Below are 57,671 nucleotides of genomic sequence, written 5' to 3'. Positions count from 1 at the left end.
CCGTCGCGCAAGGTGACGTCCTGGACGAACAGGTTCACCTGGCTCATCGCGGGCTCTCCTCCTGCTGGGCGATCCGCTCGGCCACCTGAAGCCCGGCGGAGGTCATGATGTCAAGGTTCCCGGCGTAGGCAGGCAGGTAGTGGGCCGCGCCCTCCACCTCGAGGAACACGGAAACACGGTGCGTGGGACGGCTCTTGGAACCGGAGGCGAGAAGGGTGTGCACCGGCTGGTCCTCGGGAATCGGGTCGATCTGCACCGCCTGCTTGAGCCGGTATCCGGGTACGTAGGCGGCGACGTCGCCGACCATCTTGGCGACTGAAGAGCGGATCCGTTCGTGGGTGGCCACGTCCTCGGCTTCGACCAGGCAGAAGACGGTGTCGCGCATGATGAGGGGCGGCTCGGCCGGGTTCAGGATGATGACGGCCTTGCCGCGCTCCGCGTTGGCGACGGTCTGGATGGCGTGCGAGGTCGTCTCGGTGAACTCGTCGATGTTGGCGCGCGTGCCGGGGCCGGCCGAGCGTGACGCGATAGAGGCGACGATCTCCGCGTACGCCACCGGAACCACCCGGGAGACGGCCGCAACGATCGGGATGGTGGCCTGTCCTCCGCACGTCACCATGTTCACGTTCGGCGCGTCGATGTGTTCGTCGAGGTTGACCGCGGGTACGACGAACGGGCCGATCGCGGCCGGCGTGAGGTCGATCAGTCGCTTTCCGAGCGGAGCCAGCTTGGCGTGGTTGTCGACGTGTGCCTTGGCGGAGGTCGCATCAAAGATGATCTTGATGTCCGAGAAGCCGGGCATGGCCATCAGGCCTTCGACGCCCTCGTGAGTGGTGGGAACCTTGAGGCGGGCGGCGCGTGCCAGCCCGTCGGAGGCCGGATCGATCCCGACCATCGCCCCCATCTCCAAGTGCTTGGAATGACGGATCACCTTGATCATCAGATCTGTCCCGATGTTTCCGGAACCGATGATCGCAACCTTGGTCTTCTGCGTGTCAGTCACTCGCTTACCTCCTGCTGCGGGCCGGTGGCACCGACGGTGAAAGTGGCGGAGACGGTCCCGAGCGGTTTGATGGTCGCCTTCGCTGTCGAGCCAGGTCGTACGGGGCCGAGCGGGCCGAGGGACCCGGAGAGAATGATCTGGCCGGCGGTCAGCGGGTCGCCGAACTCCCGCGCCCGCTTGGCCAGCCACGCAAGGGCATTGAGTGGATCGCCCAGGCAGGCGGCTCCGTCTCCCGAGGCCACCAACTCGTCATCGACCGTCAGCCCCATGATCACGTCGACTGGTTCGAATTCCTCCAGCGTGCGCTGCTGGGTGCCCAGTACGTAAAGGCCGCTGGAGGCGTTGTCAGCGACGGTGTCGGCAAAGGAGATGTCCCAGTCGGTGATCCGGCTGTCGACGATTTCAAGAGCCGGCACGGCGTAGGCGACGGCCGCTCGGCACTGGGCAACATCCAGGGGGCCATCCGCCAGGTCCGCCTCCAGCACGAAAGCCACCTCGGCCTCGACCCGCGGCTGGAGCAGGCGGTCCATCGGGATGACATCGCCATCGCTGTACTGCATGTCGGCATAGAGCACCCCGAAGTCGGGCTGGTCCACACCGAGTTGGACCTGTACGGCCTCGGAGGTGGCCCCGATCTTGCGGCCGGCTGTGGCCGTGCCGTGGGCGCGGAGCTGATTGAACATCTGCTGGATTCGGTATGCGGCGGCGATGTCGTCCGGACCGATCAGGTCACGGACCGGTGCACAGGTCACGCCGGTCGACGCGGCTGTGGCCAGCCGGTCGGCAGCCTCAGCGATCACCGAGTCCGATACTGGCGACTGCCCCGGGCCGAGAGCTTGCTCAGGCGACATGCGGAACTCCTTCTTTCGTCCTCCCAGTGCACATGCCGATCTGTCCGTGCCGCCATGGCTGTGGTCCACTGAGTGGACCGGAACGCCAAGAGGTGCCCATGCCCGACACACGTCCAGACGACGACCGCTCCGTGCTGAGCAGGACGATGCGCATCCTGCAGTCTTTTCGCGCCGAGGACCGGGGGGTGGGGCTGTCCGAGCTGACGCGCCGGACGGGGCTGCCCAAGGCGACCGTCCACCGCATCGCCCAGGATCTGGTGGCGGCCAGAATGCTCGCCGCCACGGAACGCGGCTATCGCCTGGGCCGGGGACTGTTCGAACTGGGCATGCTGGCCGCCCCCGAGCGAAGCCTCATCGAGGTGGCCATCCCGTTCATGCAGGACCTGTTCCTGCGCACCCACGAGACGGTCCACCTCGGGATCCTCGAAGGCACCGAGGTTGTTTACATCTCGAAGATCGGCGGTCACCGGCAGGCGCCCACGCCCACGCGCCTCGGCGGGCGGATGCCGCTCTACTGCACAGCCATCGGCAAGGCGCTATTGGCCCACGCCCCTCAGCAGATTGTCGACGAGGTACTGTCCGGACCTCTCGATCGACGGACACCCCGCACGGTGGTGGCGCCGGGCCTTCTTCGTGGGCAGTTGGAACAAGTCGTCGAGCTGGGTGTGGCCTATGAGTACGAGGAATCCATGCCGGGCATCGCATGCATCGCCGCCGCGGTCCTGGATGCCAACGACCGGCCGCTCGCCGCCATTTCCGTCGCCGGACCGTCAACGAGGTTCCGGCCCGACAAGCACTCGACGTCGGTTCGGGCGGCTGCGGCGGGAACGGCCTCCATCCTGGCTCGCCGCAGACTGACCGCCCTACCCGACGAAAACTGAGAGCGGCCACACCGCGCCTCTCGACTCAAGAGGGCGAAGCGCAGCGGCCGCACACACGCCAGAGCGATGACCCTGGTCAGCGCTCCATCCGCGTCCCTGGCGCCACGAGCGATGACCACTGGACAGGCTGGCGCGACAGTTCGCGGTACGCCGCCATCCAGGAGGCACGGCCCTCCTCGAGATGAACCCGCATGGCCTCCTCCGCAGCCTCCGGGTCTCGCGCCCGGAGCGCCTTGAGCAGGTTGCGGTGAGCCTCGAGCGCCAGCACCCGATGACCATGCGTGAAGTCGCCGGCGACCACCCCGAACGCCACGCCGTCAGCCACCGATTCAAGTGCCGCGCAGAACAACTCGAGCAACGGACTGTTGGCCGCCGATGCGATCAGTTCATGGAACCTGAAGTTCTCCTCACGGAACAGCTGGCGGTCGTCGATATCGGAGGCCATCCGGTCATTTGACGCCGCCATGGCCGCCAACGTCTCATCGTCCATATTGTCCGCCGCCATGCGCGCCAGCCTGGGCTCGAGCGCCTGCCGGGCCGCGAAGACTTCGGAGAACGGCACGCCTTCGAACTGCATCAGCAGAGTCAGCGCTTCCCCGAGGTCCGACGCCCGTGGGCGTCTGACGACAGGACCTCCGTCCCGTCCAGGCCGGACGGTGAGAACGCCTCGGCTCTCCAAGAGCCGTAGCGCCTCCCGCAGCGTGCTGCGACCGACGCCATAGGTCTCAAGCATCTCGCGCTCGGTGGGAAGCCTGGTCCCCTCAGGCAGTCGCTCGGACACGATCTGCTTGGTGATCTCGCGCGCCACGATCTCGGACTGCTTCATCGGTCTCTGCACGGGACCGGCCACAATGATTCCCCTTCCCACTGACTCCGCTCATCTTACTCTGACACCTGTGATCACCAATGGCAGATATTCGGTCCGGGCGGTATAGGGCGCGGAGCCCGTTGACGCTGGATCTGTCCGGGATTTCGCTCCTCCCAACCCTTGCCAGAGCGCGAAACCCTTCTTAATATGATCAGCAATGATCGTTCAGGTCACCTGAACGTCAGCTGTCGCAGCCCAGCCCGACACCCGTCGCTCCGCCTTCCCCCGGAGCGGTGTCGAGGCACCACCCAAGGAAGGCACCCTCATGAAGGCAGTCCCGCTCAACGGCAACATCGGCGTCGAGCTCCAGGATCTGGACATGTCGAAGCCCTTCGACACGGAGGAGGTCGCAGTCCTGCGCCACGCCTTCGACAACGGCGGCGTCCTGCTCGTCCGCGGCCAGAAGCTCGCTGACGAGGACCAGGACCGTTTCGTGACCACCCTGGGCGACCTGCACACATTCCGCTGGGGCACGACCGTCGAATACCTCTCCAACGTCCTCAAGGACAACCCAAGCCTCGCCGGCAGCCGCCGTCTGCTCTTCCACAACGACGGCGCCTACCGCGAGGACGTCGCAGCCGGCACCTGCCTGTACGCCCAGGACGTCTCGCCGACCTCGCCGCCCACCGCCTTCGCCAATACCGTGCGCGCCCACGAGAACCTGCCTGAGGACATCAAGGCCAAGATCGAGAACCTGCACGCGTACAACATGTTCGACCCCAACGACAAGGATGCCGAGCAGAAGCGGATGCGGCTGTCCGACTACCCCGAGGGCTCCGACCTGTCGGACATCCAGGCCACAGAGCACCCGATTGTGATCACCATCCCGCACACCGGCAAGAAGGCACTCTTCGTCAACGAGTTCAACACCAGCCACATCGTTGAGTACGGTCCGAACTCCGAAGAAGGGGAGGAACTGCTGCAGACGCTCTTCGCCGCGCTGTACGACGAGTCCAACATTTACACCCACCACTACGAGGTCGACGACCTCGTGCTGTTCAACAACCGGACCGTTCAGCACGCCCGCACCGGCCAGATCGACCACAACCCCCGCACACTGCGCCGGCTCGTCCTCAAGAGCCTCAACTGGTGAGTTCTTTCCCGCTATGGCTCCTCGACGTACAGCGTCGCGGGTCCGGACGGCTTCTCGACCACGGCGAAGAACATCGGGTGCTGCACCCATCGCCCATCGCCTGCTGAGCAGCCTGGCCCGACACGGACAGGCCACCTCCCCAAGGACCCCCGTCAGAAGTTCCAGGAGCTGATATGGCAGACACCACCGGCGACGCGTGGCTCAAACTGCGCGTGCGCGACCGGGGAGAAGTCGCCCAGGACGTGCTCCAGTTGGATCTGGAGCCGGTCGGAGGCGGCCCCCTGCCGACGTGGGACCCCGGAGCCCACATCGAGATCCGGCTGCCCTCAGGACTGACCCGTCAGTACTCACTGTGCGGTCCCCCGGAGTCAACCGGCAGCTATTCCATCTGTGTGCTGCGCGAGTCCGCGGGCCGGGGTGGTTCCGCCGAGGTCCACCGCGACCTGCAGCCCGGCATGGATGTCGATGCACGCCCACCTCGCAACCACTTCCCCCTCGCCGACGCCGACGCGTACCTTCTGATCGCGGGCGGCATCGGCATCACCCCACTCAAATCGATGGCCGAGTCGCTGGAACGGCGGGGTGCTTCCTGGCGACTCGTCTACGGGGGACGCAGCATCGGCTCGATGGCATTCGTCGAGGAGCTCAAGAACCTCGGCGGTGACCGGGTCCAGATCGTTCCCCAGGACGCCGACGGACTGATCGACGTAACGGCCCTCATCGGCTCCGTTGGACAGGACACGCATGTGTACTGTTGTGGACCCTCCGGGCTTCTGGACACTGTCACGGAGGCATGCCGCGACCATGGCATAGCCGACCGTGTGCACTTCGAGCGATTCAGTGCCCCCGAAACGACATCGTCCCAGGCCGACGCCTCCACGTTCGATGTGGAACTCCGAGTATCTGAGGTAACACTTCGCGTACCTGCGGAACAGAGCATCCTCGAAGTGGTCCAGGCCGTCCGCAGCGACATCAACTTCTCATGCCAGGAAGGCTACTGCGGCAGCTGCGAGACTCGGGTACTTGAGGGGCAACCGGACCACAGGGGCACCCTCATGTCCCCCGAGGAGCACGACGAAGAAGGCACCATGCTGATCTGCGTGGGGCGCTCCCGCACTCCCCGGCTGGTCCTCGACTTGTAGCCGCGGTGCCCAAGCGCGCCAGACACCACGTCCCGACCGCCAAAAAACACAGGCTGCCTGTTGACCATTGCACCTGGCCCGCCTTACGGTTTCGCATCTTGACCACCTTCAAGGGACTCGCCATGCACGTCGCTCCCCTCAATGCTCCGGTCGGCGCAGAACTGTGCGGGGCAGATCCCACCAGGCCACTGTCCGCGGACCAGATCGTCACGCTCCGCAGGACGTTCCCACCACTACCGCAACGGAGACCTCGTCGTGCGGGACAACTACAGCGTCCAGCGGCTGAGCCGGTGAACCATGGCGCTCCCCGTTCGTGAACCCGTCGCACCTGCGATCCTGTCGGCTATGGGTGCAGAGCAGGATGTGGCGGCGCTCGCGGCAGCGATCCGCGACGCGGCAGGACAACTCATCCGGCGCGTCCGGCAGGAGAGCGGAACCACCCTGACCTGGTCCCAAAGCGCCCTGCTGAGCGGCCTGGCCCGACACGGACAGGCCACCGCCAGCGAACTGGCCGCCGAAAACGGCCTACGCCCCCAAACCGTCTGGTCCAGCCTCACCACCCTCGAACAACGCGGCCTCGTCACCCGTGAACGCGATGCCACCGACCGCCGCAACGTCCACGCATCCCTCACCGACCAGGGCCGCGCCGAACTCACCGCAGACCGCACCACCCGCGAGGCTTGGATCGCAAGCGTGCTGGAAGACGACTTCACACCTGAGGAACGAGCCCAGATCGCCGATGCCGTGCCCTTGATCGTCCGGCTCGCCCGCTTCGAAGAACCGCAACAGGAGCCTCCCGTGGCCCTCTGACGCCCCGGAGGGCTCGTCTCCTGCCCTTCCATATCCAGGAGAATATATGCATAGTAGTCATGTTTCATCGGTTGGGTTTCGTCCCCTGGAGTCAAAGATGCTCGTGTCTCGCCTCGGCTACATCACCTTGAACGTCGACGACCTGGCGGCCGCGGTTGAACTCTTCGAGGGCCCCGGTCAGCTACAGCTCAACGGCCGCTCGGAGAACCGGGCATTCCTTGGCGGTGCCGGCGAGCACCACTGGGTGGAGCTACGTCAGGATCCTTCGCGGCCGACGGGACTGCTGAAGATGGCCTTCGAGATCGACAAGGCGGCCGTCTTCGAGGACGTGGAAAAGGCCCTGGCCAGCGCGGGGGTGAACTTCGAACGCTCAAAGAACTTCCGGGAAGACTTCGTGCGGGAGGCCGTCCGGTTCGTCGACATGGACGGTACCGAGGTCGAGATCTTCCGCGGCATGGCCGGCATCGCAGGCGGTCAACAGCCGAAGTGGGCACAGCTGGAGCGTCTCCTGCACGTCGCCGTCTCGGCATCGGACTTCGATGCCGCTCTCGCTTTCTACAGCGACGTCCTGGGCTTTGGGGTCTCGGACTTCATCGAGGAAACCACGGCCTTCCTGCACGCGTCCGACGGCGCCCACCACTCGCTGGTCCTGCAGCGGCGTCCTGGCGCGGCGCGCGTGGTCAACCACGTGTGTTTCCAGACCCAGAGCTTCGACGACGTGATGCGCGCCCGTGCCCTGGTCCGCCGTGCCGGGCTGGAGCTGCGGGACGACCTCATCCGACACGAGACGTCCGGGTCGATCGGGTTCTACTTCGAGGGGCTGCCGGAAGGGCTGGGAGTGGAGTTCTGCTTCGAGCACGGAACGGTCAACCCGGCAACACACGTCCCCAGGACGTTCGTGCGCACGATCCGGGCGAAGGACGTCTATGAGCCTCCGGCGGGATACTGAATGAACAGCGACCAAGTGACTGCTCATGCGTCGGCGCCACCGGATGGGAACGTGCGGGGCCCCCTCGACGGGCTGCGCGTTCTCGACCTGACCGGCACGATGTCGGGGCCCTTCTGCACACTGCTGCTGGCTCAACTCGGCGCCCGGGTCGACAAGGTCGAGCCTGCCACCGGTGACGTCGTCCGACACCTGACCCCTGGTCGGACGCCCGCGATGTCCCCGATCTTCCTCGCCCTCAACGCCGGCAAGCGCTCGATAGTGCTCGACTTCTCCCAGGAATCCGACCGCGAACTACTGATGAGTTCCCTGCCGTACTACGACGTGGTCGTACACAACATGCGGCCGCAGGCAGCAGGACGGCTGGGCCTCACGGCGGAGAAACTGGCCGAGGTCGGCTCCGAGGCGCTGTTGTGCGAACTGGTCGGGTTCGGACCAGGACCGTACGAGAGCCGGCCGGCCTACGACGACACGATCCAGGCGGCATCCGGTATGGCGTGGGTGCAGGGCAACGGGGGCGAACCGGCGTACGTCCGCACCGCGGTGGCCGACAAGACGGCGGGCATGTACGCCGCACTCGCGATCTGTGCGGAGCTGGCATCCCGAGCAAGAGGTGGGCAGCGCCGCACGGTCAAGATCCCCATGTTCGAAACGATGGTGGCCTTCGCCACCGTCGAGCAGCTCGGTGGTCTCACCTACCGGCCGGCTACCGGCCCGGCTCTGTACCCGAGGACCGCATCACCTCACCGCAGGCCCTTCTCCACTCGGGACGGCCACATCAGTCTGATGCTCTACACCGACCGGCACTGGGCGGCGTTCCTGCGCACAGTAGGCCGCGACGACCTCGTCACCGACCCGAAGTACGCCACACTTACCGGCCGGACGGCGAACATCGACGATGTCTACGCCTTGGTGGCTGCGGAACTCCGGCACCGGACCACAGCAGAGTGGCTCGAGATCCTCAATCGCATCGACGTGCCCCACGCTCCGGTGCGGTCACTCTCCGATCTGCTCGAGGACCCGCACCTGCTGTCGGCGGCGCTGTTCCGCGAGGAGGAGCATCCGACGGAGGGGGCTGTTCGATCGGTCCGCGCTCCGTTCCTGTTCGACGGCAGGCATCCCTCGGACCTGGCACCGGCCCCCACTTTGGGCCAGGACTCCGACGCCTTCCGGCGGACCCATCAGGGTGCCGCAGGCGGAGCCGGCCACCAGCCCGACATCGACGCCGCTCCGCTGGATGGGACGGGCCCGACCAGCGCTCGAGCGGCCAGCCCAACCGAGAGGGTTACATCATGAGCCTGAACAATACGTGGCAGCCCGAGACCTTCATCCAGCTCACCGAGTACCGTGAGGTCGAGGAGGTCCTGCGCCGAGGCCGGGATTTCGTCCTGACCGGCACGAAGGCCGAGTCCGATGAATTCGTCCACGGCACGCTCGTCGCCATCGACGGGCGTGAGCATCTTCAGCGCAGGCGCGCACTGATGAAGATGCTCACCCCGACACAGCCGTGGGGTGCCCAGGGGCACCTGTTGGACGAGGTCTTCGCCCACCACCTCGGTCATGTCAAGGAGACAGTGCCGCCGAGCGACGGAGCCTTCCGCTTCGACCTCATCGATTTCTGCCGCCGCATCGTCTGGCGCGTCACCGCAGCGTTCGTCGGCATCGACAACATCGACAGCGACGAGCAAGTGGAGCGGTTTCTGGAGCTGGCTGCCCCCATCCTGGGCAGCCTCATGGTCGAGTACGCTCCCGAAGGGGAGCGCGACAAGATCATCACCCGGGCCCGCGAGGCCCGTGAACAGGTACATGAGGAGATGTTCCTGCCCAGCATCAAACGGCGCAGGGCGCTTCTGCGTCGCGTGGCCCAAGAGGGTGGGACCATTGACGACCTCCCTGCCGACCTGCTCACCAGCATGCTCGCCGACGCCGGCGACGAGGAACCCGACCTCGAGCCCATCTTCCGGGAAGCGGTGGCTCTGCTGGCCGCTGCGGTGAACAACCCTGTCTCGCAAGCCGCCTGGGCGCTGGACGACATCCAGCAGTGGCTGGCGGCGCACCCCGAAGACTGGGCGCGCATCGGTGAGCGCGAGTTTTTGAACCTGGCGGTGAAGGAGACTCTCCGCTTGCACCGCTCTTCACGTCCCTATCTGGTCCGGATCGCTGTTTCCGACACGGTGCTGGAATCGACCGGCCGGTCCATTCCGGCCGGTTCGTGGGTCGCAAGCTGGCTCGGCGCCGCCAACCAGGATCGCACCGTCTTCGGCCAGAACGCCGACGCCTACGATCCGTACCGCAAGCCGCTCGACCCCAAGGTGGCACACTTCGGTGTGGCTTTCGGGGCCGGCCCGCATGTCTGTCTCGGCCGTCCGATGCTCTTGTGGGAGCAGGGCAGCGAGGAGGCCCAGGGCATCCAGACGAAGCTACTGCGGCTCCTCCTGCAAAGCGGCTTCCGTCAAGACCCCAAGGGCATCCATGAACTGGTGGGCGTGGAGGGCGGTCGGCGTTTCGCACGGTACGACGTCCTCGTGCCGGTAGAGGCGTCGGAAAGCTGACAGCAGCGGTGGCTGTCCCTAGGGTGTGCGTCTGCGGCTCGGCCGCGGAACCGATACGCGGTGACCGTCAAGAGGCGAGTGCGCAGCACCGCACGGCGCAGGGGTCCTATGAGTCGGCCCAACTCGGTCGCGGTGTCCATGATCCCAGCAAGCAAGAGTTTTGAAGCAAAACTATTTTGGAGGCACTCCGTGACTACCGTGACTGATCCTGTTCCGCCGCAGGACCTCTCTGGCATTGTGGGATACCGCTTGGTGTACACCTACGCCACCGGCTGGCAGTACGAGATGTACGTGAAGAACGACCACACCATCGACTACCGCGTCCACTCCGGAATGGTCGGCGGTCGCTGGGTGAAGGGCCAGGAAGTCGACCTGGTCCAGCTCGACGAGGACAGCTACAAAGTTTCCTGGAACGAACCCACCGGCACCTCCGTGGTGGTCAACGTCATGCCGGGCAAGCGTCGCGTGCACGGAGTCATCTTTTTCCCGCGCTGGGTGCGGGAGAACGGCGGTCGCACCGTCTGCTTCCAGAACGACCACCTCGACGAGATGCGCGCCTACCGCGACGCGGGACCGACCTACCCCATCGATGTCGTCCCCAAGTTCGCCACGATCACCCTGTTCGAACACATCGGCACCGATGATGAGTCCGCCGTCTCCGTCGCTCCCGGCGACCTCCCCGCCGGCTGGGCCGACCGCACCAACTGAGCACCCGAAGGCTCCCGGCTGCCTCGGACTTCGCGGAAGTCGAGCGGCAGGAGGCCCTGCCCTTTCCGTGCAACTGCCGGCGGGCCCAACTCGCTTACTTTGCCGTGTGGTTGTCTCACCGGCTCGCAGCGCCAGGGGACTACGGCCAGCGGCCGATGGCCGTAGTCCGGTGCCTGGTCGCGGTCCCCCTCGTCATCCGCTCAGCAGCGCGGTCAACGGCTTCAGTCCCTCCAGCTTGGGCAGATCGGCGGCGAGAGCAATGAGAGCGTCGGCCTGCTGTGGATCAAGGATGTCTTCGACGTTGCTGCGGAACTTCGCCAGGACCTGTTCGTCGCTTGCAGGGTTGACGGTGTGCCCCGGGAAGCCGCGCTCGTAGTGGTGGTACTCCGTACCGTCCAGAAGCGTGATCGTGACGTCGCTACTGAAGATCGGGTCCCCCTCAGGGACGGGCATCAGGTACGGCGCAACAAGGTCGGCCACCGCCACGATCCCCGGATCGGTGTAACTGGAGCGGTCGAAGTAGTCGGCGACACGGTTGCTGCGCCGCACCAGCCGGAGCGCGATGCTGTACGCCAGGCTGAACTGCGCGGAGATCGCGTCATGCGGATGCACGATGGACGCCCCGTGCCCGAAGGAGAGTTCATCAAGGCCGACACGGATCGACCGCACATCACGCCAGTCGATGTCGTGGTCGTCGACGAGCCGTGCGACTGCCGCTATCGGTGAATGGATCGTGCACACGGCAGGGAAGAGCCGGAACATTGTGTCGCGGATCTGCCACTTGCCCCAGCCCTCTTCAAGCCGGGCGACTGAGGTCTCGTGTGCGAAAACCGCGAAGAGGCCGCGGTGGCCCTCGAAGATGGTTGCCGGGCCGGTGTATCCCGCCTGTGCAAGCAGGGCGGCCTCGCTGCCGAGCCGAGCCGCGGATCCCGCGTGCAGCCGCTTGACCTCGCCGCCACTGCGGTCGTACTCCATGGTTCCGCCAGCGTCGCTTCCGGCGATACCGAAGGCGTTACACAGCTGGGCCGCGTCCAGGCCGAGGAGGCGGCCCGCCGTTGCTGCGGCGCCGTAGACACCAAGAACCTTCGAGATATGCCACCCGGCATCCTGCATGCCCGGCATGGCCACCGCACCGAGCAGGGACATGACCTGCTGGCCGGCCACAATCGCGGTCACGATGTCGCGCCCCGTGCTGCCGTGTTGCTCGCCGAACGCGATCGCGGTCGAGATGACGGTCGATGTGGCGTGCGCGGCGCGCATATGAGCGTCGTCGAACTCGCAACTGTGGCCCATCGTCCCGTTGACGTACGCGGCGTGAGGAGCGGTGGTACGCCATGCGGCGCCGGTGACAGTGCAGTCCGGTGCTCCTGCAAGCCTTTCGGCCACCGCACGAACCGGCGCGACGTTCGGTAGCGTCGAGCCGCGAATCTGCAGGCCGAGTTGGTCGAGAACGAGCCGGCAGGCGGTCTCGACAACGTCCTCCGGTATGTCGTCGAAGTTCACATCGACCACCCACTCGGCAAGTCGGGCGGCGACCGTCGACGTGGAGGCATGCTCTATGGAACCAGGCATGAGCTCAGGGGCTTTCGTCGGGAACGGATTGAACAGACTTCGCGAGCAGGTCGACCGGCCAAGCTTTGCGATCGGGCCTAGGGTCTTTCGTTTGGATCTGGCTGGATCAGGGAGCGGCGTCTGGTGGAGGGGGTACCTCCCGTGCCGTTCAGGCTACGGGGGCGGATCGCAAGGCGGAGGATGGAGCCATGGCGAAGCCCTGGTGACTGACGGCAACGCGGCGAGACGCGGCCCGCCGCGGCAGCGGCTGATGTCACAGCGGGCACGCGAGCCCAGCAAGATCCAAACAAGAGGCTCTAGCAGTAACCGCTACGGGCTGGCCTGCCAATGTCAGTCTTCCGCGCCGCTGAGGAGGATCTGGACGCTCTTTGTGCGCGACATCTCGCGGTAGCCGTCGATTCCGTTGACTCGGCCGTAGCCGCTGTGGCCGTAACCCCCGAATGGGAAGGCTGCGTCACCCCGGCGATAGTGGTTCACCCAGACGGTCCCCGCCTTCAGCGCGCGGGACACCCGGTGCGCCCGGTTGAGGTCCCGGGTCCACACGCCGGCCGCCAGGCCGTACGGTGTCGCGTTGTTGAGTCTGATCGCCTCTTCCTCAGTGTCGAAGGGCACCACGGACAGGACTGGCCCGAAGATCTCCTCGGAGAAGACGGACATCTCCGGTGTGACATCGGTGAAGACCACCGGCGGGAAGAAGAAGGTGCCCTCCTCCGCCTGCGTGCGTCCGCCCTTCCTCAGCGTTGCCCCGTCAGCAAGACCACGATCGACGAAAGACTGCACTCGCTGTACCTGGTCGCTCGTACACAGGGGCCCCATGTCCGTATCGGGCTGGGAGGGGTCACCAAGACGCAGGCCGGCCAACCGCTCAACGACGCGCTTGACCACTTCGTCGTGAATGGAGCGATGGACCAGCACACGCGTGCCAGCGACGCAGCTCTGCCCACCGGCGCTTGTGAAGCCGGCTGCCACCGCAGCAGCCGCCTGCTCGACGTCGGCATCCGGGAACACCAGATTGGCCGACTTCCCGCCAAGCTCCATGACCGCCGGAACAAGACGCCGGGCGGCCTGTGCGGCGACGATCCGTCCCGCCTCGGGCCCACCCGTCAGCGTCAGCTTGTCGACGCCCGGGTGCTCGCACAACGCCTGACCCACGATCGGGCCCAGTCCGGTTACGACATTGACCACTCCTGCCGGGAAACCGACCTCATGAACGACTCGCGCGAACTCGAGCAACGAGCACGGCGCAAGTTCGGACGGCTTGACGACGATCGTGTTCCCGGCCGCCAGCGCCATGCTTGCCATCTGAGCCAGCAACACGCCGGGCGTGTTCCAGGGCGTCTGAATGCCAACCACGCCATAGGGCTCACGTTCAGTCAGGCTGAGCACTGCGGGGTCGTTGCCATACGGGACCTGCCCCGCTGCCGTTTCGGCCACGGCCGCGGCATAGCGATACCAGCCGGGGACGGCACGGTTCATGGCCAGTTCTTCGTTGATGACCTTGCCGTTGTCGCGGCTTTCGATCTCAGCGATCGTGTCGGCCTCATCTGCCAGGGCGTCGGCAAGGCGCGTCAGCAGCTTCGCGCGCACCTTCGGATTGCGGCTCCACTCGGGGTCGGCCGACGCCCGCACAGCAGCGGACACCGCTGCATCGACGTCGGCGGCCGTTCCCGCGGGTACGGTGGCCCACACTTCGCGGGTGTAGGGGTTGATCGACTCGATGACTTCCCCTGATGCCGAGGATCGCCATGCGCCGTCCACGTACATCTCGAAGTTTCTGATCACCGCGCGTCCCTTCGCTTCGAACAGCCCTAAACTATGTGCATAGTAGCAAGAATATCTAGATGGACGACAGAGTGGCCTCCGGGGCGGGCCGCGGCCACCGAGGGATGGGGGGCGGCCCGGCGAGGTGAGCAGCCCCTGTTCGAACGCCGCCCAGATCACACAGCCGGCGCTACGGAGGTCCGGCTCCGGGCGACAGCCGAGCGCGGCAACAGTCGGCGAGCAGCGATCCGCTGTCGCCACTCAGCCGGTAGCGACCCACATCAGATCGTGGCTTGCCTCGCTCGGCGATGCTCGCCAAGGCGCGGAGGATACCGGAGGACCGTAGCCGGGCCTGAACAGCTCCGCCTTCTTCGTCACGATGCTCGCCGCCTTCCGGATCGCCGCACCGTTCCTCTCGACACCCGATGAGGCCGCCGCACCTCATGCGGCCAGAAGTCTCTGCCCGGCCACTTGCGAACCTTATAAACATAGCCATAATAGATATCATTCAGTGAACCATCGGTCATCCAGGAGTCACCGTGAGTCCGCCCAGACGGGACACTCCCTCACACCGCATCGTCACAACGCCGCAGCGCGGGCCAGCGTGCCAGCCATCAAGGCGGCCAGCACAGTCCGCAGAGCGGGAGCGAAGCCCATGCGCAGTTGAGCCAGGGAAGGGTCGGCGTCGTAGGCGTCGAGCATGGCAGCGGACGGGCGGGCATGGGTCCACACTGCGCCAGCCACCATCACAGCCTGAGCACAGAACGCCGCCGCGCCGTCGCCCAGTTCGGGGAGCCAACGGCGCACCAGTGCAGCCATGACATCAACGTTGCCGATTGCCGTCCGCTTCCAGTGGCCGGCCCCTTCGGCGGAGACGTTGCGCTCCAACACGCCAGCCTGGGCACTGAAGAGGTCACACAGGACTCGGCGCCCCTCCAACGATCGGACAAGGACGCCGGCAAGCCGATCACCGCGCCCCTCAACGGGAGCGTCCGGGTCGATTTCGGGAGCAAGCAACTCAGGCAGATCACCGCCTCCGGAGCTCACGCTGCTCCTCGCTGCAAGCACGTTGAAAGGTCGACATCCCCCCAGGTTACAGACCTACGGTCTTTTGACATTAGACCGGCGGTGCCTTACGTTCTCCGCAAGAGCCCACTGGTCTGTTAATGACCTCGGGGCAACCTCCCTCAGAGATGGAAATCCTCATGTCCAAGGTCTGGTTTGTCACTGGCAGCTCGCGTGGTCTGGGCCGCGCCATCGTCGAGACGGCTCTTGAGGCCGGCGACCAGGTGATCGCCACTGCCCGTAAGCCCGCCCAGCTCGACGACCTCGTCGCCCGCTACGGTGACCGCATCCGCGCCGTCGCCCTCGACGTCAACGACCACGAGAACGTCCTCCAGGCCGTGCAGCAGGGTGCGGAAGCCTTCGGCCGCCTCGATGTCGTGGTCAACAACGCCGGCTACGGCAATCTCGCCGCTGTCGAAGACATGACGGTCGACGACTTCCGCGCTCAGGTCGACACCAACTTCTTCGGCGTCGTATTGGTCACCAAGGCCGTCCTGCCCATCCTGCGTCAGCAGGGCTCAGGACACATCATCCAGGTCTCCTCGGTCGGCGGCAGGATCGGTTCCGTGGGCCTGTCCGCCTACCAGAGCGCGAAGTGGGCCGTCGGCGGCTTCTCCACCGTCCTCTCCCAGGAGGTCGCCCCACTGGGCATCAAGGTCACTGTCATTGAGCCGGGTGGCATGCGCACCGACTGGGCCGGATCGTCCATGAGTATTCCGCCGGTCAGCGAGCCCTACCAGGCCACCGTCGGCGCCTTCGCGGACATGCTCAGGAACGCCTCTGGCGTAGAGGCCTCCGACCCGGCCAAGGTCGCCCAGGTGGTTCACGAGATCGCCGGTAGCGAGGACGCCCCGCTGCGGCTCCTGATCGGTGCAGACGCCTACCAGTACGCGACGGGCTTTGCGCAGGCCCTCGCCAACACTGACGCGGAGTGGCGGAACGTGAGTGAGTCCGTCTCCGCCGGAGCGGATCAGGGGCAGTAGACCGGTCTCACCCGCGCCGCGCAGCCGTCCACCGAACCGTTCCTTGTCCTTCAGCTCACGCTGAAGGAGATCCTTGATCCATCGAGCGGTCGCACAGTCATCAGCCATACCCAGAGCTCCTGGGCTCCGCTGATCGTACGAATGATCATTTCGAACCCACCCGAAAGGTAGGGCACAGCCATGTCTCGAGACAAGGAATTCGAGAACAAGGTCGCCATCATCACCGGTGCCGGCTCCGGCATGGGCGCGGCCACCGCCATTCTTCTCGCCGAGCGCGGTGCCAAGGTGACCCTGGTGGGTCGCCGCGAAACGCCGCTGCACGAGGTGGCGGCCGCCGTCACCAAGGCCGGCAGTGAGGCCATCTCCATCCCCGCGGACGTGTCCGACGCTGACGCCATGCAGCGTGCCGTCACAGCCACCGTGGATCGCTTCGGCGCCCTGCACTACGCGGTCAACAATGCGGGCATAAGCAGCGAGCACCGCGACCTGCCCGACCTGCCCAACGACGTGTGGGACAACACGATCGCCACCAATCTGTCCTCCATCTATTACGGCATGAAGGCTGAGCTGCCTGCTATCGAAGCCTCTGGCGGTGGGGCGATCGTCAACGTCTCCAGTGTCTACGCCGACCGCGGCCTGCCGTTCCGGGCCGCCTACTCGGCATCCAAGCACGGTATCCGCGGCATCACTCGTTCCGCTGCCAACGACTGGGCCGCTCGCGGAGTTCGGATCAACGAGCTCCAGCCCGGCGTCATCGCCACCCCGATGCTCGACGCCGCAACCCAGCAGGAGACGGAAGCGACCGCGGCCGTCATCGCCGCCAAGCGCCTGGGGGAACCGCGGGAGATCGCCACGGCAGTCGCCTTCCTTCTGTCGGACGACGCCTCGTACATCACTGGCGCCCACCTGGCCGTTGATGGCGGCTTCCTCACCTGATACCGGCGCTTGGCCGATTCGTGATGCTTCCTTCGGCGCCCCACTCCCCCACGTGCCCGACGCGCCGCTCGAGCGTTTCTTCTCCGCGCTGAACCAGTAGGGCTTGGTCAGGTTCGTATGGGGGTGGGTATGTCGCAATGACAGGTGGGGCAGGTGCCGTTCCAGGTGTGGCCTTCGAAGTGGGCCAATTCCAGGGCCTGTTTCACCTCACAGTGGTCGTACTCGATGCGCCAGCGGCGCTTGGCCAGCCGCACCAGCGTGGCCAGCGGCATCTCGGAAGGCAGGCTGGAGAGCCAGAACTGCACCGGCCCCGGCTCGTCAGCGGACCATTCGGCCAACAGACAGCGCTCGCGCCGTTCCACATCGCCGCCCGCCTTGCGGATGCGCAGGGCGACGCAGCGGGAGTACGTGCGCCTGAAGCCGCCACGGCCCCTGCCCGGTCGGGAGCCCTGCCGCCAGGACATCGGCCGGGCAGCTGTCGGGCCTGCCACGATGACCAGGTCCTTCGCGTGCGCCGATGAGCGACGGGCGGTCATGGAACTGCTGGCGGCGGCAAGGCAATCGGCGGTGTTCTCGCAGAGCTGGCTGATGCCCCGGGCCCACGGCGCGATGTGGCTCGGCAGCCTGCGTAACCATCGCGATACTCGCCGCCTCACCAGCCATCGCAAACGTCCGACCGTTACGGAGCGCGGCAAGGCCGGCTACGCGGTCCGGGATAGAGGATCAGCCTCTCAAGAGAGCGGGACGGCCGGGCATACTTCGACAAACAACGATCCGCCCCGAAGACGGCTTTAGGGCAAAGGCACGCGGACGCCCACGCATGGGGGCGTCCGCATTCGCCTTCAGCTCCTGCGTTCAGCAAGCCGGTTGATGATGTGGATGGCCGCCTCGATCGTCTCACGCTCCGTCTCGGTCACGTCATCACGGAGTGCAGAGGCAAGCCAGGCGTCTCGGGTCGCCCTCATTTCGCGGCTGACTTCCTCCCCCTCCGGGGTCGCGATGAGCAGCACCTTGCGCCCGTCCTCAGGGTCCCGTTCGGTGCGCACGAGACCGTCCTTGCGCAGCGCCGTAAGGATCTCGGACATCGACTGCTGACGCACGTTCTCCGCCTTGGCCAGCTCGCTCGCCGTCACCGGACCGTTCTCGATGATGCGGGTCAGTGTGGCCAGCTGAGCCCAACTCCAGCGTCCCGTCGACCGGCCGGCCCGAGAACTGGTCTCGGTTCGCAGACGCGCCCTCAGCCTTGTCATGGCCAATGCCAGATCGGACGCCAGGGTGGACGCCCGGGCTGCAGCGCCCTTCTCCTCAATGCTCATAAACGCAAAGTTACCGGCGGCCGCGCCTACTCCGCCGAGGTATATACACAGGCTACCTGTTCAGATAACCTGTGCACTGTCTGAAAGGTCTGCCGACGGTCCCGTGAAAGGATCTGTGACCTCGTGAGCACCACCGGCGCACTTGAGAAGCCAGCAGATGCACCACCGGCCGAATCGCCCTTCACCTGGAGATTCGTAACGCCCCTGCTGATGGGATCCACCCTCAACCCGATCAACAGCAGCATCATCGCCACGGCGCTGGTCCCGATCGCCCACGCCTTCGACATCTCCATCGGCCGTACCACCATCCTCGTCGCGGCCCTGTACGTGGCCAGCGCGATCGCCCAGCCCACGATGGGCAAGCTCGCCGCCCGCTTCGGTGCCCGTCGTGTATTCCTCACCGGCATCCTCCTGGTCCTGGCCGGCGGCATCATCGGCAGCATCGCGACGAACCTGATGACGCTGACCGTGGCCCGCGTCATCATCGGCGTGGGCACATCCGCCGGATATCCCAGTGCCATGCTTCTGATCCGGGCCCGAGCGGACCAGGCGGGCATGAACGCCCCGGGCAGCGTGCTCGGCAACCTGACCCTGGCCGCCCAGATCACAGCCGCTCTCGGTCTGCCCCTCGGCGGGCTGCTGGTCGGGGCAGCCGGCTGGCAGGTCACCTTCGCGATCAATATCCCGCTCGCTCTCACCACACTGGCCATGGCCTGGCGCTGGATACCCAAGGACACGCCCGGTGGAACACCACGCAGGCTGCAGGCCGTCGCCTCGGACGTCGACCCGGCCGGACTGCTCCTGTTCGGCGGGGCGTTCAGCGCACTGCTCGTCTTTCTGATGGGCCTCCAGCACCCGAACTGGATCACCTTGAGTGTCGCCCCCGTCCTGTTCGCAGCCCTGATCGGCTGGGAACGGCAGGCCACGACCCCCCTGATCGATGTCCGCATGCTGGTAGCCAACCGGCCCCTCGGCTTCACCTACCTCCGCACGGTCGTCAGCATGTTCGGCGCTTACTGCCTGATGTACGGGCTCACCCAGTGGCTCCAGGAAGGCAAGGGCTTGTCCGCCATCGTCACGGGAATCGTCATGCTGCCGATATCGGCGGTCGCAGTTGTCGTCTCGCGACCGGTCTCCCGGCGGAACCTGATACGCCTCCCGCTGATCGCCTCCTCGGTGATTGCCCTCGGGGTGGGCTTCGCCCTGCGTTGGACGAACATCTACACACCGCTGGTGCCGATCACCATCATCATGATCGCCTTCGGCTTCAGCTTCGCGCTGGCTGCTCTCGGCAACCAAGCGGCCCTGTACGCCCAAGCCCCCGTCAACCAGATCGGCACTGCGGCTGGGCTCCTTCGCACCTTCACCTACACGGGCGCGATTCTCTCCTCCAGCCTCATCAGTCTCACCTACGCACACGGGGTCACCACGGCTGGCCTGCACACCATCGCGAACCTCCTGGTCGCGACCAGTCTCGTAGGCGCCGTCCTGGCTGTTGCCGACCGCCGCCTTCCGCATCGAATCCCCTCCGGGACCTGATCAGGCGGTGCCTGGGCTACGACAGCGTCCAGCGCTCCGCCGAGCGTGCGGTAGCCGAGCGCCTCGCCCCGCTCCTCCGGATCTCGTCGCCGCCGCTGCACAGAAAGGGAGGCGGGGAGGCCCGCTGCCTCCATTTTCGAACGGCAGGCTCAGCCATATGCGATATAGCCCTGCGGCGGTGCCTCTTTGGTAGCAGCATGAAGGTATCAGTGCTGGTCGGCGTGCGATGGACACCGTGCACGTGCGTCCAGACGCTGTATGTGCGGGGAGGCGGAACCGCGATGGAAGAGCAGCACACCCCTGGCATCGAATGGCCGCACTTCTCGGACGACGGCACGGACACGGCGAGGGCGGCTGTGGACGAACACGGCGTCGTCATTCTGTGGAACGAAGGAGCCCGAAAGCTACTGGGTTATCCGTCGGCCGAGGTCCTCGGCAGCTCAGCGGCTTCCCTCCTGGACGAAGAGGTCCCCGCGGAGACATTGCCGACACTTCAAGGCTTGGTCAGGTGGCACGGCAGCCTGCCGTTGCGCCACCAGGACGGGCACCGAATAGTGATGAAGGTCCTCGCTCACCGTTATATCGAGGGTGGCCGCAGCCTCGGCTGGCTTCTGGTCTGCCCTCTCACCCGTACCGGTGTCGAGCCGGAGGATCATGCCCTGATGGTGCAGAGCTACGAGCAGTCGCCGTGCTCCATGGCGGTGTTCGACACGGATCTGCGCCTGCGTCGAGCCAACGGCTCCGCGGAGCGCACCATGAATCTCACCGAGGCCGATCTGCGCGGACTGCGAAGTGCGGATTTCCTCCCCTTCGATTCCGAAGTCGACAAGGTCAGGCAGGCCATGACCCGGGTCAGGGATACCGGGAAGCCGCAGTACCTCGAGAACTACATCCGGGTTCCGGGCGAGACGCGTAAGCACGCTTGGTCCAACTATATGTACCCGCTGCAGGATGAGAACGGTTGTGTTCGGGGAGTTGCCATCACCGCGCACGACATAACCGCTCAGCACTGGGCGCATAAACGGCTGCAAATGCTGAACGCCGCCGGCGCCCACATCGGCAGTACCTTGGACGTGGCCCAGACGGCCCAGGAACTTGCAGACGTGGCCATTCCGGAGTTTGCGGACTTCGTCAGTGTTGACCTGCTCGAGTCCGTGGTCCGTGGTGAGGAGCCGACCCCTGGGTCGATCAGCGGATCCATCGCGTTCCGTCGAATTGCTATGAAGTCCGTCCTGGACGGCTGTCCCGAGTCGACACGCAGACCAGGCGAGGCGGGTTTCCACCCGGAGTACTCGCTCGCGGCACGGGCGGTGATCGCCGGTGAGGTAGTCCAGCGCTCATCCATCGATCCTGAGTTCGCGCCGTGGTTGCCTGAGTTCCTCGGCTCCGCCCGAAGCGTCGACGAATTCTCGATCCATTCGGTACTTGCGGCGCCTCTGCGGGCCCGGGGAACCGTTCTGGGTGTGGCCGTGTTTGCCCGTCACAGGAATCCTGGGGTCTTCGACGAAGACGACCTCCTGCTTGCGGAAGAACTGACCGGCCGGGCTGCGGTCTGTGTGGACAACGCTCGCCGGTATACCCGCGAGCGCGACACGGCAGTGACCTTGCAGCGGTCCCTGCTGCCCCAACGGACGCCTAGCCAAGCCGCGGTTGAAGTTGCCTTTCGCTACCTCCCAAGCGACGTCCTGGCAGGCATGGGCGGCGATTGGTTCGACGTCATCCTTCTGTCCAGCGCCAGAGTGGCGCTGGTCGTGGGCGACGTCATGGGGCACGGGATCCACGCTTCGGCCAGCATGGGACGGTTGCGCACCGCGGTACGCACTCTCGCTGACGTGGACCTGCCCCCGGATGAACTGCTCACCCACCTCGACGACCTCGTTGTCCGCCTTTCGACGGAAGCAAGCCCTGACGACGCCTCACAGTACGACCCGGCGGCAGAGGCCGCGGGAGGCTTCGGTGCCACCTGCCTGTACGTCGTCTACGATCCCGTTTCCCGGGTATGCACGCTGGCCCGTGCTGGGCACCCCGGACCCGCCTTGGTCAAGCCCGATGGCACCGTCGAGTTCCTCGATGTGCCGGCGGGTCCACCCCTCGGCTTGGGCGGCCTGCCGTTCGAAGCGACTCAACTCACCCTGCCTGAGGGCTCTCTGCTCGCCCTCTACACCGACGGCTTGATCGAATCACGCGACAGGGACATCGACATGGGAATTGACCAGCTCCGCAACGCTCTTGCCCAACCCGCTACTTCCTTGGACAACGTCTGCGACACCATCCTCGGTGCTCTGCCGGGGCAACACTTCGACGACATCGCTCTTGTCGTGGCCCGCACCCATGCGCTCGGCGCCCAGCACGTTGCCACCCTGGATGTTCCTCCCGACCCGGCTGCGGTCGCTGACGCGCGCGCGTTCGCCGCGGAGCGGCTCGCTGCGTGGGATCTGGAGGAGACGGCTTTCGTCACGGAACTGGTAGTCAGTGAGCTCGTCACGAACGCGATCCGCTACGCCGATCCACCCATCCAGCTGCGTCTGATTCGCGACAGGAACCTGATCTGTGAGGTGACCGACGCCAGCACCACAGCTCCCCATCTGCGTCGTGCTCGCGTCTATGACGAGGGAGGCCGCGGCCTGCTGCTGGTGGCCCAGTTGACGTCTTCCTGGGGCACGCGCTACTCGGCGACCGGCAAAACAATATGGGCGGAACAAGTGCTGCCCCAGCCAAGCCTGCCTTGAGGGTGCACAACTGGCGCGGCGGAGGCCGTCGCTGCGAGAGCACACGCCACCCGATACGGATCACTCAAGGCCGCCCTGAGTCCCGGACCGGGATCTGCCGCCCTTGCATGCCCCAAGGCCTTTTCGGCGTCTCAGGGCGAACACGTGCAGGGGCCGACCCTCACGATGCGCATTCGGCCAGGGTGACGCCGGTGAGCCGCTCGGATTCGGTCCAGAGCCGGGCGTTAGCGGCATCGTCGAGCGCACGCCGAGTGAGACGGGTCTTGCCCGCTGGGCCGACCAAGCCCATCCGCCCGGTCGGGCCGAAGTAGTCGCCGGCGGTTACTTCCGGGCTCGTCGCAGCATAGAGCCGCGGCTCGGCGCCCTGCTCGACCTCCTGGGTCGGGACGATATCGAAGCGGGCGAACCAGGGGCGGGAGGTCTTGTCCTTGCCGAGGCTTGCACCAGCCGTCTGCAGGTTGGTCCGCGTGGAGCCGGGGTGCGGGGCGACGCTGAGCAGGTCCCAGTGGTACTCGGCCGCAACGGCCGCGAGCTGCTGGGTGAACATCAGGTCGGCCAGCTTCGACTGCCCGTAGGACATCATGGGGCTGTAGCGGCGGTGCTCCCGCTGGAGATCATCGAAGTGGATCCACCCCCTTAGAGACTGCCGGTCCGTTACGACTGAACATGAACAGGCCGACAGTCTCTAACGCAAGAGGCCGATGGTCCGTACTCGGGGCGGCGTGATGTCGTTCCAGCACACCCCAGCGAGAAGCGGCGCGCCGGGCTCAGGCAGGTCATCCTGGACACCGCCGCCACGGGCCCGGATGAGCTGCCTGCGCCCACCCACTCGCCGGGGTCCTCAGTTCCGGGCTGCTGAACCGGCAGGGCTGAATCCCGCGGAAACCGTCCCCGGCCCAGCCACGCTCACTGGGAGCCGGGAGGGCAAGCAGGTTGCCACGGCTGACGTCGCAGGCTCCTTGCCAGGACTGTCCTGCACGGCTTCCTGCCCTCCGCCGTTGGGGCCTCTTCCGGACGGCTTCGTGCTCACGCGGGCGGGCTGACCGGCAGCGACAGGATGGTCGTGGCGTGGTCGATCACGTGCGTCGCCGTCGCTGTCGCCGTTCCCGTCGCGGCGGCATGGCCAGTGCCCAGGTTCCGGTCATATTCGGGGAACGATCCGCCCGAAAGCTGCAGCCGGATCCGCTGCCCGGCGGCGATTCGTCGCGCGCAGTAGTCGAGCGTCAGCTCGGCCTCCCGCAGTGCACCTGGATCGTCCACGACCGGCAGTCGCAGCATCGCGTCGGAGAAGTTGGTCGAGGTGCCGTCCGCGTCCACCACGCACAGGCGTGCATGAAGATCGGCATGCGGGTTGTCCGAGGTCAGCTTGATGCTCAGATTGGGGTTCCCGTGGATCTCGGTCGGCTGGCCGAACGGTTCGGTGGTGAACGTGAGCACGTCTGAACGCTGTTCGCGCGGCGCGTTGTCCCTCGCGCCGCCGTCCGGCGCGACGCGCCGGCCGCCGACGGTGGGCGTCGGGTCAGCGGGGTCGTAGGTGAAGGTCGAGGAACCGGTATCACCATCGGCGGCGAGTGATCCCCCGGCGCCGAGCCGCCATGTCAGATGGTCGGTCGCCTCGGGCAGGTCATCGAGTTCGCGCCACTCCTCCGCGCCGGCAACGTACAGCCGAACGGGCGGACGGGAGAGCACAGCGGCGTCATCGCGCAGATGGTCGTCGAACCACGCCTGCGATTCGTCCACCATCGTCGCCGCAGCGGTGGCGACGACGTCGGTGTGCACCCACGGTCCGAGCGTCAGTGCGGTGTGGACGCCTCGTGAGCGAAGCGTCTGGAATGCCTCAAGGGTCTGCGGCAGGAACACGTCGTAGTTGCCGCCGATCAGCAACGTTGGACCGGTGAAGCGTTCCAGAGCGGCATGGTGGTCGTACGGCTGCCAGTACTGGCCGGCTAGATCGGTATGACTGATCCATTCGCGGTACCACGGCGCGGTGGGGCCGAGCAGGTCGGCACCGGCCTGCAGCGGAAGTCGCTGCGCGGCGTCGACGGGCAGCTCGGCCGCGATCCCCGGGGAAGGCCGGCGCACAAGATTGCTCCAGCTCTGGCACTCCTGCACGGTAAACGCGCCGGTGCGGTAGAAGGCAGAGCCGAAGTCGTAGGGCCCGACCACGATCACCGCGGTCTTCACCTCGGCGGGCGCGTCCTGCAGCAGTGCGTAGACGCAGTAGGCGAGGTAGGACATGCCGATCAGGCCGAGTCGCCCATCGAACCAGGGCTGCTCGCGCAGCCAGCCGACCGTGTCGTGGCCATCCGCAGCTTCTTGGACCATGGGCTGCAGCTCACCGTCGGAGTCAGCCGTGCCACGGCAGCTCTGCAGGAGAACGTGATAGCCCGCACCGGCGAACACCCTGGCGAGCAGCACGTCGTACGGGAAGCTCCGCCCGTACGGCGATCGCACGAGAATGGTGGCTGCCCGCTGGTCCGTGAGCGGCGCGTAGTGCTCGGCCGTCAGTTCAACGCCGTCGCGCATGGGAACGCGCACCGTCGTGACCAGACAGTCGGTGCTGCGTGGCTTGATTCCCAGGATGGCCAACACTTGTTGCGGGTCGGCCTTGGCGAGTTCCTCGAACATCGCGAAATCGAAATGCGGCTCTTCTGACATGGCGGATGCTCCTGTTTCGCAAGGGCTGAAAAGCAGAGGTGCAAAAGTGGTTGGACCAAGAGAAAATAGGCGACCTGGGACCGCCCCTTGTCGGACTCGTCCGGTGTCCGGGGTTTGCTGTGCAGAACTGTCAGGCGTCGCTGCCGAGCCGAAGCCTGATCGACATGTCGTCAGGGCCGGCGATCCCACGCGCCGCGTCGGCTGACCGTCGCCGGGGGCGGCCTTCAGTTCCACGGCGTTGCTCAACGAGTTGCCGTTGCGGGGTGTGTGCGGGAATGCGCCGACAAGGCTCGCCGCTCCGCGGGGTGGTCATCACTTTGATGACGTCGCGCGTCGTGGGCAGCGTCCGCTGCCAGAGGCGCGCGGCCCCCCGCCAGGTGGGCTTGAACACTGAGGCGACTACGTGGTCACTGGCTACCAGCGCCGCGTCGGTGACCGTACACCTCAGGCCGCGAGAACTTCCGGTAACAAGCCACACCTTGGACATGCGACCAGGCTCCTTGTGTACCGCCGGTCCATTGCACCGCTCAAGTTAATGAACCACCGGTCCCTTGTCAATGAACCGGCGGTCTACAATGCGGGCATGACGACGTTCCGCCGCGCGCGCAGCGCGGAACAGCGGGAGATCCGCTGCCAGTCGATCCTCGACACCGCCGCCGCCATGCTGAACGAGATGCCCGTCAACAAGATCACCCTTAACGAGCTCAGCCGACGGGTGAATCTGGCCAAGTCACCTCTGCTGCGTTACTTCGAGTCCCGTGAGGCCATCCTTCTGGAGCTGCTGGACCGCACCTGGCAGCAGTGGCTTGCGCGGCTTCCCGAACAACTGGCCGTCGGCGTCCGCGCCGACGACACAGTCGCGGAGCGCGGCACCCAGCTCGCCGTCACCCTCACCAGATCGCTCAGCCACGAGCGTGCGCTATGCGACCTTCTCGCTGCCCAAGCCGGCGTCCTGGAACACAACGTCTCCACCGACGTCGCCATTCGCTACAAGCACGCCGCCGTCAACAACGTGACAACCCTCGCCGGACTGATCCGCGATCACCTGCCGGAACTCGGCGACGGCGCAGGACAGTTCTCCGCCCAGACCATCCTGGTCACCGGTGCCATCTGGGCACACTCTGTGCCGTCCGCCGGCATGCGCGCCGCATACGAAATCGACCCGTCGCTGGCTGAGCAGCACCTGGACTTCACCACCACCCTGCAGACCATGCTGACCATCCTGATCGTTGGGATCCTCGCTCGGCGGTAGCCCGACGGCTCGTTCCACAGCCGCCGGCCCCTTGCCCACTCACCCTCCGGCTCACGCCGGGCGGCGGGCGACCCTTACCGCGACAAGGGCGTCCACACTTACACCGACAGCCCCGACCACTGGCGCAAGCCCCCGGCGACACCTGCCTGTTCGAATGGGGCATCTACGAAGGCGCCCGGCGCCCGCTCAACCTCGGCGAAGCCGGTGTCCGCTTCTTCGACCGCCAACTCCACCACGCTGGACTGCTGGCCGACCCCCGACCGCGGATCCGCCGCATCCTCGATCTCGGCTGCGGCTGGGATTTCATCACGTACCTGCTCGCCCGACGCTTTCATGACACCCAACGCATCGACGCGGTCGACATCAGCCCGCAGCAACTCTCCGACTGCGCCGACTACTTCGCCGACCAGGACGTAAGTGACCGTACCAACCTCTACCTGTGCAACGGTCAGAACATCGACCGCCTCCCCGACCCTCGCACCCCCTACGACCTCGTCGTCATCCGCGGTGTCTACACACACTTCCGCGACGACGTCTACGAACACTCCGTCAAGACCCTTGCCGACCGAGTCCGCCCCGGCGGCAAATTGATCATCTCCGACACCCTCTTCAAGGGCGATCTCGACGCCTACACCTCCGAGATCCCCGACGACGTCGGCCGGCTCGCCTGCGGCAACAGCAGGACCCCCGAATACTTCGCCGACGTGATCCGCGCGGGCAGCGTCATCATCATCGACATGCGCGTGCTGCCCTCCAACGCCGACGTCGCAACGACATCTACTCTTTCGTCAAGAAGCGCCAGGTCGCGGCGATGGCCTCAACTGCGTGGATGTGCTGTGCGCTGAAAATGGCTACGACCTGGAGGAATGCCTGCATGAGGCCATGGTGATCCACGACCGGGTCGTCACATTGTCCGAACGGCTCAAGACGGCACTGCTTGCGGAAGACCTCACCTTCTACCAGCCGTATCTGTACGGCGCCGAGCGCTACCTGCGCGGATGCCTGGACTGGATCTACGAGACCCGCCGCTACCGCAGTCAGGGCGACCGGCAGGACACCTATGTGCCCCGGGGCCATCGCGACAAGCCGTACACCGATCGCACCGGTTCCGTGCCCCTGACCACCATTTCCTGGTGGTGGAACCACGCCCCGAGCTGACGGGCCACGTCGTCGTCGGTACCCGGAGAGGCTCCTGACGCGTGGATCCACACCCGGGCCCTGCGCCCGTCCCGTCGCGGCCTTCTGGGACAAGTTCGATTCCTTCATGGCCGTCGCCCACTCGGCAATCGCGGCAAACGCATTCTCGTGCGCGCCCAGGACGCCGGGGCCGTTACGTGGCAGGTCCGGCAGCAGCCCCCGAACCAGGTGCCGGGGCTCAACCGGCGCAATCCTGCCCGCTATCCGGCCCATCAGGGCCTCGAACACCTCGTGCCGACAGGCAGGGTCTACACTGCGGCCTGTGGCCACCGTCTCTTCGTTGTGGCGTGACCATCGACAAGTGATCGACGCGGAACTCGTGCTGCTGCATCACTCGTCACCTCCGCTCGCGTGAGGCTTGGACGGGTATCAGTGCGATGCCTCGTTCCGGTTACCCACGTGGTCGGCGGGATGCAATGTCACCCGCCACCGCGGCGGCAGTGCCGGCCCTGCCACGAGCGGGCACCCACCGAGTCTTGGTGAAGGTTGCTGATCTCCTCTCCCCCCGCCTCCGTGGGCCAAGGCCCCTGAAGCTCCTGAACCACACCCCTACGATGGCTGGGGGCCTGCCCTGATCTCTGGCACCGCCGGGCGGCTGCGGCCCGATCCAGAAATCCGTCCGGACACGGCGCTACTGCAGCACCGCGGCGGACATCGTGGCACTGAGTTCCACCGAAAATGACTTCACCACCCCTGAGGGACAGCTCAATGCTCGCCGAAGGCGCTTTCGATCTCGCGGACGACCTGCCACATCGGCGCCTTCCGCGTCGTGACCAGCACCACGACGGGCTCTTGCTGGCCCGCCCCTTCACCTTCCTCGCCGAGTCTCCAGACGTTCTGCGCGAGTTCGAGGGCACGGTCCATTTGGGTCGAGATGTCACCCTGGCCGCCTGAACGGAGCCACGTGCGCAAGGCATTGTTGTGGGCGGCTACCACGCAGGCGGCGATCATGTCGGCTCGGAGATCCCCGTCGGGCTGGTGCGCGAAGCGCCCGCGCAGGTAGTCGGCGAGGGTGCGCTCGTAGCGCCAGACCACGGACACCTCGTGGCTGCGTAGCCCCGGCACGCTTTTGGTCAGGCGGTACCTCTGTACGGCGAAAGAAGGGTTGGCGGCGTACATCCGCATGACGAGGCGGGCCGCGTCACAGACTCGGGCCACCGGTTCTTCCTCGCCCGTACCTTCCCGCAGGAAGGCTGTCATCTCGGCCAGACAGCGTTCGTGATCAGGAAAGACCACGTCTTCCTTGGAGGGAAAGTAGCGGAAAAAGGAACTACGTCCCACGTCGGCGAGACAGACGATGTCATCGATCGTGGTCTGCTCGAACCCGCGTGTCAGGAACAGCTCGAAGGCCGCCGCAATCATGGCGTCTCGCTTCGACGATTTGACGGGGCCGCTGCCAGCGGCTCCAGCGCCTCCGTGTGCCTGGCTCATGCGGCGAACATAGCACCCGCTGCGAGCACGCCCGGTGGGCCGGCTTCAGCGGACGAGACGCCACCGACGGTTGCATCAGGGCGGAACTTAGTGCCACTCTATGGCACTAAGTATCAAGAGAAGTTTCACTGTCGAACCATGTCTGCTCCTGGGCCTAGGCCGGGGCGGGGATTGGGGGCCCTCCATGAGCCAGGACTTCGACCTGTACCGCCCATCCGAGGAGCACAACATGCTCCGCGACGCGATCCGTTCACTGGCCGAGGCGAAGATCGCGCCGTACGCGGCCGCGATTGACGAGGAGGCCCGCTTCCCGCAGGAGGCGCTGGACGCGCTGGTCGCCAACGACCTGCACGCCGTGCACGTGCCCGAGGAGTACGGCGGCGCGGGCGCCGACGCCCTGGCCACCGTGATCGTGATCGAGGAGGTGGCGCGCGTGTGCGTCTCCTCCTCCCTGATCCCGGCCGTGAACAAGCTGGGCTCGCTGCCCGTCATCCTCTCCGGCTCCGAGGAGCTGAAGAAGAAGTACATGACCCCGCTCGCCCAGGGCGAGGGCATGTTCTCCTATTGCCTGTCCGAGCCGGACGCCGGCTCCGACGCGGCCGGCATGAAGACCAAGGCCGTGCGCGACGGCGAGGACTGGATCCTCGACGGCGTCAAGCGCTGGATCACCAACGCCGGCGTCTCCGACTACTACACGGTCATGGCGGTCACCGACCCCACCAAGCGCTCCAAGGGAATCTCCGCCTTCGTCGTGGAGAAGTCCGACGAGGGCGTCTCCTTCGGCGCCCCGGAGAAGAAGCTCGGCATCAAGGGCTCGCCCACCCGCGAGGTCTACCTCGACAACGTCCGCATCCCCGCCGACCGCATGATCGGCAAGGAGGGCACCGGCTTCGCCACCGCGATGCAGACCCTGGACCACACCCGCATCACCATCGCCGCCCAGGCCCTCGGCGTCGCCCAGGGCGCCCTGGACTACGCCAAGGGCTACGTCCAGGAACGCAAGCAGTTCGGCAAGCCGATCGCCGACTTCCAGGGCATCCAGTTCATGCTCGCCGACATGGCCATGAAGATCTCGGCCGCCCGCGCCCTGACCTACCAGGCCGCGGCCGCCTCCGAGCGCGGCGACAAAGACCTCACCTTCCAGGGCGCGGCCGCCAAGTGCTTCGCCTCGGACGTCGCCATGGAGGTCACCACCGACGCCGTCCAACTGCTGGGCGGCTACGGCTACACCCGCGACTACCCGGTCGAACGCATGATGCGCGACGCCAAGATCACCCAGATCTACGAAGGCACCAATCAGGTCCAGCGCATCGTCATGGCGCGCAACCTGCCCTGACCGCCGCCTGCTGAGACCGTCCGAACCACGGGACCGTGTTCAACCAATGTGAAGGGACCCCAGTGAGCTTGAGGATCGTTGTCACTGTGAAGTACGTGCCCGACGCCACTGGCGACCGGCACTTCGCCGATGACCTGACCGTCGACCGGGATGACGTGGACGGTCTGCTCTCCGAGCTCGACGAGTACGCCGTCGAGCAGGCGCTGCAGATCTCAGAGAACACCGGCGACGACGTGGAGATCACTGCCCTGACCATCGGCCCCGAGAACGCCAAGGACGCTCTGCGCAAGGCGCTGTCCATGGGCGCGGACAAGGCCGTCCACGTCGAGGACGACGACCTGCACGGCACGGATGCGATCGGCACCTCGCTGGTGCTGGCCAAAGCGATCGAGAAGGCCGGTTACGACCTGGTGGTCTCCGGTATGGCCTCCACCGACGGCACCATGGGTGTCGTGCCGGCGCTGGTCGCCGAGCGCCTCGGTGTGCCGCAGGTGACCCTGCTGTCCGAGGTGAGCGTCGAGGACGGCACCGTCAAGGGCCGCCGGGACGGCGACACCGCCACCGAGTATCTGGAGGCGCAGCTCCCGGCGATCGTGTCGGTCACCGACCAGTCGGGCGAGGCGCGTTACCCGTCCTTCAAGGGCATCATGGCGGCGAAGAAGAAGCCGGTGATCTCCTGGGACCTGTCCGACCTGGACATCGACGCCAAGGAGATCGGTCTCGAGCAGGCCCACACGTCCGTTGAGTCGGCGGCCCAGCGTCCGGCCCGGGCCACGGGCACGGTCGTCAAGGACGAGGGCGAGGGCGGCAAGCAGCTCGCCGAGTTCCTCGCGAGCCAGAAGTTCATCTGAGCCCGCGGCTCAACTCGCTTACCGCCCTTAAGACTTCGCACATCCGCAAGGAGTTTCTTCCCATGGCTGAAGTTCTCGTCTACGTCGACCACGTGGACGGTGCCGTCCGCAGGCCCACCCTGGAGCTGTTGACGCTCGCCCGCCGCATCGGCGAGCCGGTCGCCGTCGCTCTGGGGTCCAATGCGGAGAAGACCGCGAGCACGTTGGCTGGTCACGGTGCTCTTCGCGTGCTGACCCACGAGGCGTCGGAGTACGCCGACTACCTGGTGGTGCCGAAGGTCGACGCCCTGCAGGCCGCAGTCGAGGCCGTGTCCCCGGCCGCCGTGCTGATCCCGTCCTCCGCGGAGGGCAAGGAGATCGCCGCCCGTCTCGCTTTGCGCATCGGTTCCGGCATCATCACCGACGCCGTCGACGTCGAAGCGGGCGACGAGGGCCCGGTGGCCACCCAGTCGGTGTTCGCCGCCTCCTTCACCACCACCTCCCGTGTCTCCAAGGGCACCCCGGTCATCACGGTCAAGCCCAACAGCGCGGCCGTGGAAGCCGCCCCGGCCGTCGGCGCGGTCGAGGCCCTGAACGTGTCCTTCTCGGACCAGACGACCGGCACCAAGGTCACCAGCCGTACCCCGCGCGAGTCCACCGGGCGTCCGGAGCTGACCGAGGCCGCGATCGTGGTCTCCGGCGGCCGTGGTGTCAACGGCGTGGAGAACTTCGCGATCATCGAGGCGCTGGCCGACAGCCTGGGTGCGGCGGTCGGTGCCTCGCGTGCCGCCGTGGACGCCGGCTGGTACCCGCACACCAACCAGGTCGGCCAGACAGGCAAGAGCGTCTCGCCGCAGCTGTACATCGCCTCCGGCATCTCCGGTGCGATCCAGCACCGGGCCGGCATGCAGACCTCGAAGACCATCGTGGCCATCAACAAGGACGCCGAGGCCCCGATCTTCGAGCTGGCCGACTACGGCGTGGTCGGCGACCTCTTCGACGTCGTCCCCGCCCTGACCGAGGAGGTCAAGACCCGCAAGGGCTGACCGCGCCCGAATCGGGTTCACGATGCACGTCCGGGTGCTGTACCGGGCACCGCCATCTCACGTCCTATGCTGGTCAGTTCTGCGAACGTGACGATGCTGTAGGCCGTGAAGCGTCCACGTGATTAAGGGTGGGTACGGCAACAGAGCCAGACCACGTGCCGTCCGGCATGCCGCCGAGCCCGGCTGTCGAGGCCTCCGGAGACCGCAGTATCGCTGCGGGCGGCGGCATCGACATCGCGGTGACGGGCGGCGGGCGACATCGCCCATCAGTATCTGTTCTTCGGGGGCGGGCGTACGGCGCCCCCGACGGGCGAGTACAGCCGGGATGCACCTCCGACCTGAACGAAGACTGGGCCGATACTGTCCCCCGGCCCGGCTATCCCCTGCCGCAGTTGCGCCTGCTCCTGCATGCGGGGTTCAGTGAGTACAACGGTTCGCACATCTCCAGTCCTTCCTTCGTCCAGATCCTGCGGGCGCACTCCCGGACGACCGCCCTCAACGATGCGTATGCAGGGGACGCTGTCGGTGTCGTGGCGCTGGTGACCGACGAGGCCTACAACGCGGAGATCTATGGCCGTCGCTGCGGGCGCGGCCAGCACTGGATTTCCTTCTCCCAGGAAATGGCGGGGGGCGAGCCCCCTGCGCATTCGGTCCCGTGGTGCGCTGGGCACCGGATCCCCGGCGCGAGGCTGAGACCGTGTGCCGCTGTGCCCGGCCTCCGTCCGCCAAGGTGCCGCCACAGATTTGAGAACGGGCAGGGGTGTTGTGGAGGCCGGCTAGGCCCTGTCCGGCCGATCTTCGCGGGCCCGCGACGCCTGGCACGGCACCTCGCCGCGTTGTCGGAGTCGCCCGAGTACGTCCAGTACACGGGCGATCCTCCGCCTTGCGATGCTCCCCGTAGCCTGAACGGCACGGGAGGGGACCCCCTCCACCAGACGCCGCGGTCTGATCCACGAAGACCGACCGGACAGGACCTAGCTCCGGGCGTGCTGTGGGTGGCGGCGGTAGCATCTGCTCTGAGCTGCGTGGGACTCGCCCTGTTGTTACGGCTGAAAAGATCTCAGCACGACGGGCACCGTGGCAAGCCTGGCTGCGGACACCGTCACGCTCGTCATGACGGTCTTGGCCTGCGCGGATTGCTGCAGGCCGGGCAGCAAGCCACCCATGGGATTACGGCATCAGGAGCGGGGGCTGTTGCCGCCGACGGCAATATCGGCAGGGCCGTGACGGGCAACAGCAACCGGCTGTCGGGGCCGTCTGCCCCCGCTCCGGTGCCCGGGGCAGCCCCCGCCGCACCGGTGGAGGCCTCCGGACCAAATTCGGTGTCCGCGGGCGACTCCATCGGTGAGGCGGTCACGGGGGACGGCAACAGCACGTGAAGGCCCGGTGGAACCGGTTCGGCGTCCGGTGGCACAGCGGCGCATCTCACGCTGCGCAGCAGGCATCGGCCACGCCCGGCACTGTGTCCGCGTCGGACGAAGGGGCCATCACGGTCGGAGGCTCTGCCGGCCTTGTTGTGGCCGGACACCACAACGCTGTTGCCGTGTATCTGTCGGCGCCCGGTGAGCAGGTGTCGCTGGATGACCTGGGTGCCGTCAGCCGGGCCCGCATGGTGCAGCGCTGGCACGCTGCTGGCGTTCCCCTCACCGTGGCTGCCGAATTCGCCGACACACCGCAGGTAGGAGTCCTGCCCGCAGCAGTAACCGCCGTGCCTGAGTGTGGTGTTGTGGTTCTGGAAGGCGACTTCGGAACGGGGAAGTCCCTGGCAACCGAGCGTCAGCACCAGCAGGACATCGCTGCCGCCCGTGCCGGTGTGCAGGCGCCCATTCCGGTCCATCTCACCGCGCAGTACATCCAGGAGCATGTGATCGACGCCGCCACCCGCGCCGCACGCAGGGTCGGAGATCCTTCCCTGCGTGATGTGGCGCTGGTGCTAAACGCGCTGGATGAGCCCGGCCCGATCCGCAGTAAGACGTCGTTTCTTATGGCGTGATCGTCCGTTGGGCTGTGCATGACGGATCTGGTTGAGCGGTTGGTGCCGGATGAGTTGTGGGTGTTGTTCCGGCGGGTGGTGCCGCCCACGGTGGTGAGGCGTCCGCAGGGCGGGGGCCAGCGTCGGGCTGGCGATCGTGAAGTTCTGGCCGCGGTCATCTTCGTGGCCACCTCGGGCTGTACGTGGAGGCAGCTCCCGCCGGTGTTCGGGCCGGCCTGGCAGACGGGTCTACCGGCGGTTCGCCCAGTGGAGCGGACCGGGTCTGGGCCCGGCTCCACCGCGTGGTCCCGGACGAGCGCGGAGCCCGGGGCGAGCTGGACTGGTCGCGGTGTGCGATCGACTCCATCAGCGTCCAGGCGGCAAATGGGGGCTTCTGACAGGACCGAATCCGACCGACCGTGGCAAGTTGGGATCGAAAATCCATCTGGTCACCGACCGGAACGGACTGCCGCTATCGCTGGGTATCTCCGGCGCCAACATGCACGACGGTCAGGGGCTGGAACCGCTCTTCCGTGGAATCCCGCCCATCCGTTCCCGCCGTGGGCCGCGCCTCAGGCGGCCGGCGAAGCTGCATGCGGACAAACGCTACGACTACGACCGCCTGCGGCGATGACTCCGTGGACGCGGCATACGCCACCGCATCGCCCAGAGAGGCGTCGAGTCCTCGCAGCGGCTCGGCCGCCACCGCTGGGTCGTGGAAAGAGCGGTGTCGTAGCTGGCCGACTGCCGACGCCTACACCGCCGCTACGAACGCAAGCCCGAGCACTTCCTCGCGCTCGCAGGCATCGCCGCCACGCTCATCTGCCACCGCCGCCTTGCCAAGAAACAGGCCACTCTCAGTCCCACCAAAACCGCCACTCGCGACGCTGCATAAGCTCCTCGTGATACGTGGACCAGTCCAGGTCGGGGTCCTCATAGAAGACGTCTGGGCAGGCAAGGTAGTGCTCCCCAGTGAGGACACGGGCCTGGTGGGCGTCCGTCGGCGGAGCGGCAACCGAGAGATACAGGCTTCCGTGTCCAAACCCCACGACACGGACACCAAACCGGTGCTCCCAGGAGCGCAGCACTGCCGACAGTTCCTGCGCAGTCATGTGATTCGTCATGCCCAGCCAGCTGAGGGCAGCGGGGGCATCGGCGCCCCGCGCGACCTGGACGAGTGCGAGACACCGGGCTCGGCCGTCGCGGACGACAGCAGTCGCCACTTCTTCCGCGCACACGTCAGCGTCCGTCACCACCGCGGCAGGCATCGCGAGACCGGGCCACTCCTTGAAAGGCGGCCACGAGTCGTCCGTCCACTTGCTCCGGAAGTACGAGCCGGCATCGGCGTTAGCCCCGTAGCCACCGCCCACAGGCTCGCATGAGTCGTCGGGGTACTCAAGCAACAGCGGGTACAGGCCGGTCTCACAACGACGCGCGTACAGCCGCTTCCACCAGTCAGCCGCGTCCGTGAGCGGGCCGTCGCTCATCCATACCACCGGATGCGGATGATGACACGGCCCTATCAGCCTGCCAGGTGGCAAGTCGTCCAGCATCTGTCTGAGATCTTCACTTAAAGGCTCGGGCATAACCGAAATCTACGCGGCACCTCTGACAGCCATCAGAAACGATGTCTAAGGAGCTGCTGGATCAAGCCCTCGGCTGGGCCGCCTCTGCAGCCGGTGGACGCTGGCGCATCCTGGCCACGGCACGCCCCGGCCTGGAAGTGGACGCCAAGCTGCCCAGGATCACGCCCGAGTGCCCAAGGACGAAGCGGCGGCACTGATGGACCTGCTCGGTGGCCACGGCTTTGCGGTGCGCAGCCAATCGAGCATGGTGCGCGGTGTGCTACGTCGGCTGCTGTTCGCCATTATCGGGACCCAGATGCAGCGGGATGACGAGCAACTGCCCAGGCAGACCGGTGGCGTTCATGGGCGCTTTGGTCACCTGGGCCCTGCGTGACGTCGAAAGCGTCAGGGAAGAACGAGCCGAGCGGCTCCTGCAGCAGCTTGCCACGGTCTGTACGAGCGCCGGAGGATGGGCCGCCGCAGCAGACGTGAGCAGCCCCGGCGAGGTGCAGGCGCTCCCGGGCACCCGACTTGTGGTGCGTCGCGGGGATCCGCATCTGGTCTTCGAGCTGCCCGTACTCGAGCAGTACTTCGCCGGCAGGCCCTCCTGGCCAACGGGGATCTGGCCGATGTGGTGCAGAACATGGAGATGCTGGAGCGCCGGCGCTACGGGTTAGCGATGGCCATCGCCTCGGGCGATTGGGAGTCGGTCCGCACTGTGCTCAAGCCGCTGATGCGTGCCCCACGCCCACGCCACCGGCCGCCTGCCCGTTCAAGGCTCAGGCGTCCAGGTGCGCAGGGCGCCACAGCCTCCCGGGCGGTTCGGCAGCGTGCGTGCGGATGTAGGCGGCGAGGAGGGTGCCAAACTGCTGTTCCAGATCTCCACGAAGCGGGAGGAACACAAGGCGACGGCAGTCGCTACGAACTCCCCGTTCAACGAGTGGGACCCGCTCTTCAACCAGATGTTGGTGTCGGCCGAGGAGAACCAACGGGCTCCCAACCACAGATGCACAGGTCATCCTCTCAAGTTATTCGAGTGACGGAGATGGAATCTCGGAACTGGAGGTGAGGCACGTCAAGGTCACGTGGGAACACGACATCGCCGATTATCCCGTGCTGTATCCCAGTGGGCTTGGCAGCGATGGCTACGAGACTCGGATGGTGCAGTTCTATCGGAGACGGCCGGTCCGAGTGGGCCTATGAAAGTCACGAAACTGCGAACGTCTGACTCTCTGCCGGGACTTACCCAAGTGCCGACTCCATCCCAAAACATCCTTGACATTATGACCCCGCCAGCAAACGACACAACAAGACGCATCAGCGGATCAGCGGATCAGGGATCAGGGATCAGGGATCAGCAACACAATTCCCATAAATATCAAAAGTGCACCGATCAGCGAAAAGATGATCCCGAACAGTAGAACATGTTTCGGATTAGGCATATAGGTGGCAATTGACCGATCAGTACGAGCAACCCTGTCACGGCCAGCTTCCGAGATGCGGCGATTCCTCACAATGAAGGAGATCCCGAAGCCCAAGAAGATCAAACCACAGAAACTCGCAAACAATTTGGCCCCAATCGGAGCTTCACTTGCAGTTACCGCCAAGACTTCCACGAAATTCCTCCACAACACACATAAGGCTACACGGCCGCACGGATCGCCAGTCTATCAATTGCCCCATATTTAAGAACCTGACAACAACAAGAGGACGCAACGAGCACAATTGAGTCACTGGATCACTCCGTTGAGCGCATTGCGCAGTGGATTTGCTCCTAATCGCCAGTCGATATCCCACCACTCAACACCCCAGCCTCAGAGGCTCGGCTGCTGCACGCCCTCACCGCGGCCCTGCACGGCACCCAGAACGACCCCGAGTTCCCCTTCGCCGGACGTGCCGCATCCATGGTGGACGGCCTGATCGACTGATCATGATGACAAGAAACAGCCGTGGCGCCGACGGGTCCCGTCGGCGTCACACCCGTTCATTCCACCGTCCAGCCGGGCTTCTGCGCTTCCAGCCAGTAGTTGTCTCCCGATCACACGGTTCTTTGCACGCCAGTTCGGGAACGACTGCATCGACTGCGTGTTCTGATAGTTCGACATGCTGGACCGCTCGCACGGCTCATCGCACGTCGCCACGTGATACCGCGAATCCGGGACGAAACACCATTTGCCATCCCGCCCCCTTCTTCGCGATGGTGTTCACGCACTCGTCACCGGAGCTGACCTGTGAACGGCGTGGGGTGCGGGCGCTTCTGATTCGAGATACTCACATCTCCCTTCCGGAATCAGAAGCTGACCAGGTCGCAACAAAAGCTGGGCGTCGGTATCAGGCGTGCACAACGGCTTTGCCAGGACGGCCCGAGAACACGGGGAGAGCAGATGACGGGGGGAGAGCCTGCTGAGCGCGGGCCGCATAGCGGCGGAAGTGCAGCTGCACCGCGACCTCAACCAAAACATGGGTGACCGGGACCGCCGACTGCGCATGGGCGCCATCGGACCGAACGGCCGCGCCACCTGCGTCATCAAGCATGACCTGCACCTGAAAGGCGCTCCCATCTGGCGCACAACGCACATCAGCACGGCGGCCATCCCGCGCAGCTACACCCACGCCACCTACAACGTCCTCGGCCTCGGGGACGGCGCCGCGTGAACGCCCGTCAGATGCCCAAGGGGCGGCCCGCCCGGGGCCCGGTCGCTGTGGCACGCGGCCTGCTGGAGGCCGAGGCCGCTCAGCGCGGGATCGGCGTTACGGTGCTGGTCGGTCGCCTCGCGCGCCAGGCCCGCCGCCGTGTCCCGGCCGACACGTCCTAGCGGGGGCGGCTCGCTGCGGTGGACCATGTCGCAGGCCGCCGCAGGCGCTCCCGGCAGCGGGGTGGCCTCCGGCGGCACCGGCAGCGGGACGACCAGCCCCGCCGCCCAGGTCCGGGCCGGTCCTCACCGCGGTGGGCGTGTCCTTCGAGGAGACCGTGCGTACCGACCGATCCGGTACCGAATACACCGAGTTCACCGGCACCGGGGCCGCAGGACACCGCGTGAGCACGTGCCGCAGCGGCCCGAGCTGAGCATCCCGCCGGTCGCGAACGGCCTGGACTACCTGGCCGACGTCACCAGCCGCATCAACATCGAGCAGCACGGATTGCCCGCCCTCTACCGAGGGGGCTTGCGCATGCGCCGGCGCTGTGCACCGCACCGGAGCGCCTCGCGCTCGCCGAGTCCTGCAAGAAAGAGCTCGGCGCCCCGCATCCGGAACTCGGCTACGAGCGGGACTGGGCACGCAAGCAGGAGTCGGTGCGCAAGCTGGACGAGGCGGAACGGGACATGGTCCAGGAGTACCTGTCCGCGGAGATCATGGACGTCAATCTCCGCTGGCTCCGGGTAGCAAACCTGGACGCCGCTCGGATTTTCCGGCCCGGCTGCTTCACCGACAGCCTCCTCAATCTTGTCCATCAACGGGTCCGGCCCTGGGGTGCTCGGAGCGGCCTTTCAGGCTCAGCGGATTTTGTGAAGCCGCTCCGGAATCCCTAAGGGTCGTCCAGGGAGCGCCTTCGTAACCTTTTCATTCAATGGAGTTGGTGGTTCTCCGGCGGGAGAGTGCGGAACTGTTCACGGTGTCGGCCGACGGGTCGACGGCAGCGGAAATCCGGATTCCTCTTGACCGTCCATTCCTCGGTATCCGTATCCACGGAGGAGAACAGAAGTGAATGTGAAGTTCCGTATTCGCGTGGCCGCCGCTGTGGGCGCCGCCGCTCTCGGTCTGAGCCTGTTCGTGTCCCCCGCGTCCGCCGACTCGGAGACGCGTCAGATCGTCGGTGTGGGGTCGGCCGCCACGCAGGACGTGCTCAACGGTCTGGGCAACGCCATCCCCGACCCCGACAACATCCCCGACAACCAGCTCATTCAGTCGTACGACGCGACGGGCACCACGCCGGTGACCTGCCGTTCCGGCGGCACGATCGCACGGCCAGGCGGCTCCGCGGCCGGTATCCAGGCGCTGCGCAACGACCTCACCAACCCGAGCATCGATTGTGTCGACTTCGCGCGTTCCTCCCAGCCCCCGGACGGCGTCAACACACCCCCGCTGACGTGGATTGCGTTCGCCAAGGACGCGGTGACCGTCGCGGTCCGTTCGAGCAGCGTGCTCAACGACGGCTTCGGATTCACGACCGCCCAGCTCCGGGACATCTACACCTGCCTCAAAACCACCCACAACGGCATCGCGCTGAAGCCGCTGCTGCCGCAGGCGGGCTCCGACGTCCGCGCCTTCTTCCTCGGCAAGATCGGTGTTGCCGAGTCCCAGGTCGGCGCGTGTGTCAACAGCGCCCTCATCCCGGAGAACGACGGCACCATCCTGGCGGACAACGGCAACGTGGTCCCGTACTCCGTACCCAAGTACATCGCCCAGACCAACGGTGTGGTGATAGACCGTCACGGCCTCGCCGTCCTCACCCGGGTGGACGCCGCTGCGCCGCGCACCGCCAACGGCAAGCTGAACATCGCGTTCCCCTACAACCGTGACGTCTTCAACGTCGTCCCGACCGCCAGACTGGCCGGCGGCGCCACCCCCGACGCCGACCTGATCAGTGCCTTCGTCTCGGCCTCCTCGAAGGTCTGCGCCCAGACGGCCGTCATCGAGGCGTACGGCTTCGGCGTGATCGCCAACTGCGGTGTGACCATCCCTTAGCGAGCGCCTGTCCGGCGGACCGCTGTGGGCCCGGAATGCCCGGTACGGCACCTCGCCACGCTGCCGGAGTTGCCCGCGTACGTGCAGTACGCGGGCAATCCTCCGTCCTGCGATGCTTCCCCGTGGTCTGAAACGGCACGGGAGCCGCCCTCCCCACCGGACGCCCCGGCGCCGACCTCGCGGGCCGGATCGGATGTCTTCCACGGCACTGTCACTGCCGCAGCGATCCCGGCCCGCCCGTCCAGTGTGGGCGCTGATCATGGCGTCACGCAGGCCGAAGGGAGTCACTGGAGAGCGGTGTGCTGGGAAACCAGCCCGCGCCGTTCGCGAAGGAGCCCTCCACCCCGGCCCAAGGCACGCGTTTCCGGACCCATCCGCGGGCCCTCAGCATCGACACGGTCGCCGCTGGTGCTCTGACCGGGAAGCTTCGCCGGTTTGCCGCGCGATGGCTGACGTGCGACGACTTCCGACGTCGGAGACCTGCCCCATAAGATCTTGAGCTCAGGCCACGGATGTCGGAGGGCGAGATGGACCAGCCGCGGATACGCCTCGGCAACGATGACGTGTGGCTGGAGCTGGCTCGGACCGGTGCGGACAGCTGGCAGATCACCGCAGACTGGTGCTCCTGGCTAACCGCTGACTTCACCGCAGATCTCAGCGCTGGAGACTTCGTGGCGCGGATGCTCTCTCACCTGCGCGCGCCGTCGGGTGGGCGCTTTTCGGCGGCGGTGACTCCCGGGCGCAACAATCCGCTGACGTTGAAGGCGGAGCCGGTGGGGGACGGTTTCACCTTTTTCGTCCGCTTGACTCCCAACGGTGACGACGACGTGTGTCACTTGCAGATGGAGATCGATCCGATCGCCACGGTGGAGCTTCATAAGGCATTCAGCGCTCTACATGCCGCGCTGGTGGTCTGACACCGCCCGGAGCGTTTTCAGGCCGCGTTCGTGAACGGGCGTCCGCCCCAGCGGATGCCTTTCTCGCTTCGGACGCGGGCGCGTTCCTTGCGTTCGGCGGCCAGGACGTCGGGGTGGCGGGCGTTGGCGTCGCGCCACCGCAGGCAGGCGTGCAGAGCGCGTCCCGGCGCACGTACCGCCTCACCATCGAGGCAGTCACCTGGCCCGGTGGATACACAACGACACACCCGGCAAGCTACACCGAATGGCGCTGAGTGAGGGGTAGGGGTACTGGACGAACGCAGCGTCTGGGCCTGGCCGCCCCGCCGCCGCATCAAGCTATGAAGCGCGCCACGTCGCTGCTGCGTGACGCCCGGGCCCGTAAATCTGGGCGAGTGCCTCATCGGCTTTTTCAGGGCTGCCGGCACGCAGGAGGGCCCGGAAGCCCTCCCAGTCGGGGACGCGACCGTCCTGTCCCCACTGGTCGTTCGGGATGGTGTAGAGGTGCACCCACGGCCCGTGCACCGGCAGCGGACCGGAACCGAACACCGATCGCACGGCTTCGGCGGACTTGGTCAGCATGGCACGGGTGTCTTCAGGCATGGGGAGAAGTTTCTGAGGCGCAATGACGTCGAGTTGAACCCGGGAATTGGGATCAGCACCGGCGATTGGCCGGTGCATACCAGTTCTCGGGCTCAAACTCATAGAATTGCACCCAAGAGGTCTCCTTGTGGGTCTCGTTGTTGACCAGGTCCTCGACGTCAGCCACGGCCTGAATGAGTTTTGCGGCAAGCTCCTCCTTCTGCACGGCACTCAGATGGCCCTTCATTGCATGTACGCGAACGAAAACCATGGGCGTGGATCCTTCCAGTTGCTGGTCGACGACCAACCCTGAGCCGGGAAAGGCACCCGATCTCAACAGGCACACTGCCGCGTAGCGATCCATCACTTGACCGGGCGAGGCGGTGTCGGTTCAAGCAGGCTTGTCGGCCGGCCGAGCATCAGGACGGCTGCCATACAGGGGCGTCGGCTCAGGATGTGCAGTCGACCACCATTGCGGGACCAGCCGTGCGGGCAGCTCTCGCGGTAGTGCGCCACACCGCACACCGTGACCTCGACATCCACGACTACTCCGCCAGACCGATGTTCAGCGCCGGGCCCAGCGCGTACGACAGGCCGGCCTGGACTGCCGGACCGTAAAGGGCGGTGCTGAACGTATCGAGCCCCCAGACTGCGGAGCCGAGCCTCCCAGCGCCGGGGAATGCTGGCGACGGTTCCGCGGCACGAGGGTGCCGATACGGTCCACAGGGGCCGGCTGTGGAGCCTTCCACTGGAGGACCAGGCACTGGTGGCCGCCGCCTGCCGGCACACGAACCTGGCGATGCGCCATCTGGCTCCGCAGTTCGAGGTGTCCAAGTCGGCGACGGACCGGATCATCGACCGCCTCGGGGCGATGATCGTCCCTCAGCCTCGCGGCGGTCCGCCAAGGACACCGTGCTGATCGTCGACGGCACCCTGCCGCCCACCCGCGATCACACGGTCGCCGACGCGGGCCACTGACCACCAGGGCGCCCGGTGCCACCGGACCCGCCCTGGCTGCCGTGCCGTACGACGCAGTTCGTTCCCAAATACCGGACCGAGTTCGGCTGGGCCGAGGGGGCGGAGTTGCGGAGTGGCGGCTGCGGGTGAACGTCACTCCGGCAGTAACTCGGCCGGCTCCCGAGTAGGGTCGGGTGGCTTTGTTCACGAACTTCCAGCCTGGCTCAACTTCCCTGACCCGGCCGCGCTGAGTAATGAGACCGCTCGGGAGATGGCCCAATCCTGGCGGCGAAAACAGGCTGTCAGTTCTCCTCTGTCGGGCGCTTGTCCAAGAAGGAGACGCCCCAGCTCTCCTCCCAGCCGTCCAGGTTGTGCGCGCAGTGCACAAGTGGTTCCAGCTCTTCGGGATGGCGGAGGTCATAGACGATGTCTGCCCAGATGAGGTGAGTGCCAGTTGCGGGATCCAGGGATCCGGCGACTACGAAAACAGGGGCACGGCACCCCCGGTCGGGATGGACGTACCGGTCTTCCAGCGACCCGCGACCAGGCCGATACGGACAGCAGCCCTGCCAGAGGCGGATGCCAGCAGTGGTCGTACGGGTTCCCGGTGATGTCCGCGTGAATCTTCCGCGTGCCCTCGTTGAGCCACAACCGGACGTTGGGGAAACCCCGCTCTCCGCCACCAACGCAGATCATATGAACGCTCGGCGAACGCTGGGAAGTCCCGGGCAACCAGAGGTGCGGGCCGGCAGTCGGTCGTGGTACCGGATCCGCAACTGGCCCACGGAGGTACCGCAATGCTCTCTCGACTCGCCGGTCACCGGGCGCTCCGCATCGCAGCGGTACTGGCGCTGACGCTCGCGACGGGCTTCGCCGTACGGATCGCGCTGAGCGGGCCCGCGCCTTACAAGGGGCCGGCGGCCACGGCCGTGGTGACCGACGGGGTTATCTACACGGCCGCCCCGCGCCAGGCCAACCACGTGACCGTCACCGAGACATCGGACAGCCGGCAAGCGATTTTCACCTACCTGATCGACGACGTGGTCCCGATCAACGCGTCGGAGCACGGCTGCACCTACCCCGATGCCAAGGACCGCACCAAAGTCGCCTGCACGGTCGCAATCGGAGAGATGGCCACGAGCCCGGAGCGCACACTCCTGCTGAACCTCGGCGACGCCAACGACACCGCCACCGTGCACAACAACATCCCCCTCGACGGGTTTTTCCTTATGGGCTACAACGTCATCAGCCTGGGCGCCGGCAACGACACCTGGGCCGGCACCGGACGCGAGGCCCAGACCGTCACCGGCGACGACGGCGACGACACCCTCACAGTGCGCGAAGGCGCGTATGCCTACGGCGGCAAGGGCAACGACACGATCTACGTTGACGGCGAGACCGGCGGCGGCACGGGCGGTCCCGGCAACGACATACTCCACGGCGGCGCGGGCAGCCAGACACTGCACGGCGGCCAAGGCAACGACTCGATCTACGGCGGTCCCGGCGACGACAAGCTGTACGGCGACCAAGGCGACGACAAACTGGATGGCGGTTCCGGCGACGACAAGCTGTACGGCGGCGTCCACAACGACGTCATCCACGGCAACAGCGGCGACGACCTGCTGGAGGGCGACAACGCCAACGACAACGAGAACGACAAAGGCGACGACAAGCTGTACGGCGGGCCCGGCACGGACAACCTGAACGGCGGATTCGGCAAAGACACCGTCCAGCAGGACTGACCACCGGGCCACAACCGGATGCGAAGCCACACCCGACACCGCCCGCTGACCAACCGCAATCACCCTCACCGTGTACAGCGGCAAGCAGACGAAGTCCGCATGATCCCCCATGGGAACCGGCCAGGGCGTCAGCGCCCTACGGACGGCGACGGCGCGGTATGCGGGAAATACGCGATCCCCGCGCAGGAGGCTCCAACCGAGGCGTCGACCCGTACCGTCGCCACAGAACGGTTCCTGGCCGACCTCAACTCGCATAAAAACGAAGAGGCTTGGAGTAGCACCGCGATCCGCAGCGTACGGTTCATGGATCACCTGCCGGCGCTCTGAGCTTCACGTTCGCAACCGGCCATCGGTCAGGCCGGAACATCCCCGCGGCCTCACGCCCATCGGGTTCTCCCGGATGCCGCCCGATCCCTGGCCCGGCGGCATCCCACCGGGCGCAAAGCGTTTCTTCAGCCGCCAGTCCGGCCTGATCCCGCGGAGATGCGCGCCGCCCTCGCCGGGCCGCGCTCGGCAGAACGCAGATTCACCTACGTAACAGCAAGGGGCAGGGCAAGGCCCCCTGGAACCCACCATCAGCAAGAGGTCTACACATGGGGGCCCACAGCCCGCACCTACACTGCGCCTTTGGCAAGAGCAGTCCCCCGCCGCGATCGGCGTGAAGCCGGCGACCGTGCTTTCGTACAGTCTCGGGGCGGCGAATTCCACACTCATACGGTGTCGCCGTGCCGGCCCGCGTCGGCGTCGACGACGGGATGCCAACAGGCGCTCCGTGAACTCGCCGAGCACGGGCTTGCTCGCCGACCCGTGCTCCGGCGCGTCCATCACGATCAGGGGTGCGCTCCTCGTCCAGCCGCCGGGACGCTGCCTCGCCCTTGACCAGCCGCGGAAATCCGGATGCTGCCGGTCGGCGCTGAACCGCCGGTCGTTCAACACGATTCGCACGTCTTCGTGGCGGCTGACCCACCCAGGCATGCCCGCCGTCAAGCAGACGAACCCGCGAGACCGGCTCTTCTTCGCGGAACTGGCGCAAATGTTCGTACGCTGGCGGCGGCGCGAGCGGGCGCGTACGGGCCATAGGAAGCTCGTACTTCTCGGCGGTAGCCCTGGCCTTCCTTCCACGACGTCACGGACAGGCGATAAAGGCTGGACAGCGAAAAGCCGTGTGTGAAGGGCAGTTGGGCCACCGATGCGACCGGTGCGACCGGGTTCGGCTCTGGGACACGGCGGACCAAGGAGCCGCGATGGACCACCGGGACCGACAACATCGGTGGATTCAGACTCGGCCCGTCCCCGCACGGGCGAAGTTCGGCTCCGCCGCTTCCAATCGCGGTGCCGAGATGCCCAAACGTCGCGCTTCGGCCAGGGTGTCCCGGCAGACCTCACGCGGCTCCTCGGCGTCGGGGTCGGAGTGCGCCGCGAAAAGCACGCGCATGGGCGCGACATGAGCTGTCACCCAGGCGAGCGCGGGCGCCGTCAGCCAGGTGGGCGCCCGGAACAGCAGCACACCGCCCCGGTGACGTCGCAGGTCAAGGCCGCGCGCCTTGAGGAGCGGCAGCAGTTCGCGGCCGGCCAGCAGCCCCTCGCGCAGGTCGCCCGTTGCCCCCGCCAGCTTGGACAGGGAACCTAGCCGCAGGCCCTGCGAGAACAGGCCGGCATCCGACACGAAATGGATCCACAGCCAGCCGCGGAAGTCAGGCTGTTCCTTGAGCCGGAGCCCGGCCTCGCGAAACGCCTGGCGCACGGCCCGCTCCCGGTCGGTCGGGGGCCGGCCGAGGGTGCCGAAGATGACCGACGGCAGCAATGTCCCGCGGAGCACGCCGTCCGTGCCGAAACCGCCACCGGCCTGGGGAAAGCCCCAGGCGATCCGGTCGACAGGGAGTGTGCCGATCGCGGCCGGCGGCTCGGTCCAGATGTTGCCGAAGACCAGCACCGTGGCCCGGCCGACACGCGGGGACAGGAAGGCCGTCGCCTCGGCGAGGCGGTGGTGCGGCACGCTGAGCACGATCAGGTCGAAGTCGTGGTCCGGCTCCAGCGCCTCGCGATAGCGCACCGGCCACTTCTCGACGACGCGCTGCCCCCACACCCGGCGCCGCATATCGAGCAGGTCGAGGTCCACTGCGTCTCCGTACGTTGCCGCGCGGCCCGGCCGGACGTAGAACTCGACGTCGTGTTCCGCCTGTTGCAGGGCCCAGCCGTAGACCGTGGCGATCACGCCTCGGCCGAACATCAGGATCTTCACGCTTCACCTCATGGGGTACGATCGATTTGGAGATCATCTCCACTTTCCAAAATATGGAGGTCACCTCCATTTCTCACACGAGGTAGCGCATGGAGGTAGCGCATGACCGCCGACAAGCCGCTGCGGGCCGACGCCCGGCGCAAGCGCGAGGCCCTGCTCGCCAAGGCCCGGGAGGTCTTCGACGCCGGCGACTTCTTCGACTTGCGTTTCGATGACTTCGCCCGCCTGGCCGGGGTGGGCACCGGCACGCTGTACCGCCACTTCCCGACCCGGGAGGCGCTGGCCGAGGCGGTCTACCACGAGGAAGTCGGCGCGCTGTGCGACCGCGCCCGCCAGCTAGAGGCCACGCTGCCCGCTGCGGAGGCTTTGGCGACCTTCCTCCGCAGCGTGATCGACCACATGGATGCCCACAAAGGCCTGGCCCGGACGCTGGCCACGCTCATGGCCGACCGCTCGGGTGTCCTCGCCGAGGGCAGCCGGGCGCTGGAGCAGGCTGTCACCGACCTGGTGTCCGCCGCCGTGCGGGACGGCGCCGTTCGCGACGACGTGGGTGCCGGTGCCGTGATGATGGCGCTGCACGGCATCGGCGCGGCCCATGACCGCCCCGGTTGGCGGGCCGAGGCCGATGATGTCATCACCCTCGTGCTGGACGGGCTGCGCCGCCTGCTATGACGAGGTGCGACCGAGGCCATATGGCGCGAGTGAAGGATCCTGTTAGGCCAGGGCGGACAGACGGGTGCCCGGCTCAGTGCATAAGAGCCGTACCCACCGGTGCACCCGCCCAACGGCTTCGTCGCTCGCCACAGCGTTGTCCGTAACCGTCATCCCGCGCTCCCTGCCACTGTGATCCGACAGGCGTCAACGTCCCTTGATGGCCCGGCCGATCAGGTACAGGGCTTCTTCAGCCGCAGTGAACAGTGGTTTCAGGAGCGCCTCGTACACCGGATCCGCGATGGGCAGGCCGTGCTCGGCCATCAGGCAACGCGCTGCTTCTTCCTCGGTCCGGAGTAGGCCGCTCCCTGGTCTACGGCAATCTCGGCGACGATCTCGACCGCGTCGTCCACGTCCTCGTGCAGCTTCGCCCACTGCTGGGTCGTACAGTGGCGCTCGAACGGGGCGTTGCCGAGCAGGAACTGGACCACGGGCACGGACAACACCTCGCGAAGCCGCCCAAGGCGCCGCATCCGTCAACTCGCTACGACCAGCCACATGATCAATGATGACTAGTCGCCCATGAACCACAAGTAACTGCCTGGCGTCGCCGCACAGGCTTCAAGAAGCTCAGCGAGGTCGAGCAGAGCTGCCCTATGCTGCTCGTCTTCGCAGCCCTTCGCCAGGGCGGCGGCCTCCTCGCCCGCAACTTGAGCCTCTTGCACGTTGAACAGCGTGTCGCCGTACGGATCTATCCAGGCGAGCTTGCCAGAGCCATGGCGATCAAGCCCGCTCAGCGCCCGCGCCAACGCTTCACCGTGGTGGTAAGACCCCCGCAGCAACGTGGCTCGGTACGACCCCTTTCGCACGGGCCGCCCCGAATGAAGCTCAAGTTCGATCCCCACGGCCCCTCCGTCAGCTTCGGACCCTTCCCAGAGGTCAATTCTCAGGCACGGCCTAGGAGCCGAGGGAAGCGGCGGCGTTGCGTCGGGTCTCCGAGAGGTGGATGTCGACGTACCGCGTGAGGGTCAACGCGTCCTGCGGCTCGTCGGCCTGGAAGGTGACGCGACGCAGCAGGCTGACTCCGTCGAGCGCGACGCCCTCGCGGGCGAGGACGAAGACGAGGGTGAGGAAGGCGCACCGGGCGTTACCGTCGTCGAACGGGTGGAAGAAGCACACGTCGAGATAGGCACGTGCGGCCCGGGCGGTGAGGGGAAGGGGCCGCTCAACAGGGCGGGCGCTCTCGGCCAGGTGGGCGTCGAGACGGGCTCGGGTGTCCGGGCCGATGCCGTAGCGTTCCCGGCCCCCCTTTGCGAAGGCCGGCAGGCTGCGGAACGGCGGTGGTTGCGGCGTTCCCAGGACATGCCGCTGCCAGCGCTGAAGCAGTTCGAAGTCAAGGGAGGCACCGCGAGCCGCGTCGGCCCGCAGCAGGTCCAGGGCAGCAAGCAGGCCCTGTGCGCGGGCGGGGTCCAAGGCGCCGTCAAAGGCGCGTATGTCCTCCACCGCGCCATCGCACGACGGGGTGACCGGGTCGTCCCGGCTGCCTTCCGAAACCGCCTGCCATGGCACGCTCTCGCGAACCTCGAGCCAGCGCTCGACGTCGTCCGGCGCGGGCCTGGCGGTTCCTGGGCCGTCATCCGGCCCCAGCGACAGTGCGAGGCGCTCCGCGACATCCTCGACCAGCGCCGGGTCGGGGCCGGTCCAGCTCGCGAACCGCCCGCCGATCGCCTCGTCGACCAGCTCCCGCGCGAGGTCGGGATCGACCCCCCAGCGGCTGAGGAACCAGGTGAGCACTTGACAGCAATGCCCGTGCCAACCGCTGCCGCAACCGGTGCGATCGGTCACCTGCAGGATCAGGTTCCGGGCGGCGCGTTCCCACAGGATCCGCTGGTCCTCGACCCCGGTCAGGTCCAAGGAGTACCTGTCGAACCACCCGGCGAGACTCTCCAGCCACTCGCGCCACTCGCACAGTGCCGCGACGACACGGGCGAGCGTCTCCTGCGGTGTGGTGATCGAGTCCCGCGGGCAGCACCAGCTCCCGACCGGTCCTCCGTCGAAGTCGCCTTCGTCGTGCGACCAGCGCCAGCCCACGGTCCAGCGGCCGTAGTGCTCGGCGAGGGCGTGCGACATGGCGTCGGCCCAGGGCTGTCCCTCACCCCAACTCCAGGCACGCATCGCCGGGTCATCCGAGGGGATGCCGGTGCGGCTGGGCACCCTCAGGGCGGGCCCGAGCGACCGCACCACCTGCGGCGCCGACGCGCTGTCGAAGAAATGACGGGCGGGATCCACATCGTCCCAGGTCAGAAAACGGGGGGCCAGCTCGACAATCACCACGTAAGCCTGCCACGTCCACCCGTACGCCGTTCAAACGGATTACCGCAGGGCCTGGAGAAATATCCAGAAAGAGGCCCTTTTGACAACCGCAGTGCCCGAAGCACCAGCCCGACGCGCTACGGAAGCCGGGCAGCAATGGGCGGGACCGGCCTGCTGGTTACCGGAGCACAGCTCCTTGTTCCGGGGTGGGGGCCCGCGCCCGGCCGACTGTGGTCCTGGAGCAGTCGCGGACCCGCAGATTGATTCCGGGCCCCCGAAAAGATCTTTGAGCCGGTGTGTCACGTTCGCCGGCTTCCCTTGCACACACGCCTCATACACCAAGCGGTCCGCTCCTCACCACCTCGCACGCTGACGAGGCGGTGGTCGCAGGGCATGCTGTACCGATGCCCCGCCCATGTCCGATCCGCTCTGGAGGCGTTGCCCCATGGCCGCCCGCCTGTACCTCCGCTCCGGCCTCGATCCCGACGCGCCGGACACGGTGTTCGCCGTCCTCGTCGTCGATCCCGACGGCACGCCCGCAGAGCGTGCCGTCGCCGGACTCGGCGCACACTGCTACGAGGGTGACGGGGCGCTCCATCTCGTCCGCACGGACGGCTGGGCCGAACAGTCGCTCGACGCAGGGCTGCTGACCGTGGGCATCGCCGTCCACCCCGTCCCGTTGCGGCAGGCGGGCGTGGACCCCGCCGGCTTCCCCGACCGGTCGGCCGTCGACCCGCAGGCCGTGGTGGTCCTGTCCGCCCGGACGGCGGCCGAGCCCGCGCTGTCCGCGCGCCTCGCCGAACCGACCGCCGTCTTCACCGCCGGCCCCGACGTCTCACTCGACGACCTGCTCAAATCCGGGGAGGAGTGGCCCATGGTGCTCGCGCCTCCGCCCGCGCGTACCTGACCCGCCCCGCCGGGACGAGCCGTCACGTCCCGGCCGCATGCGGGGCCGACGCGGCGACCGCCTCACCTGTGCAAACCAGAAGGCCAACCAAGGCGACGGCACCGAGCACGGGCCCACCGTCAGCGTCCGCTGGCGGCATGTCCCCGGCCGCTGCCCCCCCATTACCTTTTGGTGCCTCCGCAAGGGGATCCCGGCCTCCCGGCCCTCGCTACGACAGGGAAATCGCTCAGGGCAAGCACCACACCCAGGCTCTGCTCTGCTCCGCCTTGCCCGACGACGGGCCGACGCCCTCTTCGCGATACTCCGAGACGGAACCTTCTACGAAGCCCAACCCGCCAAATCAGTCTGAATCGCCAAGAGCCCGCCGTGCTTCAGCCCACAGCCGCTCGAACTCCTCCGCAGTGATCTCGGGCCGCCTGCGGCTGGTCCTGCCAGCCATCAATGGGACCTTCAGCGAGAACGCCATACCGGCGTTCAAAGGGGAACATCGCCGCAAGATCCGCATGATCACGCAAGTGCAGCACCTCTACCAAGGAGGCCGCCGTCACCGGACGCAAGTCCCGCCCCGGACCTCAACCTGCCGTGCTGCCCAGCCTCCGTCATCAGCCTCGAAATACAGCCACAGATCTTCGTCCTCGTAGTAGGTGCGGAACCAGGTCGTCATACCGCCATCCTCACCCACAACCTTGACCGCAGAGATAGGGGCCCAAAAACACCAGCGGCCGTCTGCGCACGGCTCTTGCCGCAGAGCCGGACTACCCTCCGCCCAGCAGAACAGGCCGCATCTGCTGTCGCTCAGCGCCACCACGGTTCTGGGTCACGTCCGCGGGAGTGGTGTATCGACGACCACTCGGTGATCTCTTCTTTGAGGCTATGCGGTGAGTTCGGTGGGCAGGACGATCTCGTCGGTTTCTGACTCGGTCGGGTGGAGGCGGGCCTTGGCGAGTAGGTCGAGTCCCATGTAGCGGCGGGCTTCTGTCCACTCGTCGTTCTGTTCGGCCAGGACCGCGCCGACGAGCCGGATCAGGGCGGTGCGGTCAGGGAAGATGCCGACCACATCGGTGCGGCGGCGGATCTCCTTGTTGAGCCGTTCCTGCGGATTGTTCGACCAGATCTGCCGCCAGATCTCGCGTGGGAAGGCGGTGAACGCCAGCAATTCATGCTGGGCGGAGTCCAAGTGGGCTGCCGCCTTGGGGAACTTGGCCTCCAGCGCGTCCAGTACGTGTCGCATCTGGGCCTGGACGGCGTCGGTGTCGGGCTGTTCGAAGACGGTCCGCAGCAGCGTGGCCACCCACGGCTGGGCGGACTTCGGAACCTGGCTCAGCAGGTTACGGGCGTAATGCGTGCGGCATCGCTGCCAGGAGGCACCGGGCAGGGTCGCGCCGATCGCGTTCACCAGGCCGGTGTGAGCGTCGGAGATGACCAGCTGGACGCCGGACAGGCCGCGGGCGATCAGCGAGCGCAGGAAGGCCAGCCAGCCGGCCCCGTCCTCGGCGGTGGCCACGTCGAGGCCGAGGATCTCGCGGTGGCCGTCGGCGTTGACGCCGACCGCGATCAGCGCGTGGACGTTGATGATCCGGCCGCCCTCCCGGACCTTCTGGGTCAGCGCGTCGACCCAGACAAACGCATACGGGCCCGCGTCCAGGGGCCGGTTGCGGAAGGCTGCGACCTGCTCGTCCAGGTGCTTGGCCATCGCGCTGACCTGGGACTTCGACAGCTGGGTGACGCCGAGAGACTCGGCGAGCTTCTCCACTCTGCGGGTGGAGACGCCGAGCAGGTAGGCGGTCGCGACCACCGAGATGAGGGCCTGCTCGGCCCGGCGGCGTCGCTCGAGCAGCCAGTGCGGGAAGTAACTGCCCTGGCGCAGCCTGGGAATGGCCAGCTCGACGGTGCCTGCGCGGGTGTCCCACTCGCGTGAGCGGTAGCCGTTGCGGTGGTTGACGCGTTCGTCGCTGACCTGCCCGTATTCGGCATTGCAGAGAGCATCGGCCTCCGCGGACATGAGTGCGTCGGCGAACGTCTTGACCATCGCGCGCAGCAGGTCGGGACTCGCCGCGCCGAGGTTGTCTTCCGCGAGGACGTGCCGGGGCAGACTGTCAGGTGCGGTCATCGTGCTGATCTCCTTCGAGGCTTCGACACTTCGAAGATCAGCCGGTGGCCGTTCATCTATGCGGGCACCATCCCGATGCCGGGGCAAACCCCCGGATCAGGTCGAACCCGTACACCATTCCCCTGGACGCAACCCGGTTCGTACTCTGACGGCGACTTTCACAGCTACCTCGTCGACCGCGACCATCCGGACGGGCCCCGAACCCCCACAGGGATTCTCCAGGCAATGTGACGCTGCTGGGCAACTGGGTGGTCTAGCCCGGTAGCGACGGCGAGATCTTGGACCAACCCGCCGCCGGCGGCGCGGCCCGCACTCTGCTGAAATCCGGCCACCAGCTCATGAGAGGCGCAGACGGCGCCATCTACGTCACGGGCGGCTCGAGCCCGGACGACTGGGCGGTCCAGCGCATTACGCTCGGCGCCGACGGGATCCCGGCCGTCGGCGTGCACGTACCGCTGCCCCAGTAGACGGTGTACGGCGTCGGCGGCATCGCGGTCGACCAGGGACACCTGCTCGTTGGCACACTCCACGTACCGCTCGGCGTCTCCCGCGCGACCACGTACCTTTCCGGCTTCACCCTGTCGCTGACCGCAAAGGGCGAGCTGAACGTCACGCCCCCGCGGAATGCCGGCGACCTCTGGTGGCAACCGGCGAACGGAGACCCGGTGGAGGACATCCAGTGCACCTGGGAAGGCGACGTCTTCCGGTTTCCCAACGGCTACTGGAAACCCACTCTGTCAGCCAGGAGCGGCACTGTCTCCGCAGCATCCCTGCCGTCCAGGAAGCCAGCCGGCCCCCTGGTGTCCGTCCGTGGGTGCCCCGTGCATACCCGCGCAGATCCAGGTGGTGGACCGCTGGGTCTACTGGTCCCGCGGCCCCACCAGGAAAGCCGGTGCCAAGGCCGGTGTCTACAACCGGACCACGAAACACGCGATCAGCGTGCCGTCCTGCTACGCGGAACTCGCCGACGGTTACCGCGTCAGCCACAACGAGACAGCGGCCACGCTGGAGATCACCTACTTCCCCGGCGCGGTTCCGCCCGACCGCGTGGGCACCAGCACACTGGGCCCGCTGAAGGACCAAGTGGGCGCCCTCGCCGACCGGCGCGGGCGGTTCTGGGCCGTGGACCGGTCCGGCCGCCCCGTCGCCTACCTCACCGACACGGGAGATGTGACCGTCACATGGCCACAGAGGTGGTCGCCGCCTCCCCCCTGCCAACTCCCCACCGACAGCCCCGCCGACATGGATCCGCGTACGGATGGCAGTCAGCACACGCGGTTGCGCCACCTGCCGACAGCGACGGCAAGCAGGAAACCGGTGCAAAACAGGAGGCCGACGGCAAACAGGAAGCTGACAATCACCGCTGGCAGTGGAAGGAAGATCTTCTGGGAACTCCCTTCCAGGAACGGCACGTTGAACCGATGCTCACGACCCCGTAGTCGCCTCACAGCTGCCGCGGGCCAGCCGCACCAACACGAAAGGAATCACCACATGGACGACATCTTCGGGGAAATCATCGAGGAGATCGCAGAAGAGACAGCCGAAGAGATCGGCGGCGAGGCCGCCGAAGAGGTCGTCGAAGGACTCTTCGACTGACCAGGCGTCCATGGGATGCGGCAACGGTCCACCCCCGCACCGCATCCCATGGATGAAGCAGAAGCCGGTCCGGCGCGCGCTTTTCCACTTCACAGGAAGCAGGCAGCGGCCAGCCCAGAGAGCACGGTGTGAGCCAGCCCTCCCAGATCAGATCCCGTCGGCGCGGCAGGCATCCAGCGCCACCCACAGGCACTCCGCGAAGAGCCGCTACCGCTGGACCACGTCAACACCCTGAAGCCGGCCAGGCCCGGGGGGCTCCCTGTGCGGCACCGGCCAACCCCACGAGATCGTCCACAACCCAAAGGGGCGCAGCCCGGCACCGCTCGTATCCCGGTCAACGCCCGCCAGGCAGTCGGCATCGACAGGCAGATCCCCCCGGACCAAAAGATCACCCCGCCCATCGGAACGGGACAGGCCCGGGAAGGCCATCACCTGGTCCGTCGTACTCATCGGCGCGGTCGCCTTCATCGCCGCGATGATCCGCGCCGAACTCCTGATCCCCTCCCCCGCCCGGCGAACCAATAGCGATACCTCAGAGACCTGACCCAACTGTCCCGCCAGACGTGCCGCTCGACACGAGCGGCACCGAGCGAGGCCGACCCACCAGCCGTGCCCACGCGGCGGATCGGAGCGTGGCGAGCGCCTGATGGAAGCGGCGCGAGGGCCATCTCGGCTGCTTCTCGCGGGGCCGTCCGTCCCGCCGCACTGCCGCGTGTACGAGCACACGAGCTTCGCTTCATGGGCAAGGCTGTAGCAGGAGGCGGGGACCTGCGAGCGGTTTGCGAGAGGGCTGGCCTTGGCGGTGGCCTGCTACCCCGGCCAGGCCCACGAGGCACTGGGCCGCACCCCGACAGAGGTCTGGACAGAATGAGTCGCCGCACCGCTCAGAGACTCGTGATGACCTTCACCTTGGAACTGCACCAAGCTGAAGTCGTCGCCCAGAACTGGCGCCACTCATTTCTGAACCTCGCAGACGACGAGAAGTAGCTATGGCGACGATCGGATTGGCCGCTGCCATGGAGGAGTTGGGGCAGGAGCTCTACCAAGCCCGGGCTCGGGGCCCAGCAGCAGTTCGCTTCAAATCGAGGAAGCCGAACTGGAACTGTTGCTGGAACTGCGCGATGACGTCAAAGGCGATGGGAAGCTGCAGTGCGGGGGGGGGTGCCCCTATGGGTTTCGTCAACCCGTGGGGCTTGGTTGTGGGTCGTAGAAGGTGCCGTCGCGGAGCATCGCGAAGAGCACGTCGGCTCGTCGTCTCGCGAGGCAGAGGAGGGCTTGGGTGTGGTGCTTTCCCTGAGCGGTCTTCTTGTCGTAGCAGGCCCGCGAGACCGGGTCGGCCAGGGCCGCGAACGCGGACAGGAAGAAGGCCCGCTTGAGCTGCTTGTTTCCTCGTCGGGAGGGCTGTTCACCGCGGATCGGGGAACCCGAGCTGCGGGTCGCCGGCGCCAGCCCGGCATAGGCGGCCAGATGGGCGGCGGACGGGAAAGCGGTGCCGTCGCCGACGTCGATGAGGATCCTCGCTCCGGTCCTGACGCCGATCCCCGGCATGGACGTCAGGACCTTGGAAAGAGGGTGGTTTTCCAGCAGTTCCTCGATCCTGACCGCGAGGAGTTTGCGCTGGTCGAGCACCGCCTGAAGCGAGTTGGCGAGGCTGGGAACGATCAGCGCGGCGGCGTCCGTGCCGGGAACGACGACGCTCTGCCCGTCGAGCACGGTGAAGATGTCGTCGATCAGCCGCTCGGCCATCCGCGGGGCCTTGGGCCGTATCAAGTCGATCAACCGGCGGCGTCCTGCCTTGCGGATCCGGGCCGGGGAGCCGAACCGGTCGAGCAGTTTGAGTACGGCCGGGTGCTGGATGCGTGGGCCGACGACTCGCTCCAGGTGCGGGTGGATCTGCGTGAGCAGGCCGCGCAGCCGGTTGGAAATCCTGGTGGCCTCGCCGGCCAGGTCGTCGTCGAACCCGACGATCATCTCCAGCTCAGCGATGGTCTCCTCCTCCAGCTCGATCGAGCGCAGGGTGTGCGGCACCGACCGGGCGGCGTCCGCGATGACGAAGGCGTCGCGGGCATCGGTCTTGGCCTCGCCGGGATAGAGATCAGCGATCCGCCGCATCGTCAGACCCGGCAGATAGGCCACCGAGCAGCCCATGTCCCTCGCGACCGCGATCGGCAGAGCGCCGATCGAGGCGGGCTGGTCGACGACCACGAGGACGGTGCCGTGCTTGGCCTTCAACTTGCCGAAGACTTCGCGGAGTTTGGGTTCGCTGTTGGGCAGCCGCTTGTCGAAAGCCTTCTTCCCGGTCGGAGTGACGGCGGTGGCATGGTGTTCGCCCTTGCCGACGTCCAGGCCGAGGAAGGCGCCGATGTCGCTGGTGTCGATCACGTGCAGTCTCGGGTCGTACTCGCCCGGCCCTGGCACGGCACCGATCGCCACATCCACATTACGAAGAGCCTCCCTGCCTCGGAAGAAGCCGGTGGTCATGCCCCTAATCAGCGGTCTGTCGATGCCTCCGGAGCCGGTGACACCACCCCCCAGGCCATGCGATCGACAGGGGGAGAAAGTCATGCCAGCTCCAGAGGCCGGGAGCCCCATTGCGGGGCCACGAAGAAGATAACGGGGGGCGGAACGTGCGGCGGCCCGTCGGCGAACAGGGCCTGCCGCCCACCCCGCGCAGACGCCATTGCCCTGGTTCTGTTTATCTCAGCGACGACTCGCCGTTGTAACGTGCCGGGCAAGGCTCAGGACCATGGAATCTCCTCGTTTCCAGAGGACGGTGTTCTGCTTTGCGAGGCGTACCGGGGGAGCGGCCTCCGCCGACATCTCTGCACGGCGGAGGCTGCTCCCCGCCCCCCGTTTCCCCCTTGAGCGAGCACACCGTCCTCTGGCCGCGACGGAGCTTCTCGGGGCCCGCGACATCTAGTTCAGCGGTCGGCGCATTGTTCGGCAG

Annotated in this window: 52 protein-coding genes and 5 pseudogenes (1 of these 57 running past the window's edge); 33 read left to right on the top strand and 24 right to left on the bottom strand. The window is 66.7% G+C overall.

The window, feature by feature from the left end; all coding sequences use genetic code 11:
- The 3 genes in view from dmpG to WH07_RS04135 are tightly spaced (at most 59 nt apart) and all read right to left on the bottom strand, a layout consistent with a single transcriptional unit that may run on beyond the window.
- Nucleotides 1-47, bottom strand: partial view of a 4-hydroxy-2-oxovalerate aldolase gene (gene dmpG / locus WH07_RS04145; RefSeq protein WP_046495344.1) — the 5' end (the start) only. 982 nt of this gene lie to the left of the window's left edge; 47 of the gene's 1,029 nt are visible here — the first part of the coding sequence; it begins with the start codon at nt 45-47; its stop codon lies beyond the left edge, outside the window.
- Nucleotides 44-940 (bottom strand): acetaldehyde dehydrogenase (acetylating), encoded by an 897-nt coding sequence (locus tag WH07_RS04140; RefSeq protein WP_046495409.1) that lies wholly within the window; start codon nt 938-940, stop codon nt 44-46. Before WH07_RS04140 ends, dmpG begins: the two co-directional genes overlap by 4 nt.
- 59 nt (nt 941-999) lie before the next feature.
- Nucleotides 1,000-1,854, bottom strand: a complete 855-nt coding sequence (locus WH07_RS04135) for a 2-keto-4-pentenoate hydratase (protein ID WP_046495342.1) — start codon at nt 1,852-1,854, stop codon at nt 1,000-1,002.
- A gap of 98 nt (nt 1,855-1,952) precedes the next feature.
- On the opposite strand from WH07_RS04135, the gene WH07_RS04130 reads away from it, so the two are divergent.
- A complete protein-coding gene (locus WH07_RS04130) occupies nt 1,953-2,735 on the top strand; it encodes an IclR family transcriptional regulator (protein ID WP_046495407.1) in 783 nt (260 codons plus the stop codon).
- A 76-nt stretch (nt 2,736-2,811) separates the two neighbouring features.
- Here the strand turns inward: WH07_RS04130 and WH07_RS04125 are convergent, their stop codons facing one another.
- Entirely contained in the window at nt 2,812-3,561 is a 750-nt protein-coding gene (locus WH07_RS04125; RefSeq protein WP_046495340.1) for a FadR/GntR family transcriptional regulator, read from the bottom strand.
- A gap of 307 nt (nt 3,562-3,868) precedes the next feature.
- Between WH07_RS04125 and WH07_RS04120 the strand changes: the two genes are divergently transcribed.
- The 7 genes from WH07_RS04120 to WH07_RS04090 all read left to right on the top strand — a co-directional run bounded on the left by WH07_RS04120 (nt 3,869) and on the right by WH07_RS04090 (nt 10,854).
- Nucleotides 3,869-4,696 (top strand): TauD/TfdA dioxygenase family protein, encoded by an 828-nt coding sequence (locus tag WH07_RS04120; RefSeq protein WP_046495339.1) that lies wholly within the window; start codon nt 3,869-3,871, stop codon nt 4,694-4,696.
- A gap of 173 nt (nt 4,697-4,869) precedes the next feature.
- Complete coding sequence (locus tag WH07_RS04115) at nt 4,870-5,838, top strand: PDR/VanB family oxidoreductase (RefSeq protein ID WP_046495337.1); 969 nt, start codon at nt 4,870-4,872, stop codon at nt 5,836-5,838.
- A gap of 345 nt (nt 5,839-6,183) precedes the next feature.
- Nucleotides 6,184-6,648, top strand: a complete 465-nt coding sequence (locus tag WH07_RS04110; protein ID WP_046495335.1) for a MarR family winged helix-turn-helix transcriptional regulator — start codon at nt 6,184-6,186, stop codon at nt 6,646-6,648.
- 127 nt (nt 6,649-6,775) lie between these two features.
- A complete protein-coding gene (locus WH07_RS04105; RefSeq protein WP_157877209.1) occupies nt 6,776-7,597 on the top strand; it encodes a VOC family protein in 822 nt (273 codons plus the stop codon).
- Nucleotides 7,598-7,648: 51 nt separating this feature from the next.
- Nucleotides 7,649-8,890 carry a CaiB/BaiF CoA transferase family protein gene (locus WH07_RS04100; RefSeq protein ID WP_052744237.1) on the top strand — a complete coding sequence of 414 codons (1,242 nt, stop codon included), beginning with the start codon at nt 7,649-7,651 and terminating at the stop codon, nt 8,888-8,890.
- A complete protein-coding gene (locus WH07_RS04095; RefSeq protein WP_046495332.1) occupies nt 8,887-10,146 on the top strand; it encodes a cytochrome P450 in 1,260 nt (419 codons plus the stop codon). The genes WH07_RS04100 and WH07_RS04095 overlap by 4 nt, the downstream gene beginning before the upstream one ends.
- A 189-nt stretch (nt 10,147-10,335) precedes the next feature.
- Nucleotides 10,336-10,854 carry a phenolic acid decarboxylase gene (locus WH07_RS04090; protein ID WP_269801345.1) on the top strand — a complete coding sequence of 173 codons (519 nt, stop codon included), beginning with the start codon at nt 10,336-10,338 and terminating at the stop codon, nt 10,852-10,854.
- A 192-nt stretch (nt 10,855-11,046) separates the two neighbouring features.
- Here the strand turns inward: WH07_RS04090 and WH07_RS36060 are convergent, their stop codons facing one another.
- From WH07_RS36060 to WH07_RS04075, 3 genes are all read right to left on the bottom strand, one after another.
- Nucleotides 11,047-12,426 (bottom strand): MmgE/PrpD family protein, encoded by a 1,380-nt coding sequence (locus WH07_RS36060; protein WP_079022926.1) that lies wholly within the window; start codon nt 12,424-12,426, stop codon nt 11,047-11,049.
- Nucleotides 12,427-12,756: 330 nt separating this feature from the next.
- On the bottom strand, nt 12,757-14,208 hold the full coding sequence (locus WH07_RS04080) for an aldehyde dehydrogenase family protein (RefSeq protein ID WP_052744235.1): 1,452 nt from the start codon (nt 14,206-14,208) through the stop codon (nt 12,757-12,759).
- A 558-nt stretch (nt 14,209-14,766) separates the two neighbouring features.
- Nucleotides 14,767-15,234 carry a hypothetical protein gene (locus WH07_RS04075; RefSeq protein WP_232788708.1) on the bottom strand — a complete coding sequence of 156 codons (468 nt, stop codon included), beginning with the start codon at nt 15,232-15,234 and terminating at the stop codon, nt 14,767-14,769.
- A gap of 158 nt (nt 15,235-15,392) precedes the next feature.
- Here WH07_RS04075 and WH07_RS04070 point away from each other — a divergent pair, with 158 nt between their 5' ends.
- Complete coding sequence (locus WH07_RS04070) at nt 15,393-16,235, top strand: SDR family NAD(P)-dependent oxidoreductase (protein ID WP_046495330.1); 843 nt, start codon at nt 15,393-15,395, stop codon at nt 16,233-16,235.
- Nucleotides 16,236-16,415: 180 nt separating this feature from the next.
- Nucleotides 16,416-17,171 (top strand): SDR family NAD(P)-dependent oxidoreductase, encoded by a 756-nt coding sequence (locus WH07_RS04065; protein WP_046495328.1) that lies wholly within the window; start codon nt 16,416-16,418, stop codon nt 17,169-17,171.
- A gap of 155 nt (nt 17,172-17,326) precedes the next feature.
- On the opposite strand, the pseudogene WH07_RS42305 reads toward WH07_RS04065, so the two are convergent.
- Nucleotides 17,327-17,677: pseudogene (locus WH07_RS42305) on the bottom strand (IS701 family transposase); the annotation flags it as partial.
- Between the two features lie 336 nt (nt 17,678-18,013).
- Nucleotides 18,014-18,487: a MarR family winged helix-turn-helix transcriptional regulator gene (locus WH07_RS04055; RefSeq protein WP_052744232.1), complete on the bottom strand. Its 474-nt coding sequence runs from the start codon at nt 18,485-18,487 to the stop codon at nt 18,014-18,016.
- A gap of 123 nt (nt 18,488-18,610) precedes the next feature.
- Here WH07_RS04055 and WH07_RS04050 point away from each other — a divergent pair, with 123 nt between their 5' ends.
- Together WH07_RS04050 and WH07_RS04045 are read left to right on the top strand one after the other, a co-directional pair.
- Nucleotides 18,611-20,026 (top strand): MFS transporter, encoded by a 1,416-nt coding sequence (locus WH07_RS04050; RefSeq protein WP_198533714.1) that lies wholly within the window; start codon nt 18,611-18,613, stop codon nt 20,024-20,026.
- Nucleotides 20,027-20,307: 281 nt separating this feature from the next.
- The gene (locus tag WH07_RS04045) at nt 20,308-22,755 is read left to right on the top strand and encodes a SpoIIE family protein phosphatase (RefSeq protein ID WP_046495326.1); all 2,448 of its coding nucleotides are present in this window, start codon (nt 20,308-20,310) and stop codon (nt 22,753-22,755) included.
- Between the two features lie 160 nt (nt 22,756-22,915).
- On the opposite strand, the gene WH07_RS04040 is transcribed toward WH07_RS04045, so the two are convergent.
- Nucleotides 22,916-23,335 carry an SDR family NAD(P)-dependent oxidoreductase gene (locus WH07_RS04040; RefSeq protein WP_157877207.1) on the bottom strand — a complete coding sequence of 140 codons (420 nt, stop codon included), beginning with the start codon at nt 23,333-23,335 and terminating at the stop codon, nt 22,916-22,918.
- A gap of 446 nt (nt 23,336-23,781) precedes the next feature.
- On the bottom strand, nt 23,782-25,413 hold the full coding sequence (locus tag WH07_RS04035; protein ID WP_052744229.1) for a CocE/NonD family hydrolase: 1,632 nt from the start codon (nt 25,411-25,413) through the stop codon (nt 23,782-23,784).
- A gap of 583 nt (nt 25,414-25,996) precedes the next feature.
- Between WH07_RS04035 and WH07_RS04030 the strand changes: the two genes are divergently transcribed.
- From WH07_RS04030 to WH07_RS39560, 4 genes and pseudogenes are all read left to right on the top strand, one after another.
- Nucleotides 25,997-26,665 (top strand): TetR/AcrR family transcriptional regulator, encoded by a 669-nt coding sequence (locus WH07_RS04030; RefSeq protein WP_046495324.1) that lies wholly within the window; start codon nt 25,997-25,999, stop codon nt 26,663-26,665.
- Between the two features lie 119 nt (nt 26,666-26,784).
- Nucleotides 26,785-27,252, top strand: a pseudogene (locus WH07_RS42075) (SAM-dependent methyltransferase); the annotation flags it as partial.
- Nucleotides 27,253-27,510 (top strand): hypothetical protein, encoded by a 258-nt coding sequence (locus WH07_RS40815; protein WP_232788707.1) that lies wholly within the window; start codon nt 27,253-27,255, stop codon nt 27,508-27,510.
- A complete protein-coding gene (locus WH07_RS39560; RefSeq protein ID WP_157877205.1) occupies nt 27,497-27,823 on the top strand; it encodes a hypothetical protein in 327 nt (108 codons plus the stop codon). The genes WH07_RS40815 and WH07_RS39560 overlap by 14 nt, the downstream gene beginning before the upstream one ends.
- A gap of 744 nt (nt 27,824-28,567) precedes the next feature.
- Here WH07_RS39560 and WH07_RS04015 read toward each other — a convergent pair.
- Nucleotides 28,568-29,293 (bottom strand): TetR family transcriptional regulator, encoded by a 726-nt coding sequence (locus WH07_RS04015; protein WP_046495318.1) that lies wholly within the window; start codon nt 29,291-29,293, stop codon nt 28,568-28,570.
- Nucleotides 29,294-29,477: 184 nt separating this feature from the next.
- Here WH07_RS04015 and WH07_RS04010 point away from each other — a divergent pair, with 184 nt between their 5' ends.
- The 5 genes and pseudogenes from WH07_RS04010 (at nt 29,478) to WH07_RS38635 (ending at nt 35,372) form a co-directional block, all read left to right on the top strand.
- Nucleotides 29,478-30,629 carry an acyl-CoA dehydrogenase gene (locus tag WH07_RS04010; RefSeq protein ID WP_046495316.1) on the top strand — a complete coding sequence of 384 codons (1,152 nt, stop codon included), beginning with the start codon at nt 29,478-29,480 and terminating at the stop codon, nt 30,627-30,629.
- Between the two features lie 62 nt (nt 30,630-30,691).
- On the top strand, nt 30,692-31,480 hold the full coding sequence (locus WH07_RS04005; RefSeq protein ID WP_046495314.1) for an electron transfer flavoprotein subunit beta/FixA family protein: 789 nt from the start codon (nt 30,692-30,694) through the stop codon (nt 31,478-31,480).
- Nucleotides 31,481-31,542: 62 nt separating this feature from the next.
- Nucleotides 31,543-32,505 (top strand): electron transfer flavoprotein subunit alpha/FixB family protein, encoded by a 963-nt coding sequence (locus WH07_RS04000; RefSeq protein ID WP_046495312.1) that lies wholly within the window; start codon nt 31,543-31,545, stop codon nt 32,503-32,505.
- Nucleotides 32,506-34,048: 1,543 nt separating this feature from the next.
- On the top strand, nt 34,049-34,498 hold the full coding sequence (locus tag WH07_RS39555) for a hypothetical protein (RefSeq protein ID WP_157877203.1): 450 nt from the start codon (nt 34,049-34,051) through the stop codon (nt 34,496-34,498).
- Nucleotides 34,499-34,516: 18 nt separating this feature from the next.
- Nucleotides 34,517-35,372: pseudogene (locus WH07_RS38635) on the top strand (IS5 family transposase).
- Here the strand turns inward: WH07_RS38635 and WH07_RS03985 are convergent.
- A complete protein-coding gene (locus tag WH07_RS03985; RefSeq protein WP_232788706.1) occupies nt 35,335-35,964 on the bottom strand; it encodes a DUF4253 domain-containing protein in 630 nt (209 codons plus the stop codon). The pseudogene WH07_RS38635 and the gene WH07_RS03985 overlap by 38 nt on opposite strands.
- 268 nt (nt 35,965-36,232) lie before the next feature.
- Between WH07_RS03985 and WH07_RS03980 the strand changes: the two genes are divergently transcribed.
- Entirely contained in the window at nt 36,233-36,436 is a 204-nt protein-coding gene (locus tag WH07_RS03980; RefSeq protein ID WP_046495307.1) for a hypothetical protein, read from the top strand.
- Between the two features lie 464 nt (nt 36,437-36,900).
- Nucleotides 36,901-37,245 (top strand): DUF6881 domain-containing protein, encoded by a 345-nt coding sequence (locus tag WH07_RS42070; protein WP_408645796.1) that lies wholly within the window; start codon nt 36,901-36,903, stop codon nt 37,243-37,245.
- Nucleotides 37,246-37,382: 137 nt separating this feature from the next.
- Here WH07_RS42070 and WH07_RS39550 read toward each other — a convergent pair whose 3' ends face one another.
- Nucleotides 37,383-37,658, bottom strand: a complete 276-nt coding sequence (locus WH07_RS39550; protein ID WP_157877201.1) for a hypothetical protein — start codon at nt 37,656-37,658, stop codon at nt 37,383-37,385.
- Nucleotides 37,659-38,472: 814 nt separating this feature from the next.
- Here WH07_RS39550 and WH07_RS03970 point away from each other — a divergent pair.
- The 4 genes from WH07_RS03970 to WH07_RS03955 all read left to right on the top strand — a co-directional run bounded on the left by WH07_RS03970 (nt 38,473) and on the right by WH07_RS03955 (nt 41,645).
- The gene (locus WH07_RS03970; protein ID WP_046495304.1) at nt 38,473-38,697 is read left to right on the top strand and encodes a DUF6354 family protein; all 225 of its coding nucleotides are present in this window, start codon (nt 38,473-38,475) and stop codon (nt 38,695-38,697) included.
- Nucleotides 38,694-38,858 carry a hypothetical protein gene (locus WH07_RS39545; protein ID WP_157877199.1) on the top strand — a complete coding sequence of 55 codons (165 nt, stop codon included), beginning with the start codon at nt 38,694-38,696 and terminating at the stop codon, nt 38,856-38,858. The genes WH07_RS03970 and WH07_RS39545 overlap by 4 nt, the downstream gene beginning before the upstream one ends.
- Before the next feature lie 886 nt (nt 38,859-39,744).
- Nucleotides 39,745-40,728, top strand: coding sequence for a type 2 periplasmic-binding domain-containing protein (locus tag WH07_RS39540; RefSeq protein ID WP_052744228.1), 984 nt, complete (start codon nt 39,745-39,747; stop codon nt 40,726-40,728).
- A 527-nt stretch (nt 40,729-41,255) separates the two neighbouring features.
- Complete coding sequence (locus tag WH07_RS03955; protein ID WP_157877197.1) at nt 41,256-41,645, top strand: hypothetical protein; 390 nt, start codon at nt 41,256-41,258, stop codon at nt 41,643-41,645.
- A gap of 17 nt (nt 41,646-41,662) precedes the next feature.
- Here WH07_RS03955 and WH07_RS40810 read toward each other — a convergent pair.
- The 4 genes and pseudogenes from WH07_RS40810 to WH07_RS39525 form a co-directional block, all read right to left on the bottom strand.
- Nucleotides 41,663-41,806: pseudogene (locus WH07_RS40810) on the bottom strand (IS630 family transposase); the annotation flags it as partial.
- Between the two features lie 157 nt (nt 41,807-41,963).
- The gene (locus WH07_RS39535; protein ID WP_157877195.1) at nt 41,964-42,227 is read right to left on the bottom strand and encodes a hypothetical protein; all 264 of its coding nucleotides are present in this window, start codon (nt 42,225-42,227) and stop codon (nt 41,964-41,966) included.
- Between the two features lie 52 nt (nt 42,228-42,279).
- Nucleotides 42,280-42,570, bottom strand: a complete 291-nt coding sequence (locus WH07_RS39530; protein ID WP_157877193.1) for a tautomerase family protein — start codon at nt 42,568-42,570, stop codon at nt 42,280-42,282.
- On the bottom strand, nt 42,570-42,749 hold the full coding sequence (locus tag WH07_RS39525) for a hypothetical protein (protein WP_157877191.1): 180 nt from the start codon (nt 42,747-42,749) through the stop codon (nt 42,570-42,572). The genes WH07_RS39530 and WH07_RS39525 overlap by 1 nt, the downstream gene beginning before the upstream one ends.
- Nucleotides 42,750-42,882: 133 nt before the next feature.
- Between WH07_RS39525 and WH07_RS03950 the strand changes: the two are divergent.
- Together WH07_RS03950 and WH07_RS03945 are read left to right on the top strand one after the other, a co-directional pair.
- A pseudogene (locus tag WH07_RS03950) lies at nt 42,883-43,172 on the top strand (IS5/IS1182 family transposase); the annotation flags it as partial.
- 749 nt (nt 43,173-43,921) lie between these two features.
- A complete protein-coding gene (locus tag WH07_RS03945) occupies nt 43,922-44,905 on the top strand; it encodes a calcium-binding protein (RefSeq protein ID WP_232788705.1) in 984 nt (327 codons plus the stop codon).
- 1,276 nt (nt 44,906-46,181) lie between these two features.
- Here the strand turns inward: WH07_RS03945 and WH07_RS03940 are convergent.
- Complete coding sequence (locus WH07_RS03940) at nt 46,182-47,147, bottom strand: ketopantoate reductase family protein (protein WP_046495297.1); 966 nt, start codon at nt 47,145-47,147, stop codon at nt 46,182-46,184.
- Between the two features lie 102 nt (nt 47,148-47,249).
- On the opposite strand from WH07_RS03940, the gene WH07_RS03935 reads away from it, so the two are divergent.
- The gene (locus WH07_RS03935; protein WP_046495295.1) at nt 47,250-47,819 is read left to right on the top strand and encodes a TetR/AcrR family transcriptional regulator; all 570 of its coding nucleotides are present in this window, start codon (nt 47,250-47,252) and stop codon (nt 47,817-47,819) included.
- 302 nt (nt 47,820-48,121) lie between these two features.
- Here WH07_RS03935 and WH07_RS03930 read toward each other — a convergent pair whose 3' ends face one another.
- The 3 genes from WH07_RS03930 to WH07_RS03920 all read right to left on the bottom strand — a co-directional run bounded on the left by WH07_RS03930 (nt 48,122) and on the right by WH07_RS03920 (nt 50,129).
- Nucleotides 48,122-48,295, bottom strand: a complete 174-nt coding sequence (locus WH07_RS03930) for a hypothetical protein (protein ID WP_157877189.1) — start codon at nt 48,293-48,295, stop codon at nt 48,122-48,124.
- A gap of 75 nt (nt 48,296-48,370) precedes the next feature.
- A complete protein-coding gene (locus tag WH07_RS03925; RefSeq protein WP_046495290.1) occupies nt 48,371-48,703 on the bottom strand; it encodes a hypothetical protein in 333 nt (110 codons plus the stop codon).
- A gap of 52 nt (nt 48,704-48,755) precedes the next feature.
- Nucleotides 48,756-50,129, bottom strand: coding sequence for a Fic family protein (locus tag WH07_RS03920; RefSeq protein WP_046495378.1), 1,374 nt, complete (start codon nt 50,127-50,129; stop codon nt 48,756-48,758).
- A 427-nt stretch (nt 50,130-50,556) separates the two neighbouring features.
- Between WH07_RS03920 and WH07_RS03915 the strand changes: the two genes are divergently transcribed.
- Entirely contained in the window at nt 50,557-51,018 is a 462-nt protein-coding gene (locus tag WH07_RS03915) for a hypothetical protein (protein WP_046495288.1), read from the top strand.
- Between the two features lie 871 nt (nt 51,019-51,889).
- Here the strand turns inward: WH07_RS03915 and WH07_RS03905 are convergent.
- Nucleotides 51,890-53,128, bottom strand: coding sequence for an IS256 family transposase (locus tag WH07_RS03905; RefSeq protein WP_046495286.1), 1,239 nt, complete (start codon nt 53,126-53,128; stop codon nt 51,890-51,892).
- A gap of 278 nt (nt 53,129-53,406) precedes the next feature.
- Here WH07_RS03905 and WH07_RS03900 point away from each other — a divergent pair, with 278 nt between their 5' ends.
- Nucleotides 53,407-53,595, top strand: a complete 189-nt coding sequence (locus WH07_RS03900) for a hypothetical protein (protein WP_046495284.1) — start codon at nt 53,407-53,409, stop codon at nt 53,593-53,595.
- A 379-nt stretch (nt 53,596-53,974) separates the two neighbouring features.
- Complete coding sequence (locus WH07_RS39520) at nt 53,975-54,724, top strand: hypothetical protein (protein ID WP_157877188.1); 750 nt, start codon at nt 53,975-53,977, stop codon at nt 54,722-54,724.
- Nucleotides 54,725-55,903: 1,179 nt separating this feature from the next.
- On the opposite strand, the gene WH07_RS03890 is transcribed toward WH07_RS39520, so the two are convergent.
- The gene (locus WH07_RS03890; protein ID WP_198533715.1) at nt 55,904-57,106 is read right to left on the bottom strand and encodes an IS110 family RNA-guided transposase; all 1,203 of its coding nucleotides are present in this window, start codon (nt 57,104-57,106) and stop codon (nt 55,904-55,906) included.
- Nucleotides 57,107-57,671 lie beyond the last annotated feature (565 nt).

The organism is Streptomyces odonnellii (assembly GCF_000981895.1).
Classification (GTDB): Bacteria; Actinomycetota; Actinomycetes; order Streptomycetales; family Streptomycetaceae; genus Streptomyces; species Streptomyces odonnellii.
This window is presented reverse-complemented; position numbering and strand designations above follow the sequence as displayed.

Excerpts from the sequence above, each read along its gene's own strand:
- WH07_RS03935 (WP_046495295.1), top strand. The coding sequence starts at position 47,250 with ATGACCGCCGACAAGCCGCTGCGGGCCGACGCCCGGCGCAAGCGCGAG.
- WH07_RS04130 (WP_046495407.1), top strand. The coding sequence starts at position 1,953 with ATGCCCGACACACGTCCAGACGACGACCGCTCCGTGCTGAGCAGGACG.
- WH07_RS03985 (WP_232788706.1), bottom strand. The coding sequence starts at position 35,964 with ATGAGCGACGGCCCGCTCACGGACGCGGCTGACTGGTGGAAGCGGCTG.
- WH07_RS36060 (WP_079022926.1), bottom strand. The coding sequence starts at position 12,426 with ATGCCTGGTTCCATAGAGCATGCCTCCACGTCGACGGTCGCCGCCCGA.
- WH07_RS04120 (WP_046495339.1), top strand. The coding sequence starts at position 3,869 with ATGAAGGCAGTCCCGCTCAACGGCAACATCGGCGTCGAGCTCCAGGAT.
- WH07_RS04035 (WP_052744229.1), bottom strand. The coding sequence starts at position 25,413 with ATGTCAGAAGAGCCGCATTTCGATTTCGCGATGTTCGAGGAACTCGCC.
- WH07_RS03915 (WP_046495288.1), top strand. The coding sequence starts at position 50,557 with ATGGCCGCCCGCCTGTACCTCCGCTCCGGCCTCGATCCCGACGCGCCG.
- WH07_RS03905 (WP_046495286.1), bottom strand. The coding sequence starts at position 53,128 with ATGACCGCACCTGACAGTCTGCCCCGGCACGTCCTCGCGGAAGACAAC.
- WH07_RS04115 (WP_046495337.1), top strand. The coding sequence starts at position 4,870 with ATGGCAGACACCACCGGCGACGCGTGGCTCAAACTGCGCGTGCGCGAC.
- WH07_RS04135 (WP_046495342.1), bottom strand. The coding sequence starts at position 1,854 with ATGTCGCCTGAGCAAGCTCTCGGCCCGGGGCAGTCGCCAGTATCGGAC.
- WH07_RS04065 (WP_046495328.1), top strand. The coding sequence starts at position 16,416 with ATGTCTCGAGACAAGGAATTCGAGAACAAGGTCGCCATCATCACCGGT.
- WH07_RS04015 (WP_046495318.1), bottom strand. The coding sequence starts at position 29,293 with ATGAGCCAGGCACACGGAGGCGCTGGAGCCGCTGGCAGCGGCCCCGTC.
- WH07_RS39535 (WP_157877195.1), bottom strand. The coding sequence starts at position 42,227 with ATGCCTGAAGACACCCGTGCCATGCTGACCAAGTCCGCCGAAGCCGTG.
- WH07_RS04010 (WP_046495316.1), top strand. The coding sequence starts at position 29,478 with ATGAGCCAGGACTTCGACCTGTACCGCCCATCCGAGGAGCACAACATG.
- WH07_RS04055 (WP_052744232.1), bottom strand. The coding sequence starts at position 18,487 with ATGAGCATTGAGGAGAAGGGCGCTGCAGCCCGGGCGTCCACCCTGGCG.
- WH07_RS04045 (WP_046495326.1), top strand. The coding sequence starts at position 20,308 with ATGGAAGAGCAGCACACCCCTGGCATCGAATGGCCGCACTTCTCGGAC.
- WH07_RS04140 (WP_046495409.1), bottom strand. The coding sequence starts at position 940 with ATGATCAAGGTGATCCGTCATTCCAAGCACTTGGAGATGGGGGCGATG.
- WH07_RS03955 (WP_157877197.1), top strand. The coding sequence starts at position 41,256 with ATGGACCAGCCGCGGATACGCCTCGGCAACGATGACGTGTGGCTGGAG.
- WH07_RS04125 (WP_046495340.1), bottom strand. The coding sequence starts at position 3,561 with ATGAAGCAGTCCGAGATCGTGGCGCGCGAGATCACCAAGCAGATCGTG.
- WH07_RS04095 (WP_046495332.1), top strand. The coding sequence starts at position 8,887 with ATGAGCCTGAACAATACGTGGCAGCCCGAGACCTTCATCCAGCTCACC.
- WH07_RS04070 (WP_046495330.1), top strand. The coding sequence starts at position 15,393 with ATGTCCAAGGTCTGGTTTGTCACTGGCAGCTCGCGTGGTCTGGGCCGC.
- WH07_RS04000 (WP_046495312.1), top strand. The coding sequence starts at position 31,543 with ATGGCTGAAGTTCTCGTCTACGTCGACCACGTGGACGGTGCCGTCCGC.
- WH07_RS39530 (WP_157877193.1), bottom strand. The coding sequence starts at position 42,570 with ATGGATCGCTACGCGGCAGTGTGCCTGTTGAGATCGGGTGCCTTTCCC.
- WH07_RS04040 (WP_157877207.1), bottom strand. The coding sequence starts at position 23,335 with ATGTCCTACGGGCAGTCGAAGCTGGCCGACCTGATGTTCACCCAGCAG.
- WH07_RS04110 (WP_046495335.1), top strand. The coding sequence starts at position 6,184 with ATGGGTGCAGAGCAGGATGTGGCGGCGCTCGCGGCAGCGATCCGCGAC.
- WH07_RS04030 (WP_046495324.1), top strand. The coding sequence starts at position 25,997 with ATGACGACGTTCCGCCGCGCGCGCAGCGCGGAACAGCGGGAGATCCGC.